Source organism: Bacillus sp. NPDC093026, from assembly GCF_044754665.1.
In the GTDB taxonomy this organism is placed as follows: domain Bacteria; phylum Bacillota; class Bacilli; order Bacillales; family Bacillaceae; genus Bacillus; species Bacillus maqinnsis.
Map to the genome: position 1 here is coordinate 1 of NZ_JBIVPN010000011.1, position 55,391 is coordinate 55,391.

Below are 55,391 nucleotides of genomic sequence, written 5' to 3' on the forward strand. Positions count from 1 at the left end.
GCGTGGTGACACGTGGAGCTGACAGATACTAATCGATCGAGGACTTAACCTATTCTTATGTGAAGCATGAACATTGTTATCTAGTTTTGAGAGAACATTCTCTCCATCAGGTTTGGTGGCGATAGCGAAGAGGTCACACCCGTTCCCATACCGAACACGGAAGTTAAGCTCTTCAGCGCCGATGGTAGTTGGGGGTCTCCCCCTGTGAGAGTAGGACGCCGCCAAGCTTGTCTAAAGATCAGTTCCATTCGGAACTGGTCTTTTTTGTGTTTTTCAGGAAAGGAACAAACACTCGATGCATGGTGGACACATATACTAAACTATCATCTAAAACATTCTTAATTTTGTATACAATTGAAAGAGCTAGGGCATACTGAAGCTATAAGTGGAGGTGTCACAATGAGTGAAAAAGAGCGGGAAGCTATTTGTTTGATTTGTGAAGAGAAAAAGACAAAAGGAATTTATTTGTATCATCAGTTTTTATGTCAGGGCTGTGAACGAAAGTTAATTTCTACATCGACCTCTGATCCTAGCTATGCCGATTATGTCAAAAAACTTAAAAACCTTCATACGCCCCCCTTGTATTCATAAGACCATTAGATGGTCTTTTTTTATGAGCTATTTACGATTAGGCTGTTTTTGGAACTTAGTTTGGACATCACCCGTAATAAATAATAAGATAAACAGAGAGCCTGATTATTTATAGGAGTCGATAAAATGAAATCAATCTTTTTCACATTTATATGGGCCTTAATCTCTAGTCTTTTTTCGTTTGCGATTTTAATCGTCAGTATTGGGTATTTCCATCATCATGTTGGCTTATCGATGCTGTATGCCTTGATTGGTTGGGGTTCCATGTTTGCAGGGAGCAGATGGATGGCTGTTCATTTGTTTTTAAAGAAGCATGGACTTTCCCGTAGTGATTATGTATATATCAAACAGCATTTAAAAGAAGCAAGACATAAGTTAGTTCGTTTGAAGAAGGCTTTATTTGCTGTAAAGAACGTAAAGACCATTAAACATAACTATGAAATCCTTCGACTGGCACGAAGAATTTATACGATAACTAAGAAAGAGCCGAACCGCTTTTATGATGCGCAGCGATTTTATTTTGAAAGTTTGGATTCCGTTGTTCAATTAACGGAGAAATATGCACTGCTTTATAATCAGCCAAATCGTAGTCATGAACTTGAGATGACACTGAGTCAAACACGAGTCACATTGACGGAGTTGCAAAAGCAATTGACGAATGATTTGCAACAAATTTTAGGAAGAGACATTGAAGCACTTCATATTGAGCTTGAAGTGGCAGATAAGATGATTAAAAAGTAGATGAAAGGAGTCAAACTCAATGAAACCAGAAGATCACATTACACCTTCACTTACATCCACTACAGGTCTTCAGTTTCGGGTGTTTGATACTTTATCTGATGAGGAAAAACAAGAGGCGTTGCAACGTGCTGAAAATATCCCTGAAAATCAACAAAAGTTGCTTTTATACGGTATGCGTGTGCAACAACGATTATTAGAACAATCTCAGCAAATAATGAATTATGTTGAGAAAAAAGATATTGATCAAATAGGAGATGTGCTTGAGGCCTTTTTGCAGCAATTACGTTTGGTGGAGCCTGAGGATTTGTTACCAAAGAAACAAGGCTTTTTTTCGAGATTGTTTAAAAGAGAGAGGCGCTCTATACAAGAGATGGTATCTCGGTTTAAACAAGCAGAAGCACAAATAGACCGATTATCTGCAAGGCTGCGTTATGCAAGGAATGTATTAATTTCAGACCATAAATTATTAGATCGTTTATTTGAAGAAAATCAGTTGTTTTTCCAAGAGATGACACTACAGGTGGCAGCAGCTGAAGCTAAGTTGGAGTATATAGAGCAACAGGTGCTCCCTGCAACCAAACGGTTTGGTGATCGAACGTTAGAGGAGCAGTTGATGAATCAGAAAGTTGATTATGAGGAATATATGGAGAGATTGAGAGAACGCAAGTATAATTTACTGTTAAGCCGGCAAATTGCACTACAATGTAATGCCCAAATTCGGATGATTCAGCATACGAATCATACATTAGCCAATCATATTCAATCGACTGTTTCAGCATCTATTCCTTTATGGATTAACCAAATGTCCATTGCATTAACGCATATTCAGCAACGAGCTAATTCAGCCCTTGAGCAACGAATTCATCAAACGTATGAAAATATATCAAAGCATCAAGAGTCTCTCCATGAAGGTGCCTTCTCAAAGCCTGTTGATACGTTGAAAAAGATTCAACTCCAATTAGCTGAAACATTACAGGAGACTTTACAAGTCAAAGAAAATGGAAGTCAAGTCCGTGCTCAATTAAAAAGCAATATGCACGAGGCTGAACAACAGCTTGCAAATCATAAACCAATAAAGGAATAACAATCCACCTTTCAGTTCACTTGTTTGAACGGTATAATAGAAATAAGATATCGTTTAAGTGAAAAGGGTCGATTTGTTTGAAAACACCTTTATATACAGCATTATCACAACATGCAGAAAAGAAACCTTATTCTTTTCATGTTCCAGGACATCACAATGGAGATGTCTTTTTTGATGAAGCACGGGCCTATTATGAACCACTTCTTCAACTAGATGTGACCGAGCTTATAGGTCTAGATGATCTCCATCACCCAACTGGTGTGATTCAAGAGGCAGAGGATTTATTAGCACAACTATATGGTGCAGATCAAAGCTTTTTCCTTGTGAATGGCACGACGGTTGGAAATTTAGCTATGGTGATGGCTACATGTAGCACTGGTGATCAAATTCTTGTTCAGCGAAATTGCCATAAGTCTGTTTTCCATGCGATTGAGTTGGCAGGGGCAACGCCTGTGTTTTTAGAAACTGAGGTGGACAAACAACTGCATGTTCCAACACATGTCACCGAAGAGACGCTGAAACATGCGATCGCAAGGCATCCGAACTGTCAAGCAATCGTCTTGACCTATCCGAATTACTACGGGCATGCAGCGGATTTGTCAAAGCTGGTACAAACTTGTCATGAGGCAGGAATGATCGTTTTGGTTGATGAGGCACACGGTGCGCATTTTGTATTGGGCGGTGCCTTTCCTCCATCTGCCCTTTCCTATGGAGCTGACGTGGTGGTACAATCAGCACATAAAACACTTCCTGCTATGACAATGGGCTCCTTTCTTCATCTTCAAGGGGAACGGATTGATGCTGAGCGGGTGAAAACATGGCTAACGATGCTTCAGAGCAGTTCCCCTTCCTATCCCATTATGGCTTCGTTAGATGTGGCGAGGGCTTTTGTTGAAGAGATCAAAGAAAAAGGGCAAGTGAGCGAAATCATGAGAGGGCTGTCAAAGCTGAAAGATCAGCTAAAGCGTATTCCTCATATTGAATTGGTCGAGTCTGACTCTCTATCTAACGATCCATTAAAATGCGTGATTCGGTCAACAAGAGGGCTTACAGGCTATGAATTAAAGAAGGTGTTTGAATCGGTTGATGTTCATCCAGAACTTGCGGATGAATATCAGGTTTTGCTGATTTTCGGTCTTGGAAAAATGAGGGACTTTCCCTTTACCAGCATAGAGCACGCCCTTCAGCATAGTGAATCATTGTTGATAGGAATGGAACATCGTCAAATTGAATCAGCATCTATAGAGATGGATCAGCAAAGACAAGGAATGGAAGCAGTTCCTTTTGAAGAAGCAGAAGGTCGGATAAGTGCAGAATCGATCATTCCATATCCACCTGGAATTCCTTTGATGATCAAGGGAGAGCGCATTGAAGCAGACCAAATTGCAACATTAAGCCGCTTGCTTGAACATCAGGTTCATGTTCAAGCAAGTCAGGTAATAAAACAGAGGAAATTATATGTTTATATAGAAGAGGAGACACGATGAGCGGTATGTTTATTACGTTTGAGGGGCCGGAAGGTGCGGGTAAAACAACGATAATTAAAAAAGTGTATGAAAAAATGGAACGTCAAGGGTATGCAGTGATGGCAACGCGGGAACCAGGTGGCATTGAGATTGCAGAACAGATTCGCGAGATCATTTTAAATGAAAAGAATACAAAAATGGATGCGAAAACAGAGGCATTGCTGTACGCAGCGGCTAGAAGACAGCATTTAGCTGAGAAGGTGGAACCAGCTTTAGACCGAGGAATTACCGTCTTATGTGATCGTTTTGTAGACAGCTCCCTTGCTTATCAAGGTTATGCCAGAGGGCTTGGAATCGAAGAAGTAAAATCTATTAATGATTTTGCCATTAACGGAATGATGCCACAAATGACAATTTACTTTTCTATTACGCCAGAAGAGGGATTGAAGAGAATTCATGCAAATCAAGGAAGAGAAAAAAACCGATTGGACATGGAGACGCTGAAATTTCATGAGCTTGTAAGAGAAGGCTATGAATTACTCATTGCTCAATCACCAGAACGATTCCGTGTAGTGGATGCTTCAAAGCCAATGCAAGACGTGTATGAAGAAGTGCTTCAACTTATTCAGGACACATTAAAGAAAAATCAAATATGACCTAATTGCCAATCGTTGTTATAATAAAGAGGAAGACATCGGCATGTCATCTGTGCCTAAAACGAAGGAGGCCAATCAAATGAAATTAATTGTTGCCGTTGTACAGGACCAAGATAGCAGCAAACTGTTGAAAATATTGACCGAACATCATTTCGGCGTAACAAAATTAGCTTCAACTGGTGGGTTTTTAAAGTCTGGAAATACGACTTTCATTATTGGTTGTGATGATGTCCGAGTGGAGAAAGCATTACATCTCATAAAAGAAAATTGTCGTAAACGTGATCAAATGATTGCACCTGTATCACCAATGGGTGGAAATGCAGATTCATATGTACCATACCCTGTTGAAGTTGAGGTTGGTGGAGCTACTGTCTTTATTCTGCCAGTTGAACAATTTCATCAATTTTAAGGATGGGTTGCTGTGAAAATTAATCAAGATATGCGGCTGCTGTTAGAAAAACGTGAACTTCAGGCGATCAAAGGAAGTCAGATGTCTTCCTCTTTTAGAGCATCTTTGGAGACACAAAGCGGCAAAATGCGTTTAGAACAACTGACGGTAATGCTTAGTGATATCGAAGTAATCGGTAAAAAGCTGACGAAGTCTCGAAATTTAAAGGATTTGGCAAAGTTTAAAGGACTTGTGAAACGCTTTGTGAAAGAGACGGTAGATCATGGTTTAAATATAGAGACTTCTCGGAGCTTTGATCTTTACGGCAATACGCGGACACTCGCTTTAGTCAAAGCTTTAGATGAGAAGCTTATGGAATTAACAGAGGATATGATGAATCAAGAGAAACCCTCTATTGACTTGCTTGAACGTATAGGAGAAATAAAAGGTTTATTGATTAACCTTTACACATAGAGAGTGATAACATGGCAATTAGCTGGGATGACATGAAGGATTTACAGCCGCGCGTCATGCGGCTGATTTTTAATAGCATAGATAAAGATCGACTTGCTCATGCCTACTTATTTGAAGGGAAAAAAGGAACAGGAAAGCTAGATGCTGCCTTGCTTTTAGCCAAGAGCTTCTTTTGCTTGGAAGCAGGTGTGAAACCATGTGAGTCATGTCAAAACTGTAAAAGGATTCAGTCTGGAAACCATCCAGATTTACATCTTGTGCAGCCCGATGGTCAATCAATTAAAAAAGTGCAAGTGCAGGCATTGCAGGAGGAATTTACAAAAGCAGGTGTAGAATCGCACCGAAAAATGTATATCATTCTTCATGCGGACAAAATGACCGTTAATGCTGCGAACAGTTTACTGAAGTTCCTAGAGGAGCCTAACCGGGAAACGATGGCCATTTTAATCACTGAGCAATCTCATAAAATGCTGGATACGATGATTTCAAGATGTCAGATGCTTCGTTTTCAACCTTTGCAGCCGCAATCACTGGAGCAGCAACTTTTGCAAGAAAATGTACCTGAGTATCTTGCAAGGCTTTTGTCGAATTTAACAAATAATTTAGCAGAAGCACTCGAATTAAGTCGAAATGATCAGTTTGCAGAGTCTAGAGCGAAAGTGATAAAATTGTATGAAGTCTTGCATCAGCGAAAAGAACATGCATTTTTTTATATACAGGATCAATGGATGCCTTTTTTCAAAGAGAAAGACCTTCAAGAAACAGGTCTGGATATGCTTTTATTTATATATCGTGATGTATTGTCGATTCAAATAGGAAACGAAGATAAAGTCATTTATCAAGACTTATTCCAGACAATGAAGCAGCACGCGCTGCATTCCACACAGCAAATGGTGACAAACCAGATCCTTGCTGTATTAGAAGCGAAAAAGAGACTTCAATCCAACGTGAATGCCCAAGGGCTAATGGAGCAATTGGTGTTGATGTTGCAGGAGGGATAAGCTTGTACAACGTAATTGGTGTTCGCTTTAAGAAAGCGGGCAAAATCTATTATTTCGATCCAAACGGATTTCATATAGAAAATGATAGTTGTGTCATTGTAGAAACAGTAAGAGGGGTTGAGTACGGACAAGTGGTCATCGCCAATAAGAAAGTGGATGAACACGATGTCGTTCTCCCTCTTCGGAAGGTCATTCGTGTAGCAGACGAGCGAGACCGGCTCATTGTTGAGGAGAATAAAGATGCGGCGAAGTCAGCCTTTGATATATGTCTTCAAAAGGTAAGTGAACACGGATTAGAAATGAAACTAGTTGATGTTGAATTCACGTTTGACCGGAACAAAGTCATTTTCTACTTCACAGCTGATGGCAGAGTGGATTTTCGTGAACTAGTGAAAGACCTTGCATCGATCTTCAAAACTAGAATTGAACTTCGTCAGATTGGTGTAAGAGACGAAGCGAAAATGTTAGGTGGTATTGGTCCATGTGGACGCATGCTTTGCTGTTCTACATTTTTAGGAGATTTTGAACCTGTGTCCATTAAGATGGCAAAAGATCAAAATCTGTCGTTAAATCCTACAAAGATTTCAGGGCTTTGCGGTCGTTTGATGTGTTGCTTGAAATATGAAAATGATGAATATGAATCAGCAAAAGAACAATTACCGGATATCGGTGAGATGATCCAGACGTCTAGCGGCTCTGCAAAGGTAGTTGGGCTCAACATTTTAGAACGGATTATACAAGTTAAATTAACCGAACAAGAAAAAGTGATAGAATATACTTGGGAAGAATTATTACAAGAAGGCGTTGTATCTGCACAAACAACTGAGTAACGAGGTGTGCCACCTTGGATAAAAAGGAACTATTTGATACGGTAATCAATTTAGAAGAACAAATTGGTTCTCTCTATCGCCAGCTAGGTGATTTGAAAAATCATATCGGTGAAGTGATCGAGGAAAACCATCAGCTTCAGATGGAGAACCAGCACTTGCGTGAACGTTTAGATCAGTCCAATCGAGACAAGTCATATGAGGCGTCGAATGATGAGACTGCCCAAAAGCCAAGTCATTCTGATATAGGAGAAGGTCATGATAACCTAGCTCGTCTATATCAGGAGGGCTTCCATATTTGTAATGTGCATTATGGGAGCATTCGTAAAGAGGGAGACTGTTTGTTCTGTCTGTCATTTTTAAATAAAAAATGAGAAAAGGCTTCCGCTGCATCGGGAGCCTTTTTCACAGGAAAAGAAAGGATACATCATGGTTTCGTTAAGAGAAGATGAACGTTTAGATTACTTGCTGGCAGAAGATATGAAGATTATTCAAAGCAAGACTGTCTTTGCCTTTTCATTGGATGCGGTGTTATTAGCAAAATTTGCGTATGTTCCGATTCAAAAAGGAGAAATCATTGATCTTTGTACGGGAAATGGCATTATCCCATTGCTACTCTCGACTCGTTCCAAAGCCTCCATTACAGGTGTCGAAATTCAAGAACGATTATTTGATATGGCAAAAAGGAGTGTAGAGCATAACCAACTAGAACATCAAATTGAATTGATTCATGGTGATTTAAATGATATGCCAACACGCTATGGGAATCATAAGGTAGATGTGATTACGTGTAACCCGCCATATTTTAAAACACCTTCACAGGATGAAATCAATGAAAATGAATATTTAGCGATTGCACGTCATGAGATTCATTGTACATTAGAAGATGTTATTCGCGTTTCTTCAATCTTGCTCAAACAAGGAGGCAAACTTGCAATGGTTCATCGTCCAGGGCGTTTGCTTGAAATCATCGAGCTGATGAAAAAATACCGAATTGAGCCGAAACGGATTCAATTCGTTTATCCAAAGCAAGGAAAAGAAGCCAATACCATCTTAGTGGAAGGTCTCAAAGATGGTAAGCCAGATTTGAAAATCCTCCCGCCACTCTTTGTTTATGGGGAAAATCAAGAGTATACAAATGAAATCAGGAAGATACTGTATGGAGAAGCATAATCATTATTTTTATGTACTGAAATGTGCAGATGGAAGCCTGTATGCAGGATATACAAATGACTTACAAAAAAGGCTGGCGACACATAATAGCGGGAAGGGCGCAAAGTATACAAGAGCGAGACGACCGGTTGAGCTGTATTATCACGAATGCTTCCCAACCAAAAGAGCTGCGATGCAGCAGGAGTATCATTTCAAAACATGGACGCGTAAAAAGAAGGACAGTTATATAGAAGAAAAGCAAAATGAAAAGGAGGCGGCACATGCTAAAGACACAGAAAAGCTTTGATGGTCAATCCGATATGGGTGTGCTTTATTTAGTTCCAACCCCAATCGGAAACTTAGAAGATATGACGTTTCGAGCGATACAAACGTTAAAAGATGTAGACTACATTGCTGCAGAAGATACAAGACAAACGAGAAAACTTTGTCATGTATACGAAATTGACACACCTCTAACAAGTTATCATGAACATAATAAAGACAGCAGCGGCCATAAGTTAATTGAATGGTTAAAAGAAGGAAAGCACATTGCGCTTGTTAGTGATGCTGGATTACCGACCATTTCTGATCCAGGAGCTGAGATTGTTCGAGACTTTACGAGAATCGGCGGGTATGTGATTCCATTACCTGGCGCAAATGCGGCATTAACGGCTTTAATTGCATCAGGGATCGCACCTCAACCATTTTTCTTTTATGGTTTCCTCGATAGACAGAAAAAGGAAAAGAGAAAACAGCTAGAAGCATTAAAAAAACGCCAAGAAACAATCATTTTTTATGAAGCACCCCATCGTTTAAAAGAAACCCTTACCGTTATGAAAGATGTTTGGGGAAATCGAAACATTGCTATTACACGAGAATTAACGAAAAAATTTGAAGAATTCATACGTGGAGATCTAGACCATGTATTGACTTGGGCAGGAGAGCATCAAATTCGTGGAGAGTTCTGTCTTGTGGTAGAAGGAAATGATCAAGTGGATGAGGAATTGAATGAAGAGACATGGTGGCAATCCTTATCTGAAAAAGAACACGTCATTCATTACATAGAAGAAGGTTTGACGTCAAAAGAAGCGATCAAGCGTACAGCAGTCGAACGAGGTGTGCCAAAGCGCATGATATATGATGCATATCATGTTGAACAATAAAGAAAGGTTCTTGCAAACGGTGCAAGAACCTTTTATATAAAAATTATTTTTGTGATTGAAGTTGGCTTTGGATTTCGTTAATGATTTGTTCAGCACCTTCACGGCTAAGAACTAATTTACCATTAGCAAGTTTAAGGTTATCGTCTGATACTTCACCTGTTACTTGGCAAGTCATGTTTGGTTTATATTTTTTTAGGATAATTTTTTCATCATCAACATAAATTTCCAAAGCATCTTTTTCAGCAATTCCTAACGTGCGGCGAAGTTCGATTGGAATCACCACGCGTCCTAATTCGTCAACTTTACGTACAATACCTGTAGATTTCATCTTCATTCTCCTCCCAAAAAGTCCTTATTCTTAATATAATATTATCTTCGTCATTATTCGACAAATTCCTTACATTCCTAGCATAACAAGGTTTCCATAAATCGTCAATCATTTTGTTTACTATTGTTTGTAAAATATGACTCTTATACTCAAAAAACCTCTAAACTACTGATACATAAGGATTTATTAGACATAATGCTTTAGAATATTATAAATGATGAAAACAGATTATCAAGACTTTTGCCCTAAATTAGCCAATTATGAATCTGGAAACAGATTTCTTACGACAATATTCGACAAAACGTCGTGCGGTTTGTCGTTTTTTTCGGGGAACTCATCTTTTTCCATCATTTCATACCGTTCTATGTATATATGCTTGATCTTAAAGGCTAAGATGGTATCATAGAGAAAGCACAAGTGAAAAAAGATTTGAATTTGATACATTTTAATGAAGTCTTCATAACCGCTCTCGTCCATTGGGCGGGAGTTTTTGACATTCATACACACGCAGGAGGTTCCGACATGCCGGAAAAGAAAAAAACGTTTTATTTGACAACACCTATTTACTATCCGAGCGGAAAATTACATATTGGACATGCTTATACGACAGTGGCAGGGGATGCCATGGCTCGATATAAACGTCTTCAAGGCTATGATGTGATGTATTTAACGGGTACAGATGAGCACGGGCAAAAAATTCAACAAAAAGCAGAAGAGCAAAATATTACTCCGATCGAGTATTTAGATCCAGTGGTTGCAGACATCAAATCTTTATGGAAGAAACTCGACATTTCAAATGATGATTTCATTCGTACAACGGAAAAACGCCATACGAAAATCATTGAGCAAGTCTTCCAAAAGCTGCTTGATCAAGGAGATATCTATTTAGATCAATATGAAGGCTGGTACAGTATTCCTGACGAAACATTTTATACTGAAACACAGCTCGTTGATGTTGAACGAAATGAAAAAGGTGAAGTCATTGGCGGGAAAAGCCCTGACAGTGGACACCCTGTTGAATTAATTAAAGAAGAATCATACTTCTTTCGTATGAGTAAGTATGCCGATCGTTTACTTGACTATTATGAAAAGAATCCATCATTCATTCAGCCAGAATCAAGAAAAAATGAAATGATCAATAACTTCATTAAACCAGGTTTAGAGGATCTAGCTGTATCGAGAACAACCTTTGATTGGGGAATCAAGGTGCCAAATAATCCGAAACACGTCATTTACGTCTGGATTGATGCTTTATTCAACTATTTAACGGCTATTGGCTATGGAACAGACCAAGATGAAAAGTACAAAAAGTATTGGCCAGCCAATGTGCATCTTGTAGGGAAAGAGATTGTCCGTTTCCATACAATTTATTGGCCAATTATGCTGATGGCACTTGATCTGCCGCTGCCAAAACAAGTCTTTGCACATGGTTGGCTTTTAATGAAGGATGGCAAGATGTCTAAATCAAAAGGGAATGTAGTAGACCCAGTCACGTTAATTGATCGTTATGGTCTTGATGCCCTTCGATATTATCTTCTTCGTGAAGTACCTTTTGGTGCAGATGGTGTGTTTACACCAGAGGGATTTGTGGAACGTGTAAACTATGACCTTGCCAATGACTTAGGAAATCTGCTTAACCGTACGGTTGCAATGGTTCAAAAATATTTTGACGGTACGTTAAGCAGCTATAAAGGTCCAGTAAATAAATTCGATGAGGAACTCAAAGCTGTTGCTGAACAAACCGTGAAAGCCTATGAAGAAGCGATGGAAAACCTTGAATTCTCGGTGGCTCTCTCAAATGTCTGGACATTAATCAGCAGAACCAATAAATATATCGACCAAACAGCTCCATGGGTGCTGGCTAAAGATGAAACAAAGCGAAAAGAGCTTCACTCTGTTATGTACCATTTAGCAGAATCATTGCGAATCACCGCAGTACTGTTAACGCCATTCTTAACAAAAACACCTAAGAAAATCTTCTTCCAACTAGGGGTTGAAGATGACAAAATGAAAAGCTGGGACAGTATTCAATCTTTTGGTGCTATTCAACAAACAACCGTGCAAAAAGGAGAGCCGCTATTCCCTCGTTTAGATGTTGAGGAAGAAGTGACTTACATTAAAGAAAAAATGCAGGGAAGCTCACCTCAAGCTGAAGAGAAGAAAGTTGAAATAGAAGAAACGGAAGTACCTGATTTAGGAGAAGAAATCGCATTTGATGATTTCTCGAAAGTCGATCTTCGTGTAGCGCAAGTATTGCAAGCAGCCCCAGTAAAAAAAGCAGATCGACTATTAAAGCTTCAGGTTGATTTTGGATTTGAGAAAAGACAAATTGTTTCAGGGATCGCTAAGCATTATCAGCCGGAGGAATTAGTAGGGAAAAAGTTAGTTTGTGTAGCGAATTTAACACCTGTTAAACTTCGCGGGGAAATTTCCCAGGGAATGATTTTAACTGGTGAAACTGGCGGGAAATTACAAGTCCTTGAAGTAGATCAATCACTAGCCAACGGAACCAAAATTCTATAATTCAACAAAGGTGTTCCACGTGTAACATTTCGTCGAACACCTTTTGTTTTTCATGAGACTTGTCGAAAGGAGTAATGAATATGTTATTTGATACACATGCTCACTTAAATGCGGAGCAATATAGTGAGGACTTAGAGCAGGTCATTGAGAGAGCAAAGAGTGAAAAGGTAGAGAAAATCGTAGTAGTGGGATTCGATCGACCAACGATTACCAGAGCGATGGAGTTAATTGAAGAGTATAATTTTATTTATGCAGCCATTGGTTGGCACCCTGTTGATGCGATTGACATGACGGATGAGGATTTGGCTTGGTTGAAAGATTTATCTCAACACAAAAAGGTCGTTGCAATCGGGGAAATGGGGCTAGATTATCATTGGGACAAGTCGCCAAAAGATATTCAAAAAGAAGTCTTTAGACGACAAATTGCTCTTGCGAAGGAAGTGAAGCTTCCGATCATCATTCACAATCGTGACGCAACAGAAGATGTGGTCACTATCTTGAAAGAAGAAGGAGCAGCTGATGTTGGAGGTATCATGCACTGCTTTACAGGAAGCTTAGAAGTTGCAAAAATCTGCATGGAGATGAACTTTTATATTTCATTCGGTGGACCTGTGACATTTAAAAACGCTAAAAAACCGAAGGAAGTCGTCAAAGAAATACCAAGAGATCGGTTATTGATTGAAACAGACTGCCCATATTTAACACCGACACCATTTAGAGGGAAACGCAATGAACCAAGTTATGTAAAATATATTGCTGAGCAAATAGCTGAATTGCGTGAGATGAGCTTTGAAGAGCTTGCAGAATTGACAACAGAAAATGCAAAAAAAGTTTTCGGTATAAATTGACAGTATATGATATCAATCATTGTTTAAGCTTGTCCATTTATGAAACATAAAGAAAAAGTTCTACACGTTTGCTACTCCTCATAGGATAAGTTGTCGATAAGTCTTTCTTCCCTTCCTCCCTTAAAGCTTCCATAATAGGTATACAATCAAGCATTTTTGTACAGTGGGTGGAAGGGTTGACAGGTTTTGAGATACTCTATATAATCTCTCCGAGGAGAAGGAGGCGTTTTTCATCGTTCAAAAAATGAAAAATCTGTTTTCTGTTAAGCAAGGAAAAGGGAAGGTTCCTCTACTAGTCGTTTGCTTACTTTTAGCTGGAACTGGGACGGCTTACGGTGCACATGAGTTCACTAAGCAGTCTATTACTATTTCTATCAATGGTAAAGAGAAAACAATTCGTACACATGAAGAGACAGTAGCACAGCTGCTTTCAGACCTTGGGATAAGGACCAGGGCGGAGGATCATATCTCCCCAAGCCGAAATACAAAGATTCAAGATAATATGAACATTGTGTATGATGCGGCATTACCGGTTCATCTTACCCTGAATGGTAAAGAGAGAACGATTTGGACAACAGATCAGACGGTTGGAGCATTATTGAAGAATCAACAAATAGATATTGGGAAGCACGATCAAGTGACTCTAGAAAAGAATGACAAGATTGAAAAGGACATGAAACTTGTTGTTCAGCAGGCCTTCCAGGTCAGCTTAAATGATGGAGGAAAGAATAAAAAGGTGTGGACCACTTCGACTACCGTCGCTGACTTTTTAAAGCAACAAGAGCTAAAGCTCAAGAAGCACGATAAGATCAAACCTGCGTTACATACATCCATTTCTAAAAAAAGCGCAGATATTCAGATCACTCGGGTGGAAAAAGTCACCGATGTAGTGGAAGAGAAAATTGCTTTTGAAACCAAACATAAAAAGGATCGTTCTCTAGAACAAGGAATAGAGAAGGTACTGAAAAAAGGTGAAGAAGGTAAATTGAAGAAGCACTATGCCATTGTGAAAGAAAACGGCAAAGTGGTGTCTAAAGAATTGATCAAAGAAGTAACTGTGAAAGATAGCAAAGATCGCTTAGTTGCCATTGGCACACAAGTGTCCGAAAAGGAACCTAAAGCGTCCCCAGTTGTTTCAAGAAGCAATGAATCGTCTGGGAAAGAATTTTATGTGACTTCAACAGCTTATACAGCAAGTTGCAGTGGATGTACGGGTAAAACGTCGACAGGCTATAATTTAAAAGCAAATCCAGGTGCAAAGGTCATAGCAGTTGATCCGAGTGTCATTCCGCTAGGCTCTAAAGTGTATGTGGAGGGCTATGGATATGCCGTTGCGTCAGACACTGGATCAGCTATAAATGGAAATAGAATTGATGTGTTCGTCCCTAATAAGTCGGCAGCTTATCAATGGGGGAATAAACGAGTGAAAATTAGAGTGCTCAAATAAACACATCAAAATGATTGATATAAGCAGAGGGCTTTGCGAACCCTCTGTTTTTTTGGTTATAATAGAAGCACTGTTTTCTAATTAATTAGACGCAAAAACAGCATAAAAGGTTTCGTTTTTTTACCAAAAATGTTTTTGCCAGCGGAGGAATAAATGAAAATCAAAGAAATCATTGTGGTTGAGGGTCGTGATGACACAGCCAGAGTGAAGTTGGCCGTTGATGCGGATACGATCGAAACAAATGGATCTGCTATTGGGGATGCAGTCATTCAACAAGTAAGGCTTGCCCAAAAGACGCGGGGTGTGATTATTTTAACAGACCCTGATTTTCCTGGTGAGAAGATACGTAAAACCATTGCAGAAGCGGTTCCAGGGTGCAAGCATGCGTTTTTACCAAAACATCTTGCTAAAGCAAAGCGAGATAGAGGGATCGGCGTTGAGCACGCTTCTTTGGACAGTATTCGAGAATGTCTTTCTAATGTACATGAGGAGATGGAAGAGTCGGAAAGTGACATTTCATTAGATGATTTATTTGACGCAGGCTTAATTGGAGGCGTAGCTTCAAAACGTCGCCGTGAACGACTAGGTGTGCTTTTAAATATAGGATATACAAATGCGAAGCAACTGCAAAAGCGCCTTCACATGTTTCAAATAACCAAACGTGATTTTATTGCGGCACTAAAGACCGTCATGCAGGAGGAAGCCGATGAGTAAAGATATAGCGACACCCGTCAGAACAAAGGAGATATTAAAAAAGTACGGTTTCTCTTTTAAAAAGAGTTTAGGGCAGAATTTTTTAATTGATACAAATATTTTAGATCGAATCGTCGATCACGCTGAGATAACGGATGAAACGGGTGTAATTGAAATTGGACCCGGAATCGGTGCACTGACAGAACAGTTAGCCAAGCGTGCAAAAAAAGTAACAGCTTTTGAGATTGATCAGCGGTTATTACCGATTTTAAATGACACGCTTTCTCCATATGATAATGTCACAATCATTCATCAGGACGTGTTGAAGGCGGATGTAAGGAAGGTCATTGAAGAAAATTTTGCTGACTGTAAAGAAGTAATGGTTGTCGCAAACCTTCCATATTACGTGACCACACCTATCATTATGAAATTACTTGAAGAGAACCTTCCATTGAAAGGGATTGTGGTCATGCTGCAAAAAGAAGTAGCTGATCGTATGTCAGCCGTCCCTTCATCAAAGGAATACAACTCGTTGTCAATTGCCGTTCAATTTTATACTGAAGCGAAAACTGTGATGGTTGTGCCTAAAACGGTTTTTGTTCCACAGCCAAACGTTGATTCAGCTGTAATTAAGTTAACGGTACGTGAGTCACCTGCTGTATCAGTAGAGAATGATGCGTTTTTCTTTCAACTCATTCGTGCAAGCTTTGGACAGCGCCGCAAAACACTCATGAACAATCTTATGAATAACCTTCCAGATGGAAAGAAACATAAAGCCATTATTGAAGAAGCGCTTGAAACAGCTAACATTGATGGCAAACGCCGTGGGGAATCTTTATCTATTGAAGAGTTTGCCCGTTTATCGAACGTTTTACAAAAAGTCCTGATGTAGGGACTTTTTACTTTTGCTTTTCACCACTTCACGCATCAGGGCATAGATTAGAAAGAACAGCATATAACGTAAGACGATACCAACAGGATATGAGCCTGATTGTGGAGTGAAAAGCATGCAATTTCAAATAGGAGATATGGTGACGAGGGCATCCTATCAAATGGATATTATGTTTCGTATTATTCGGATTGATGAGACTGAGCATGAAGCAACCGCCATTTTGCATGGGAATGAAGTGCGGTTGATTGCAGATGCAAAGTTGTCAGACCTTGTATTGATACAAAAAGAAGAGCAGCTCACAAGAGAGAAGGAAGATGAGCGGAAAATCAATGAATCCCTCGACTTACTCAAGCAGGACTATCAGCTACTTCGTGAAAAGCAAGAATATTATGCTTCTGGACAATATCAGCATCAGGAGCAGTATTTTCACATGCCTGGGAAGGTCCTTCATTTAGATGGGGATGCTTCGTACTTAAAGAAATGCTTAGACGTATATGAAAGAATTGGTGTACCTGTGTACGGTGTACATTGCCACGAGAAGAAAATGCCAAGCATGATTGATTCATTAATTGATCAATATCGTCCTGATATATTGGTCATCACAGGACATGATGCTTATTCTAAACAAAAAGGCAGCGTGCATGATATCGGTGCATATCGCCATTCTCGTCATTTCGTTGAAACGGTTCAAAAGGCGAGGAAAAAAGTCCCTCATTTAGATCAACTCGTTATCTTTGCAGGTGCTTGCCAATCTCATTTTGAATCATTGATACAAGCAGGAGCAAATTTTGCAAGCTCGCCTTCACGTGTAAACATTCACGCGCTAGATCCAGTATATATTGTTGCGAAGATCAGCTTCACTCCGTTTGTAGATCGAATCAATGTGTGGGATGTACTTCGGAATACATTAACGAGAGAAAAAGGACTCGGTGGAATAGAGACAAAGGGTGTTCTAAGAGTGGGCATGCCTTATAAAAGAGACCATGAATCGACATAACCCGACTGTTATCAGTCTGGTTTTTTTGTGTGAAAAAAGAAACATCAAGTGAATACATATTTCACCGGATTTTGTGAAAAATAGGGAGGAGAAAAGGTAGAAGTTTGTCAAAAATATTTTGTTGACAATGGCTCATATTCGTTGATATAATTTAATTTTTATTTGACAAAAACGAGCCGTTGTTGTATAATTATCTCAGTGAGGTGGATGCAATGGCGAAGACGTTGTCCGATATAAAAAGATCGCTTGATGTTAACTTAGGTAAACGTTTGACGTTAAAGGCTAATGGAGGCCGCCGAAAAACAATCGAGCGTTCGGGCATATTATCTGAAACATACCCTTCTGTTTTTGTGATTCAATTAGATCAAGATGAAAATTCGTTTGAAAGAGTTTCTTATAGTTATGCAGATATACTGACTGAGACGGTCGAATTAACATTCGATGATACCGCAAGCTCAGTCGCCTATTAGTGGGCAGTGAACTTCTTGTTTACTGCTTTTTGTTTTGCCTTTTCTTCTATATGGGAACCCGTCCATTATTTGAAAGGGGTAAAAGGAGAAATTCGATACAAAATAATAAAGCCATGAAAGCAGTGGCAGCAATTCGAATTCTCGGGCAAAAGGGGCTGTTTCGTTTGGGTAGACGCCGAGGCATTATGTCAGATGAGTTCAAATACGAGCTGGCGAAGGATCTTGGATTTTATGATACCGTGAAAAATGAAGGCTGGGGAGAAATTCGTGCCCGTGACGCAGGTAATATGGTCAAACGTGCAATTGAATTAGCTCAACAGCATATGGCTCAACAAGAGAATCAACGATAAATGAACGGTCAGGGATACCTCAGGTGTCTCTGGCCTTTTTTGATGAAAAAGCAAGTGTGCCAGCCGTGAAAACCATTATTCATCCAATTCGTCAAATGTGATACAATGTTGATACTTATGTTTAGATGGAGAAGTAGGTGAAATGTTTGCGTATTTTAGAAAAGGCACCGGCAAAAATTAATCTCTCACTTGATGTCCATGGTAAAAGACCGGATGGGTATCATGAGGTGGAGATGGTGATGACAACAATAGATCTTGCAGACAGACTAGAGCTGACAGAGCTGGACAAGGATGAAATCTGCGTATCGTCTCATAATCGCTTTGTTCCAGATGATCAGCGTAATCTAGCGTATCAGGCGGCTAAATTATTAAAAACTAGATTCGGTATTCAAAAAGGGGTCTCGATTGTCATAACAAAAACAATCCCTGTTGCAGCAGGCCTGGCTGGGGGCAGTAGTGATGCAGCGGCGACTTTGCGCGGCTTAAATCGTTTGTGGAAGTTACATCTCACGTTAGATGAGTTGGCTGAGCTTGGAGCAGAGATTGGCTCTGATGTCTCCTTTTGTGTATATGGAGGGACAGCACTAGCGACAGGACGCGGGGAAAAATTAAAGCATATTGCCTCTCCGCCGCATTGCTGGGTTATTTTAGCGAAGCCGGTGATTGGAGTATCTACCGCTGAAGTCTACAGACAATATGACGCAAGCAAGGTGGAACACCCGAATGTACAACGTATGATTAAAGCTATTGAAGCAAAAGATTATAAAGAGATGTGTAGTTCACTCGGGAACGTTCTGGAATCTGTGACATTAAAGATGTATCCAGAAGTAGAAATGATCAAAAGACAGATGAAGCGCTTTGGTGCAGATGCTGTCTTAATGAGTGGGAGCGGACCAACAGTATTTGGTTTGATTCAGTATGAATCAAAAGTACAAAGAATATATAACGGACTGAGAGGATTTTGTGATCAAGTTTACGCTGTTCGCATGATCGGCGAACAAAATGCCCTTGATTAAATCCGTATATTAAGTTATATTATTCATAAATTATTCGGGTTCTGGGGGTAAGTTCATGAAGTTTCGTCGAAGCGGCAGATTGGTGGACTTAACAAATTATTTGTTAACCCACCCGCACGTACTAGTACCGTTAACATTTTTTGCAGAGCGATACCAATCTGCGAAGTCCTCAATTAGTGAAGACTTAACGATCATCAAACAGACCTTCGAACAGCAGGGAATAGGCACATTGCTTACTGTACCTGGCGCTGCTGGCGGAGTGAAATATATTCCAAAGATTCAATTACAAGAAGCAGACGAAGTAGTGAACGATATCGGACAGGCTTTATCAACTCCTGAGCGTGTGCTTCCTGGCGGTTATTTATATTTAACCGATGTTTTAGGCAACCCATCCATTCTTGCTAAAATCGGTAAGCTTTTTGCGACCATTTTTGCAGATCGTGCCATTGATGTGGTCATGACCGTTGCGACTAAAGGGATTCCGATTGCCTATTCTGTCGCGGGTTATTTAAATGTACCCGTTGTAATTGTTAGAAAAGACAATAAGGTAACTGAAGGATCAACCGTTAGTATTAATTATGCGTCTGGTTCTTCTAACCGTATTCAAACCATGTCTCTTGCAAAACGCAGCTTAGATAAAGGATCAAATGTCCTTATCATTGATGACTTTATGAAAGCTGGCGGAACCATTAATGGCATGATGAATTTGCTTGAGGAATTTAATGCACATGTTGCAGGAATTGGTGTTCTTTTAGAAGATGAAGGCGTAGATGAACGTCTTGTCGATGAATATGTATCGCTTTTAAAGCTTTCAACAATTGATAGGAAGCAAAAGATCATTGAAATCAATGAAGGCAATTTCCACGAGTTTTTTCATTCGCAATCATAAGCTCGATCAAAAGTGTATCTGAATGGGAGAGATTGATATGACAAAAGTTGTTCAAACCAAAAATGCACCAGCAGCCATTGGACCATACTCTCAAGGAATTATTGTTCATAATATGTTTTACAGTTCAGGACAGATTCCATTGACACCGGCTGGAGACTTCGTAACTGGGGACATTAAGGAACAAACACATCAAGTTTTCCGCAACCTTCAAGCTGTTCTTGAAGCAGCAGGCGCTTCATTTGAAACAGTTGTGAAGGCAACAGTGTTCATGAAAGATATGGAGCAATTTGCTGACATGAACGAAGTATATGGCGAGTATTTCCATACACATAAACCAGCTCGTTCATGTGTAGAAGTAGCAAGACTTCCAAAGGATGCACTTGTGGAAATTGAAGTCGTTGCATTAGTCAAATAACTAGGTTGAAAAGCCGTCTGGTTCATCATATGCAGAAAAGGGCAGCATCATGATGCCTTTTTTTCAAAGCAAATATGTAAGCGTCGTCATAAATTTGACAAAAAATGTATAAATATCCCGATATTTCAAAAAAAGTTTAAAAAATGTGCAGGAGAATCACCACAATCGTTGAATACCTAATTAATGCTTTTATATTGGGAAAAGGTGGTGAACTACTGTGGAAGTTACTGACGTAAGATTACGCCGCGTGAATACCGATGGTCGCATGAGGGCGATTGCATCCATCACGCTGGACCACGAATTTGTTGTTCATGATATTCGTGTGATTGATGGAAATAATGGATTGTTTGTTGCAATGCCTAGCAAACGCACGCCTGATGGAGAGTTTCGCGATATTGCACATCCGATTAATTCAAGCACTCGGGGTAAAATCCAAGATGCTGTATTAAATGAATATCATCGCTTAGGCGAAGAAGAAGCAATCGAATATGAAGAAGCTGGAGCTTCTTAATCATATCTGAATCTAAAAAGACAGCTTTAAGAGAAAATGAAATGTTTTCTTTTACATGCTGTCTTTTTTGCGTTTTTCTTCATGTTTCGTATGTGTTACATCCATTAGAAAATGATTGTACTTCCTCATGTATCCTTGAAATCAGTCCATATTTAGGATATATTTTTCTATGGATAATAGGGATATTGGAGGCCAATCAATGGATAAGCGGTTCGCAGTGATTTTAGCAGCGGGAAAAGGAACGAGAATGAAGTCAAAGCTATACAAAGTACTTCATCCAGTTTGCGGAAAGCCAATGGTCGAGCATGTGGCAGACGAAGCGTTAAAGCTATCTTTAGCCAAGCTGGTGACCATTGTCGGCCATGGAGCAGAGGACGTCAAGGAACAGCTTGGGGACAGAAGTGAATATGCACTTCAAGAAGAGCAGCTAGGAACAGCACATGCCGTCAAACAGGCGAAACCGTTCCTTTCGCAGGAAAAGGGAACAACCATTGTCATTTGTGGGGATACGCCATTATTGACAGCGGAAACAATGGAAGCCATGTTAAGCGAGCATCAAAAACATCAAGCGAAGGTGACCATTCTAACAGCACACGCAGATGATCCAACAGGCTATGGCCGTATCATTCGTGACGAAACAGGTGCGGTTGTGAAGATTGTCGAGCACAAAGATGCGAATGAAGCTGAACTTCAAGTGAATGAAATTAATACAGGGACTTATTGCTTTTCTAATGAAGATCTTTTTCGTGTGATTGAGCAGGTGTCGAATGAAAATGCACAGGGTGAGTACTATTTGCCAGATGTCATTGAGATCTTAAAAAATGAAGGGCAAACGGTTGCAGCTTATCAAACAGCACATTTTGAAGAAACACTCGGAGTGAACGATCGAATCGCGCTCTCTCAAGCAGAGCTTTTAATGAAGCGTCGTATAAATCATCAGCATATGAGAAATGGTGTAACCTTAATTGATCCTGAAAACACGTATATCTCAGCAGATGCTGTCATCGGTGAAGATACAATCATTTATCCTGGAACGGTCATCAAAGGGAAAGTAAGAATTGGTGCAGACGCCACAATTGGACCGAACACAGAAATTGTTGATAGCATCATTGGAGATCGAACAGTGATCAAGCAATCTGTTGTCTGCGATAGTGAGGTCGGGGTTGATGTGACGATTGGTCCATTTGCTCATATACGCCCACTTTCAAAAATCGGCAATGAAGTGAAGATTGGGAACTTTGTCGAAATCAAGAAAACGGTTTTCGGTGACCGCAGTAAAGCATCTCACCTTAGTTATATTGGAGATGCAGAGGTCGGTACTGATGTAAACCTTGGCTGTGGGTCCATTACAGTTAATTACGATGGGAAGAACAAATTTTTAACGAAGATTGAAGATGGCGCCTTTATTGGCTGCAATTCAAATCTCATTGCACCAGTCACTGTCGGAAAAGGGGCATATGTTGCAGCTGGTTCAACGGTCACAAAAAATGTGCCGCAGGATGCATTGTCTATTGCAAGAGCAAGACAAGTCAATAAAGAAGATTATGTGAAAAATATTCATAAAAAATAATCCAAATACCCGGAGGTTTACAATGTCTAATCGTTATGCTGATGCGAATTTAAAGATTTTCTCTTTAAATTCTAACCCTGAACTTGCTGAAGAAATTGCCGAGCGTATCGGAGTTGATCTAGGAAAGAGCTCTGTTAAACGTTTTAGTGACGGTGAAGTCCAAATCAATATTGAAGAAAGTATTCGCGGCTGTGATTGCTATGTCATTCAATCGACAAGTGCACCAGTGAATGAGCATATTATGGAACTATTAATTATGGTGGATGCGCTAAAACGTGCTTCTGCCAAAACGGTCAACATTGTGATCCCTTACTATGGATATGCACGTCAAGATCGTAAGGCAAAACCGCGTGAGCCCATCACGGCGAAACTTTTTGCGAACCTACTTGAAACAGCAGGCGCTACACGTGTCATCGCACTTGACCTACATGCGCCACAAATCCAAGGTTTCTTTGATATTCCAATTGATAACTTAATGGCTGTGCCAATTCTAACAAACTATTTTGAACAGAAAAACTTAAATGATATCGTGGTGGTTTCTCCTGATCACGGTGGTGTGACGCGTGCGCGTAAAATGGCAGATCGCCTGAAAGCACCAATCGCTATTATCGACAAACGTCGTCCAAGACCAAACGTTGCTGAAGTGATGAACATCATTGGTAACATTGAAGGCAAAACCGCAATTCTAATTGACGATATCATTGATACAGCGGGTACGATTACACTAGCAGCAAATGCGCTTGTCGAAAACGGAGCGGCTGAAGTATATGCTTGCTGTACACACCCGGTGTTGTCAGGACCAGCAGTAGAACGGATCACAAATTCAAAAATCAAAGAATTGGTTGTAACAAACAGTATTCGTTTAACAGAGGAGAAGAAAGTAGATAAATTCATTCCACTTTCAGTTGGGCCTTTGCTTGCTGAAGCCATCATCAGAGTACATGAAGAAGAATCTGTTAGCTACCTTTTTAGTTAATTCTCTTATAAAAAAGGCCCTAGGCAGTTGCTTAGAGCCTTTTGTGCTTTTCTCACGTTATAAATGAAAGCGCACATGTTTGAAATGACTCAGTTATGGGTATGTATGAAAGTAGTGACAAAAAAGAAAGAGGATGGTGCTGAATATGACAACTTTAAAAGCAACTGAAAGAACTGATTTCAAACGTTCCACACTGCAAAAAATCCGTCATTCAGGACATGTTCCTGGTGTCATATACGGAAAAAATACAGATAATTTAGCTGTTTCGTTAGATAGTGTCGAGCTATTAAAGACATTACGTGATGAAGGAAAAAATACAATCATCACATTAGAAGTAAACGGTGAGACAAAATCCGTTATGGTCACAGAATTACAAACAGACCCACTGAAAAATGAACTTGTCCACGCTGATTTCCAAGTGGTTGACTTACAGCGAGAAATTGAAGCAGATGTACCTGTACAGCTAATTGGAGAATCTAAAGGTGTGAAAAATGGCGGTGTGCTTCAACAGCCATTATTTGAGATATCCATCACAGCGAAACCAAACGATATCCCCCAAAATATTGAAGCTGATATTACAAACCTAGATGTGAATGATGTACTGACAGTCGGTGATCTTTCTGTTCAGTCATCTTATAAAATTAATAACGATCCAGAAGAAGTCGTTGCATCCATTCTGCCGCCGCAGCAATCCGAGGTTTCAGAGCCTCATAGTGAAGCGGAACAAAAAGAACCGGAGGCCATTAGAGAAAAAGGTAACGACAGAGAATAACTGGCCATTTAGAGACGTAACCCTCCCGTGGTTGCGTCTTTTGTGCTAGAATGAAGAGTATTCACACGTTTTGAAATGAGGCAATGATATTGGCTCATCTTTTAGGCGTGTGCACGTGTGACAAGGGAGGTTGCTTTCATGATTACATTCATTGGATTGGGTAATCCTGGAAGGGAATACGAAAAAACGAGACATAATGTCGGATTTATGACAATAGATGAATTATCAAAAAAATGGAACATTCCATTAAATCAATCAAAATTTAATGGACAGTATGGAACAGGAATTGTTTCGGGGCAAAAGGTTCTACTTGTTAAGCCTCTTACATATATGAACTTATCAGGAGAATGCGTGCGTCCTCTTTTGGATTACTATGACATTCCTCTTGAGGATGTGAAAGTCATCTATGATGATCTCGATTTACCGACTGGTCGAATTCGTTTACGTACAAAGGGTAGTGCAGGAGGGCATAATGGGATTAAATCTTTGATTCAGCATCTAGGCTCACCTGAATTTGATCGAATCCGAATTGGCATTGGACGTCCGCAAAATGGCATGAAGGTGGTAGATTACGTATTGGGGCGTTTTTCAGAAGAAGAGCAGCCTGTTATCGTATCAGCCATTCAAGCGTCTGTTGAGGCTTGCGAAGTAGCTTTAACGAAGCCGTTTTTAGAAGTCATGAATGATTTTAACAAGAAGGTATAAGAATGATAAGCAAAGCACATACTGTTCATAAAATCTCTACATGGGAGGATGACGTATGGCTTTGCATTATTACTGCCGGCACTGTGGTGTAAAAGTTGGCAGTTTAGATGAATCTGTCGTCCAAAGTAAATCACTTGGATTTCATCACTTAACAAATGAGGAAAGAAACGATATGATTTCTTATAAGGAAAATGGTGATTTACATGTACAGACCATTTGTGAGGATTGCCAAGAGGCGCTCGAAAGAAATCCCGATTATCACCAGTATCATACATTTATTCAATAAAAAAGCTTTGGTGTAGATTTAGACCAAAGCGTTTTTCTGTTTTAACCAAACAGGGAGGAGGAGCCAAATGAAAAATATACAATCTTTTATCAAACAAAGTGATGATTTTCAGTCCATTTTCAATGGGCTAAAGGAAGGGTTAAAAGAACAGTTGCTCGCAGGACTATCAGGCTCCGTCAGATCTTTATATACAGCGGCAATATCAGATGAATCAAACCGTCCAATGTTTATTGTGACACATAATTTGTATCAGGCGCAGAAGGTAACAGATGATCTAGCAAGTGTCGTATCAGATCGCTCAGTCCTTCTTTATCCTGTAAACGAACTCATTGCTTCAGAAATTGCTGTCGCCAGCCCTGAACTAAGAGCGCAGCGGCTTGATGTGCTCAACCGTCTAGTCAATGGAGAAAACCCCATTGTCGTGACCCCGGTAGCAGCAGTTCGCCGAATGCTTCCGCCAGTTGAGCTCTGGAAGGAGAGCCAGATTCACTTGGAGATTGGTGAAGAAATTGATTTGGATGCGTTTTCAAAAAAACTTGTACAAATCGGTTATGACCGGACGCCCATGGTCGCTGCGCCCGGAGATTTTAGTGTGCGTGGAGGCATCATTGATATTTATGCGTTAACGGAGGAGCATCCCATTCGTATTGAGCTGTTTGATACTGAAATTGACTCGATTCGGACTTTCCATTCCGATACACAGCGGTCTCTAGAATCGCTTCAAGAAGTCAAAATTGGTCCAGCGAAAGAGCTGATTGTCAGAGGGCCTGAACGAGTGAGAGCCATTGAACAGCTTGATCAAGGACTTGCGAAAAGTTTGAAAAAATTCAATTCAGACAAACAAAAGGAATTATTGCATCAGAACATTTCTGCTGATCGAGAGAAGCTGTTAGAAGGCATCGTCACACAAGAGATGACAAAGTACCTTTCGTATTTCTATGAGAAACCTGCTAGTTTGCTAGATTATACTGCACAAGACACGATTATCATCCTAGATGAAATCAGTAGAATTCAGGAGATGGAAGAACAGCTTAAACAGGAAGAAGCTGATTGGACAATTAGTTTGCTAGAAGAAGGAAATATTCTTCACGATTTAAAACTCTCATTGCCGTTTCAAGAGCTAATGAATAAGCAATCGAGGTCGATTTTGTATTACTCATTGTTCTTAAGGCATGTCCAGCATACAAATCCGCAAAATATCGTCAATGTATCTAGTAAGCAGATGCAGAATTTCCATGGGCAAATGAATGTTCTTGCCAGTGAAATTGAGCGCTACAAGAAACAAAACTATACCGTTGTCTTTTTAGGTGCTGATGAGGAGAGAGCGCAGAAACTGTCTTCTGTATTACATGACTATGACATTGAAGCAGCGCTTGCGAATCATGATACTGAGCTTGTGAGTGGGCAAGTTTATATTTTACAAGGTGAGCTTCAAACAGGTTTTGAATTGCCATTATCGAAAATTGCCTTGATTACAGAAGGTGAACTGTTTAAGAAACGTGTGAAAAAACAGGCACGTAAGCAAAAACTCACTAATGCTGAGCGAATCAAGAGCTATTCAGAGCTACAGGTCGGCGATTATGTGGTGCATATTAACCACGGGATCGGAAAATATTTAGGAATCGAAACACTTGAAATCGGCGGCATTCATAAAGATTATTTAAACATTCATTACCAAGGAAGCGACAAGCTCTATGTGCCTGTTGAACAAATTGATCAGGTACAAAAATACGTAGGTTCAGAAGGAAAAGAACCGAAGCTGTACAAACTAGGCGGAAGCGACTGGAAACGTGTGAAGAAAAAAGTGGAGTCATCTGTTCAGGATATTGCAGATGATCTCATCAAGCTGTATGCAGAGCGTGAAGCAAGCAAGGGCTATGCATTTTCACCAGACCATGAAATGCAGCGCCAATTTGAATCTACATTCCCGTACCAAGAAACAGAGGATCAAATTCGCTCTATTCAAGAAATCAAGAAAGACATGGAGCGGGAACGTCCGATGGATCGTCTGCTTTGTGGAGACGTAGGGTATGGGAAAACAGAGGTGGCCATTCGGGCTGCCTTCAAAGCCATTGCAGACGGGAAGCAGGTTGCACTACTTGTTCCGACAACTATTTTGGCTCAGCAGCATTACGATACGATCATTGATCGGTTTCAAGACTATCCTATCAAGATTGCTCAGCTTAGCCGTTTTCGTACCCGAAAAGAAACAACTGAAACGTTAAAAGGGTTAAAGAATGGAACGATTGATATGGTTATCGGGACACACCGTCTCCTTTCAAAGGACATTGTGTACAAGGATTTAGGACTGTTGATCATTGATGAGGAACAGCGTTTTGGCGTGACACATAAAGAGAAAATTAAGCAAATGAAAGCCAATATTGATGTGCTGACATTAACTGCAACACCAATTCCGCGTACTCTTCATATGTCGATGCTCGGTGTGCGTGATTTGTCTGTTATTGAAACACCACCTGAAAACCGTTTCCCAGTTCAAACATACGTTGTAGAATACAATGGCGCTCTAGTTAGAGAAGCGATTGAGCGAGAGTTGGCACGAGGCGGCCAAGTGTACTTCCTTTACAATCGTGTCGAGGACATGGAGCGTAAAGCAGAAGAAATCTCAATGCTCGTTCCAGACGCTAAAGTCAGTTACGCACACGGTAAAATGAGTGAGAATGAATTAGAATCGGTCATGCTCAACTTCCTTGAGGGTGAATCTGATGTATTGGTCAGTACAACCATTATTGAAACGGGTGTTGACATTCCGAATGTGAACACGCTCATTGTCCATGATGCCGACAAAATGGGTCTCTCCCAGCTCTACCAGTTAAGAGGAAGAGTTGGACGCTCTAATCGTGTGGCCTATGCGTATTTCACATATAGAAAAGACAAAGTCCTTTCTGAAGTAGCAGAAAAAAGACTACAGGCCATTAAAGAGTTCACAGAGCTTGGATCAGGCTTTAAAATTGCGATGCGTGATTTAACGATTCGAGGAGCAGGTAACTTACTTGGTGCTCAACAGCACGGCTTCATTGACTCTGTTGGATTTGACCTTTATTCTCAAATGCTGAAAGAAGCGATTGAAGAAAGAAGAGGCGACACGACAGCTCAAGAAAAATTCGAGCCAGAAATCGACCTGCAAATTGACGCTTACATCCCAGATTCATATATCTCAGATGGCAAACAAAAGATCGAGATGTATAAACAGTTTAGAGCGATTGGTTCGATTGAAGAACGTAAAGAACTTCAGGCTGAAATGATTGACCGCTTCGGTGAATATCCACAAGAAGTGGCTGACTTATTTACGATAGCCACGATGAAGGTTTATGCTGTTCAGGAACGGGTGGAGCTCATCAAGATGGAGAAGGGCATTGTCAGACTCACTCTTGATGAGAAAGCAAGCAGTGAAATCGACGGTCAAAAATTATTTGAGCTTGGTAGCCAATATGGAAGGGACATTGGATTAGGAATGGAGGGCAGTAAACTGATTATTTCTGTACAAACAAAAGGGAAAAAAACCGAAGAATGGTTAGAGATCGTTCTTGGTATGCTTCGCGGTCTTCAAAGTGTGAAAAAAGAAACCATCCCGTCTTCATAAAATTTTGTTGATCTCTTGTGTATATTACGTTTGATGTGAAGGATACTAAGCACAGAGTCAAGTGGTGAATGTTGCATAAAGTCGACGCTTTTGTTCCATTCACCCAAAAACATCATCAAACGAAAGAGAGGCAGCAGTGAATGAAAGCAACTGGAATTGTACGCCGCATCGACGATCTAGGAAGAGTGGTTATTCCAAAGGAAATTCGCAGAACTTTGCGCATCCGGGAAGGAGATCCGCTTGAAATCTTTGTCGATCGCGACGGAGAAGTCATTTTGAAGAAGTATTCACCGATTAGTGAGTTGGGAGACTTTGCGAAGGAATATGCTGATGCATTATTCGACAGTTTGGGTCATTCCGTGCTCATTTGTGATCGTGATACGTATATTGCTGTATCCGGTAGTTCGAAAAAAGAGTATTTAAACAAATCAGTTAGTGATTTAATTGAACGAACCATGGATCAGCGTAATTCTGTATTAGAGGAAAGCAAGAAAGAAATTCAACTTATTGATGGTATTGATGATGACGTATCAGCTTATACCATTGCACCTATTGTTGCAAACGGAGATCCAATTGGCGCAGTCGTCTTATTTTCTAAAGAGCGTTCAATGGGAGAAGTGGAGCATAAAGCAGCGGAGACGGCAGCTGGCTTCTTAGCCCGTCAAATGGAACATTAGGTCTAATATATCTCTATATCATTTCGCTACACCATGAGAATGCCGATAAAATCCTTTGATTTTGTCGGCGTTTTTTATATGGTCTGAAACAAAACAAGGATTCTCCCGTCTACTCCATAGAAAGAAAAGCTGTCCTGTGATGTATGATATAATGAGTGCGTTTAAAGCAGGTACAGTTTTTTTGATTGAACATAAAGGAGTCATCCATGAAAAATGCTGTGAATCAGCCACATTGGCTTTTTCAAGGTGCGGTGATTTTAACCATCGCAGGCTTGTTATCAAAGATATTAAGTGCCGTCTATCGTGTTCCTTTTCAAAACATAGTGGGGGATACGGGTTTTTATATTTATCAACAGGTGTACCCCTTTCTCGGCACTGCAGTTATGCTTGGAACCACTGGGTTTCCAGTGATGGTGTCCAAGTTGTTGAGTGAGCATGGGGAAGAGAACCGTAGGGTGATTACAAGAGTGTCTTTGCTGTATATCACTATGATGAGTTTGGTCTTATTTCTCTGTCTATATATAGGAGCAGGCTGGATTGCGCAAATGATGGCAGACAGCCAATTAATTTTGCTCATCCAGATGTGTGCGTTTGTTTTTTTATTTTTGCCACTGACTGTCATGCTAAGAGGTGTCTTTCAGAGTGATGGAATGATGCTCCCAACCGCAGTATCACAAATGGTGGAGCAGATCATCAGGGTGGGTGTCTTGCTTGTCTTATCCTTTTATTTAGTGAGGCATGGCTATACGCTCTATGAAACAGGGGCTGGCGCTGTTTTTTCCTCCATTGCAGGAAGTGCGGCTTCTCTCGTGCTATTAGTCATACTTTGGGTGAAATTCAGAAAACAGATGTTTTCTAAAATAACGTTAAAACGGGCAACGCTTCGAAACAAAGATGTTCTGAAGAGTTTATTGCTTTATACATTGACAATCTGTGTGAGCGGGTTGCTCATGATATGGATGCAAATGATCGATGCTTTTCATCTTTATTCCTTGCTACGCAGTGGGGGAATGAGTGAAGCTGATGCGAAGGCGGCGAAGGGTGTCTATGATCGAGGTCAGCCTTTCTTGCAGCTAGGGACGGTGTTTGCGATTAGTATAGGAACCTCTCTCGTTCCATTTTTATCGTCAGCCATGAGAAATGGACACCATGATGCTATCCGGCAAAAGGTCAGAACATCCGTAAAGTCAACCTCGGTTTTAGGAATTGGCTCTTCGGTAGGTCTTATTTGTATCTTATCGTCAGTGAATACCATGCTTTTTCGTAATGATTTAGGTACAGATACGCTTCAAATTTTTTGCATATCAATTGCTTTTACGTCTATTGCCATTACGCAAACAGCCTTGCTTCAAGGACTGGGACATCCCATTTATCCAGCCATTGTCGTCATCATCAGTGTGCTCGTCAAATGGGGTCTGACGTTTGTGTTTGTTCCGTTATATGGCATCCAAGGGGCTGCCTGGTCGACAGTATTCGGCTTTGTCACCGCAGCGGTGCTAAACGCTGTTTACTTAAAGCGAAAAGGATGGATTTCAATGAGAGAACTGTTCCCAGTGAAAATTCTTTTGTCAGCCGCATTGATGGCCATCGTTTTATTAGGATATCAGGCGCTGTTTTCTTGGGCCATTCCCTTTGAAAAACGTCCATTTTCTGTTTTAGAGAGCTTGACTGCAGTTTTTATTGGTGGTATCGCCTTTTTATATAGTATTCTTAAACTAGATGTATTTACGGACGAGGAATGGAGACTCATTCCATTAAGTGAAAAAATTTTATATTTTAAACAGATGAGAGGGAAATGAAATGGCAGGTAAGATTACTGTCGTCGGTCTTGGGGCGGGCGACATGGATCAGCTAACGATTGGTGTATATAAGCAACTGAAACAGGCAAAAGAAGTTTTTATGAGAACGCAAGATCATCCGCTCACAGTAGAATTAATGCAGAAGATCCCGTCTCTTACCTTTTTTGATGAGGTTTATGAGAAGCATGATCAATTTGATTCGGTCTATCAAGAGATTACGGAGACATTATTCTCTGAGGCTAGGGACAAGGACATTGTCTATGCAGTACCAGGACATCCATTTGTTGCAGAAAAGACGGTGCAGATGCTCTTGGCTCAGCAAAAGGAGCGGGGCATTCAGGTGCATGTTGCCGGTGGACAAAGCTTTCTGGATGCGACCTTTAATGCTTTGCAGATTGATCCGATTGAAGGACTGCAATTCGTTGATGCAGGGAATCTACAAGCAGACGATTTGAAACTGACGCAGCATGTGCTGATCTGTCAGGTGTATGATCAGATGACAGCTTCGAATGTAAAACTCACACTAATGGAAAAATTACCAGATGACTATGAAGTCTTCATCGTCACCGCTGCTGGCAGCAGTCAGGAACAGATGAAAGCTGTGCCTTTATTTGAACTTGATCGAGATTTGATGATAAATAACTTAACAAGTGTATATGTTCCTCCGATTCAAGATGAAGAACTTCTCTATCAACAATTCGATACCTTTCGTAAGGTCATTCGTACATTAAGAGGTCCTGGCGGTTGTCCGTGGGATCAAAAACAAACAAATGAATCGTTAAAACCATATTTAATAGAAGAATGCTATGAACTGCTTGAAGCCATTGATGAAGAGGACCCAGATCATATCGTCGAAGAACTCGGAGATGTGCTCCTGCAAGTCTTACTTCACGCGCAAATTGGTGAGGATGATGGCTACTTCTCGATTGATGATGTCATCCAGCATGTCACAGAAAAAATGATTCGACGACACCCTCACGTATTCGGTGATACGAATGTCACTCAAGCATCAGATGTGGTCGCCAATTGGGAGGACATCAAGGAGAAGGAGAAACCAGAGCGACCAGCATCTATTTTACAGTCGATTCCAGCGACACTTCCAGCTTTAACCAAAGCATATAAACTCCAAAAGAAAGCAGCTAAGGTTGGCTTCGATTGGACAGAAGTAGAAGATATTTGGAAGAAGTACGAAGAAGAAAAGCAAGAATTCCTAGTTGAGGTGGCAAAGAATGTTAACGAAGACACAACGAAGCAAATGAAAGATGAATTTGGAGATCTTTTGTTTGTCCTAGTCAACATTGGTCGATTTTATCAGCTAGAGCCTGAAACGGCACTCTCTTCAGCAAATACAAAGTTTATTAGAAGGTTTCAGCATATAGAACGAAAGGCAAAGGACATGGGCCGTTCCTTGGAAGACATGACATTAGAGGAAATGGACGATCTATGGAATGATGCCAAACGAATAGAAAGAGGTAATCACGCATGAGACTAGATAAATATTTAAAGGTTTCTCGTTTAATTAAAAGAAGAACACTGGCGAAAGAGGTAGCCGATCAAGGTAGAATTTCTATTAATGGAACGCAGGCGAAAGCCAGCTCTGACGTGAAAGAAGGAGACGAGCTTCAAATCCGCTTCGGTCAAAAGCTTGTGACTGTCAAAGTCAACGAGTTAAAGGACACGACGAAAAAAGAAGAAGCTGCAGGCATGTATACAGTGCTCAAAGAAGAAAAGACAGCAGAATAGGGCTTGTTCTAAATGACCTTCCTATCACATACAATGCAGTAATAATGCAAGTATGAGATATGGGGGATGTATAAATGAATCAATATTATAATCAACCTCAAGGCACGAAGATGTCATCAGAAGCGGAGCACAATGTCACGATGCGAAACAGAAAGCATTTAGATATTACCGGTGTTAAACAGGTGGAAAGCTTTGATAGTGAAGAATTTCTGCTAGAAACGGTCATGGGTATTCTAGCCATCCGCGGCGAAAATCTGCAAATGAAAAATTTAGATGTAGAAAAAGGCGTTGTGTCCATCAAAGGGCGTGTTTTTGACTTAATCTATGTCGATGAGCAGCACGGGGAGAAAGCTAAAGGATTTTTTAGCAAGCTGTTTAAATGACACTGACAGTCCAGTTTTATACGATGCTTTCGATGGCAGCAATGGGCATCTGGCTGGGCGCATCGCTCGATACGTACAAGCATTTTGTGAATCGAGAGAAAACAGCGAAATGGCTCCTCATCATCCATGATCTCCTTTTTTGGATGGTGCAAGGTCTCTTATTCTTTTATGTGCTTTTGCTGACAAATGAAGGAGAATTCAGACTGTATATTTTCCTAGCCGTTACCTTAGGCTTTTCTATGTATCAATCATTGATGAAACAGTTATATATCAAGCTTCTTAGGTTCACCATGACATGCATTTACAACTCTGTTCTGGTACTCAAAAGAATCGTAATGTCGATTGTTTTCCAGCCGATACGCTTGGCAGTCACATTGCTCCTTCGTGCTATTCTTTTCTTGCTCAACTCGCTCTTGCGTCTTGTTCGCTTCACGTTTCGGCTTGTGTGGAAGGTGATATCAATTGTTTGTTATCCGCTCATCTGGTTACTCAATGTCACGATTGTCCATCGAATTCCCGAAAAATGGCGAACATCAGTTAGATTGTTTTTTTCAAAAGGAGCAGGAATTTTACAAGGGACCAAGAAATTATCCCGTACCATCAAAACGAAATGGAAGCAATTCTGGACAAAGTAAGAGAGGAGGCCTTCAATCTTGAACGAGAGAAAAAGAAATATCGCACAAATACAAAACGATTACCAAAAACAAATGGAACAGCAAGCGAAGCGCTTAAAACGCAAACGCCGAGGACTCCTTAGAAGGCTTACCGTATTTGGAGTAGTGGTGCTCATGTTTGCTGTCTTAGTGACAAGTGCTCTCTGGTCGCAATCATCAGCATTAAAGGAAAAAGAAGAAAAGAAGGTTGCGTTAGAAAAAGAATTGAAGCAATTACAAACAAAGCAGGAAGATATTTCTGATGAGATTAAGAAGCTGAAAAGCAAGGAATACGTGCTCGAACTAGCACGACGGGACTATTATATGTCCAAAAAAGGCGAAAAAATCTTTGATGTGGGCAATTAGAGTGATTAGCCTTGTTGACACTTAAAATTCAGTTTATGTATAATTGAACAAATGAGATTTTTTTATAAGTCTAAGGAGGAGCACTTTTTTTATGTCGATTGAAGTTGGCAGCAAGTTACAAGGGAAAGTTACAGGCATTACAAATTTTGGAGCTTTTGTGGAGTTGCCAGGCGGTTCAACTGGTCTCGTTCATATCAGTGAAGTAGCCGATAACTATGTAAAAGATATCAATGAGCATTTAAAAGTCGGTGAACAAGTTGAAGTGAAAGTGATTAACGTTGAAAAAGACGGCAAAATCGGCTTGTCCATTAAAAAAGCAAAAGATCGTCCTCAACAACAAGCAAGACCAAGCAGAAATGATTTCCGTCCGAAAGAATCGTTTGAACAAAAAATGAACAAATTCTTAAAAGATAGTGAAGATCGCTTAACATCTTTAAAACGTAATACGGAATCAAAACGTGGGGGGCGCGGAGCAAGAAGAGGTTAACTTGTTGCTGCTTTCTATATATCATTCATATCAAAGCATCTGCAATTCAGCAGATGCTTTTTTTATAAACATGACGTTTTTGGGTAATTGATCATTTAATTTAAAACTTTCTATTGACGGACAAGCGAATCCTTTGTATTATAGTTCTTGTGCTTCTTAGCGCATTTAGATTATGGCGGTGTAGCTCAGCTGGCTAGAGCGTACGGTTCATACCCGTGAGGTCGGGGGTTCGATTCCCTCCGCCGCTATCCTTTTAACAGAACATTAAGGCAAGGCCCGTTGGTCAAGCGGTTAAGACACCGCCCTTTCACGGCGGTAACACGGGTTCGAATCCCGTACGGGTCATCTTTTTAAACAGCTTTCATTTGGAAAGCTGTTTTTTTGTGCTTTTCGTAAAATTCTGATGAATGATATCGACTTACATGAAAGTATGCATCTATAACGAATAAAGCGTCGAACGTTTTATGGAAACGACAACTTCTTTTGACAAAATTTCTTTTTCACCTTCGATATAATGACAAACAACGAATATCAGGTGGGGGATGAGAAGATGGAAAAACTAGAAAGAAGAACTGATTTAACAGGAGCGGGTTTTGAAAGAATCAGTGCAGGTTTGAAAAAGATGAAAAATCTGTTTCTTCATCACACGCATTCTCTTTTTTTCTATAAAGGGTTTATTTATGTTGTTCTCGGTTTTTTATTAGGACGAGCCTTTATTTTATCTGAAATTATGCCGTTTGCCTTACCTTTCTTTGGGTCCATGTTGCTTATTAAAAAGGACAAGGCCATGCTCGCTTGTCTAGCTTTGCTCGCTGGTGCTATGACCATATCACCTCAAAATGCATTATTTATTTTTGCTTCATTAATGGTGTTCCTCATGATGTCAAAAATTGTTTCTTTCATCATCAAAGATCCAGTGAATACACTGCCAGTTGTTATTATCCTCTCGATGTTGATTACACGAGGAGCCTTTGTTTATGCTCAGCAGGGAGCCGTACAAAGCTACGATTACATGATGGCGGGCGTCGAAGCGGGACTTGCCTTCATTTTGACTTTAATTTTTCTTCAAAGCTTGCCGATTTTTACAGTAAGGAAAATGAAACACGCCTTAAAGGTCGAAGAAATCATCTGTTTTATGATTTTAATTGCGTCTGTTTTAACAGGTTTAGCTGGAATCACCTTTCAAGGAATGCAGGCTGAGCATATTCTATCGCGTTATGTAGTCCTCACATTTGCCTTTATTGGAGGGGCAAGTATCGGTTGTACGGTGGGTGTCGTGACAGGATTAATTCTTGGTCTGGCGAACATTGGGAATCTCTATCAAATGAGTCTTCTTGCTTTCTCAGGATTATTGGGCGGTTTACTAAAAGAGGGGAAGAAAGTAGGGGCTGCCATTGGTTTAATCGTCGGTTCCTTGCTCATCTCACTATATGGGGAGGGGTCAGCAGGTTTAATGACTACTTTATATGAATCAGTTATGGCAGTCTTGCTGTTTTTACTCACGCCTCAATCGGTCACCTCTAAGGTGGCAAAGTATATCCCTGGTACGGTAGAGCATGTACAGGAGCAGCAGCAATATGCTCGAAAAGTAAGAGATGTGACAGCTAAAAAAGTAGACCAATTCTCCAATGTATTTCATGCGCTGTCTGAGAGTTTTGCAACATTTTATGAATCCATTCCTGAAGAAAAGAAGCAGGAAGAGGATGTGGATCTTTTTTTAAGTACGATCACAGAACGGTCCTGTCAAACGTGCTATAAGAAAAATAAATGCTGGGTGCAGAACTTTGATACAACCTATGAACTCATGAAGCAAGTTATGCATGAATCAGATGAAAAAACATATGAACATAACCGGAAATTAAAAAAGAAATTCAGCCAGCACTGCTCAAAAGCAAAACAAGTAGAGGAATTAATTGAGGAAGAAATCGCTTACTACAAAGCAAATCAGACCCTTAAGAAAAAAGTCCAAGATAGCAGACGACTTGTTGCAGAACAGCTTATGGGTGTATCACAAGTGATGGAGGATTTTTCCCGGGAAATAAAACGGGAAAGGGAACAGCACTTTATTCAAGAAGAGCAGATGATTGAAGCGCTTCAGCACTTTGGTATTGAAATTCAGCAAGTTGAAATCTATAGCTTGGAGCAGGGGAATGTCGATATTGAAATGAGAATCCCTTATTGCAACGGTCATGGTGAATGTGAAAAAATCATCGCTCCAATGCTCTCGGATATTTTAGAGGAGCAGATTTTAGTCAAGGCAGAACAGTGCGCTGAGCATCCTACAGGCTATTGTCATGTTGTATTTGGTTCTGCAAAATCTTATCGAGTAACTACAGGTGTAGCGCATGCAGCAAAAGGCGGGGGGCTTGTTTCAGGAGACAGCTACAGCATGATGGAACTAGGTGCAGGAAAATACGCTGCAGCAATTAGTGATGGCATGGGAAATGGCGCAAGGGCCCATTTTGAAAGCAACGAAACGATTAAGCTTTTAGAAAAAATATTAGCGTCAGGTATCGACGAAAAAGTGGCGATCAAGACCATCAATAGTATTTTATCTTTACGGACAACAGATGAAGTCTATTCAACATTAGATTTATCGATTATTGACTTACAAGATGCTAGCTGTAAGTTCCTGAAAATTGGTTCAACCCCGAGCTTCATTAAACGGGGAGATCAGGTGATGAAAGTCCAAGCAAGTAATTTACCTATTGGAATTATTGATGAATTTGAATTAGAGGTTGTGAGTGAACAGATGAAGGCGGGAGACCTCCTGATTATGATGAGCGATGGCATTTTTGAAGGACCGAAGCATATTGAAAATCATGATCTGTGGGTAAAACGAAAAATGAAAAGCTTTGAAACGGAGGACCCGCAAGAGATTGCTGATTTATTAATGGAAGAGGTGATTCGGACAAGAGCAGGTCAAATCGAGGACGATATGACGGTTGTTGTCATTAGATTAGATCACAACACGCCAAAATGGGCGTCTATTCCGACAGGTACTTTCTATCACGAGAAACAAGAGATTTCTTAAAATATCGTATAATATGAATTTCTTCTGGCGATGATGGGGATATAAGCATTCAGTTACAATCCCAGGAGGAATGAAGATGCGAAAAGGTCATGTAAACCAAATCTTATTGATTACAGATGGCTGCTCCAATCATGGGGAAGATCCACTTGCGATCGCCTCATTGGCAAAGGAACAAGGAATTACAGTCAATGTTATTGGCATTATGGAAGAAAATAGACACGATCATGAAGCGATGAAAGAAGTGGAAGGCATTGCATTAGCAGGCGGAGGAATTCATCAGGTCGTCTACGTCCAACAATTATCTCAGACAGTACAAATGGTCACAAAAAAGGCCATGACACAAACACTGCAAGGTGTTGTGAATAAAGAATTGCAGCAAATTTTAGGCAAAGATGCTGAGATTGAAGAGCTCCCGCCTGATAAACGTGGTGAAGTGATGGAAGTTGTCGATGAGTTAGGAGAGACTGTTCACCTTCAAGTTCTTGTACTTGTGGATACAAGTGCAAGTATGAAACCGAAGCTGCCAACAGTCAAAGAGGCACTCATTGACCTTTCCATTAGTTTAAATTCAAGAATTGGTGAAAATCAGTTTGGGATGTGTGTATTTCCCGGGAAAAACTCAGATGCAGAAATCGTGTTGAATTGGACACCTCGATTCGATTCGCTATCATCTATTTTCCCGAAGCTGACCACTGGAGGGATCACCCCGACTGGACCAGCTCTCCGAGAAGCACTCCAACATTTTAAATCAGTTCGTTCACGTAAAGGATTGCTTGAAGCAAAGGAAGAGCATGATGATGAATTCGGCTTCTAACATCCCGTTAGGCACGGTGATAAAAGGGAAATGGCACAATCATCATTACCGTATTGCAAAAGAGCTGGGAAAAGGGGCGAACGGTGTAGTCTATCTTGCCGATGCGCCAAATGGGCAAGTTGCCATAAAAGTGAGTGATGACAGCATGCTTATTGCATCTGAAGTCAATGTATTAAAATCCTTTTCAAAGGCTCCTGTGAAAACAATGGGGCCTTCTTTTTATGATATGGACGACGCCATCTACCCCGGAATGTCTCAAAAGTGTTCATTTTACGTCATGGAATATGTCAGGGGGCCATTGCTGCTGGACTTTGTGAAACAAAAAGGCGATGAGTGGATTGTTGTATTAATGGTTCAACTATTGTCTAATCTTGCTCATTTACATAAAGAAGGCTGGATTTTTGGCGACTTAAAGCCAGATAATTTGATCGTATCAGGTCCTCCTGCGACAATTCGGTGTGTTGATGTCGGCGGGACAACAAAGGCGGGAAGAGCAATCAAGGAGTATACAGAGTTTTTCGATCGCGGCTATTGGGGATTCGGTACAAGAAAAGCGGAACCGACTTATGATCTATTTGCCTTGTGTATGGTGATGGTGAACTGTGCCTATAAAAAGGAGTTTAAAAAAGGACCGGAACCTAAAAAACAGCTTTATCGAGCCATTGAAGGGCATCCTTTATTAAAACGATATGAAGGGGTATTAAAGACCGCACTTCAAGGGAAATATCAAACAGCAACAGACATGAAAAGCGCCATGCTGAGAGAAGATCAAATACTCGCTACAAGAAAAAATCATCAAAAGAAGCCAACACCAAAAAGGAGACATTCACCTGCTGTAACTCAAAAGCACAATGCGACTTCACGATCACGAGTGGTTGCGGCCAAAAGGTCGACTGTTCATAAAAAATCAGGAGGGCTTTTTGAAACCATTCTCATCGTGTGCAGCGTTCTCGCTCTTTACTGTGCATATGTCGTTCTATTCCTATTATAAGGTGTAAAAAAACATGCTTCTTCTTTGCTTGGAGCAACTTAAAGTGATAGGATATGTATATCTTTTAAATTACCTGCTCTTTGTGAGGAGGCAGTTGTGAATAGAATTGATGTTTTTTTGAAAAAACATAATGTTTTACTTAAAAATACGACAGTCATTGTCGGGGTTTCCGGCGGACCGGATTCTATGCTGTTATTGCATGAGTTAAACAAGCGTCGAAAAGGTTCTTTTCAGTTGATTGCAGCCCATGTTGATCACATGTTCAGAGGAGAGGAATCATACGCTGATTTGACATTTGTTGAAGCTTACTGTGATGAGCAAGATATCCCATTTGAATCGGCCCGCATACAGGTCACCCAATATGCAAAAGAAAATCGCTTAAACAAACAGGTAGCTGCAAGAGAATGCAGATATGCATTTTTTCGTCAATTGATGGTGCAGTACAATGCGCGATTTATAGCGCTTGCACATCATGGAGACGATCAAGTAGAAACGATGTTGATGAGACTGACTAGAGGGACCGTTGGAATAGGGCTTGCAGGTATACAGGCGAAGCGCCCCTTTCAAGATGGCTGGCTGATTCGTCCGTTGATTGGCTATTCTAAGGACGAAGTACTAAAAGCATGTGAAAAAGAAAATGTTCCATACGTGACTGATCAGAGCAATTATTCAGATGACTACTTGAGAAATCGGATAAGAAGACACATTCTTCCCGTATTAAAAGAAGAAGCACCTCATATGCATAAAAGCTTCCAGTTTGTGAGTGACATGCTGACTGAGGACGAACAATACTTGCAGGCATTAACTAAGAAACAAATGAATAAGGTAATCACAAGTCAAACTCCTAAACAAATTGAGATCAAAACGAAGCCTTTGCTTGACCTGCCTTTGCCTTTACAAAGAAGAGGCATTCAACTAATATTAAACTATCTTTATGAAAACATTCAATCAGCGTTTTCAAACCAGCATATTCTAGGGACTTTAGACTGGTTATCTCATACGGATCAACCGTCTGGATCATTGGATTTGCCAAAGGGTTTACAGGCTGTCAAATCATATGATCACTGTATGTTTACCTTTGAACGATCGCTTCTATTGGACAGTCCTTACGCTCTGCAACTTAAAGCTGAGCCAGGAGAGGAACTTCTTCTCCCAAATGGTATGTCCATTGTGGTATCAAATCATGTTCCGAAGGATGCGCAGAACGGGAATAGTTTTTTCTTACTACAAAAAGATCATGTTCGTCTCCCTTTAATCATTCGATCAAGAAAAAATGGTGATCGGATCAAACTAAAAGGAATGAATGGATCAAAAAAGGTGAAGGATATATTTATTGATAAAAAAGTGCCTCTTGCAAAAAGAGACAGCTGGCCGATCGTTACTGACTCGGATCATCAAATCATCTGGATACCAGGTTTGAAAAAATCCGTTTTTGAAGAAATTGATATGACAAACAGCGATCTCATTGTATTACAATATAGGCAGCACGAAAATTTGTAGGGGGCAAGCAAAAGCATGAAACAAGATATTGAAAAGATTTTGATCTCAGAAGAGGAGATCCAGCAAAAAGTAAAAGAACTGGGCGCAACATTAACCAGCGATTATGATGGTAAATTTCCCTTGGCGATTGGTGTTTTGAAAGGGGCTCTTCCATTCATGGCAGACCTGATCAAACACATTGATACATATTTAGAGCTTGACTTTATGGATGTATCAAGCTATGGAAAGTCTACCGTATCTTCTGGAGAAGTCAAAATCATTAAGGATTTAGATACTTCTGTTGAAGGAAGAGATATTCTAATTATGGAAGACATCATCGACAGTGGGTTAACTTTGAGTTATCTGGTAGAGCTTTTCCGATACCGTAAAGCAAATTCCATTAAAATTGTCACATTGCTAGATAAACCAAGCGGTCGCAAAGCAGACATCAAAGCAGATTATGTTGGTTTTGAAGTGCCAGATGCATTTGTTGTTGGCTATGGATTGGATTTTGCTGAACGTTACCGAAACCTCCCGTATATTGGAGTGTTAAAACCATCTGTTTACGAAGGCTAATCAGCATACGTGTACATGAGGTTATTGGTTGTGTTGGAATGATTTTCTATGATACTATTGAACATAGTTGTGCTTACTGTGGGAGGAGGTAAGGAATGAATCGGGTTTTTCGTAATACGATTTTTTATATACTTATTTTACTACTTGTGATTGGGGTCGTTAGTTGGTTAGGATCTCCAAATGCAAAACCTGAGAACATGTCTTACAGCAAATTTTCGCAAAATCTAAGTGCGGGAAAAGTGGAGAGTATCTCCATTCAGCCTGTAAGAGGGGTTTATGAAATTCGTGGTCAATTAACGGGCGCGAAGAAAGATCAATATTTCATTACCCATGTTCCTGATGGTCAAGGTGTTGACCAAATTTACAGTGCACTGAAGAAGACAGATGTAAAAGTAGAACCAGCACCTGAAACAAATGGATGGCTGACAGTTCTGACGACTATTATTCCATTTATCATCATCTTTATCTTATTCTTCTTCTTATTGAACCAAGCTCAGGGCGGCGGGAGCCGAGTGATGAACTTTGGTAAAAGTAAAGCAAAGCTTTACACAGAAGAGAAGAAGCGTGTGAAATTCAAAGATGTTGCGGGTGCAGATGAAGAAAAGCAAGAGCTTGTAGAGGTCGTTGAATTCCTGAAGGATCCGCGTAAATTTGCTGAGCTTGGCGCAAGAATTCCTAAAGGGGTTTTACTAGTAGGACCTCCAGGTACAGGTAAAACATTGCTTGCAAGAGCAGCTGCAGGAGAAGCAGGCGTTCCTTTCTTTAGCATTAGTGGTTCTGACTTCGTTGAGATGTTCGTCGGTGTCGGTGCATCACGTGTGCGTGATTTATTTGAAAATGCGAAAAAAAATGCACCTTGCTTAATCTTTATTGATGAGATTGATGCAGTAGGTCGTCAGCGTGGAGCAGGTCTTGGCGGCGGTCATGACGAGCGTGAGCAGACGCTTAACCAGCTTCTTGTTGAAATGGATGGTTTCAGCGCCAATGAAGGAATCATTATCATTGCTGCGACCAACCGTGCAGATATACTAGACCCTGCATTGTTGCGTCCGGGACGTTTCGACCGTCAAATTACGGTAGACCGCCCAGATGTCATTGGACGTGAAGAAGTACTGAAGGTTCATGCGAAAAACAAACCGCTTGATGAGACAGTGAACTTGAAAGCCATTGCAAGTAGAACCCCAGGATTCTCTGGTGCAGACCTTGAGAACTTACTAAACGAAGCAGCACTTGTGGCTGCCCGTCAAAACAAAAAGAAAATTGATATGCGTGATATAGATGAAGCGACTGACCGTGTCATCGCTGGTCCGGCTAAGAAAAGCCGTGTCATTTCGAAGAAAGAACGTAATATCGTCGCATATCATGAAGCGGGTCATACCGTCATTGGACTTGTCCTTGACGAAGCAGACATGGTGCATAAGGTTACAATCGTTCCTCGTGGACAGGCGGGTGGCTATGCTGTGATGCTTCCGAGAGAAGATCGCTATTTCCAAACGAAGCCAGAGCTTCTTGACAAAATTGTCGGCTTGCTCGGAGGACGTGTGGCAGAGGAAATCACTTTTGGTGAAGTGAGTACTGGTGCTCATAATGACTTCCAGCGTGCGACAGGCATTGCACGTAAAATGGTAACCGAGTTTGGTATGTCCGATAAACTTGGACCGCTTCAATTTGGTCAATCGCAAGGTCAGGTTTTCCTTGGACGTGATTTCAACAATGAGCCGAATTATAGTGAAGCCATTGCTTACGAAATCGACCTAGAAGTTCAGCGTTTCATCAAGGAGAGCTACGAGCGTGCGAAACAAATTCTCACTGAGAATAAAGATAAGTTAGAGATTATTGCACAAGCGCTTCTAGAAGTTGAAACATTAGATGCTGAACAAATTAAATCTCTTTACGAAACTGGAAAACTTCCAGAGCGTGTATACGCAGATGATGAAGAGAAAAAAGATGATGTGAAAGTAAATATCAAGAAAAAGGAAGATAAGGAGATCTAATCTCCTTTCCTGAAAGCTGCTGGTATCACCGGCAGCTTTTTATTTCGTTTCATGAATGGATTGATTTCGAATTGTTTACAAATGGAACTCAATTCGTGTATGGTATGATAGAAAGTCGAAATATGATCTTTTGAGAAACTATTCAAAGTGGTGATAAAGTTGTTACTCGTGATAGATGTAGGAAATACAAATACCGTTTTAGGTGTTTATCATAATGGCGATCTGAACTACCATTGGCGAATTGAAACAAGCCGTCACAAAACAGAAGATGAATTTGGCATGTCGATTCGGTCACTATTTGATTATGTCGGATTAATGTTTGACCAAATTGAAGGCATTATCATTTCATCTGTTGTCCCGCCAATGATGTTTGCGTTAGAAAGAATGTGTGAGAAGTACTTTCACATTACGCCCCAAATTGTTGGACCTGGAATGAAGACGGGACTTAACATTATGTGTGATAACCCAAAGGAAGTGGGAGCTGATCGAATTGTCAATGCGGTTGCAGCTATTCACCTTTATGGAGCACCTCTTATCGTGGTTGACTTTGGAACAGCAACGACCTATTGCTATATCAATGAACAAAAACAATACATGGGTGGAGCCATTGCACCAGGTATTACCATTTCAACAGAGGCTTTGTATACAAGAGCGGCGAAACTACCAAGAATTGAAATTGTCCGTCCGGATCATATCGTAGGAAAAAACACCATCAGTGCGATGCAATCAGGTATCCTATATGGATATGTTGGACAAGTTGAGGGAATAGTGAAGCGAATGAAACAACAAGCAAAACAAACACCGAAAGTCATCGCAACAGGCGGTCTGTCTACATTAATTGGTCATGAGTCAGACTGTATTGATGTTGTCGACCCGTTCTTAACCCTAAAAGGACTTCAATTAATTTACGAACGGAATCGTGTCAGTGTACGATAGGAGGTTAAATCAAAATGGATTACTTAGTTAAAGCGTTAGCGTATGACGGCAAAGTCCGCGCCTATGCTGCTAACACAACAGATACAATTAACGAAGCACAAAGAAGACATTATACTTGGCCGACTGCATCAGCAGCAATTGGAAGAACAATGACTGCTACTGTGATGATGGGGGCCATGCTAAAGGGTGAGCATAAACTTTCTGTCAAAATAGAAGGCGGTGGACCAATCGGAGCAATTATTGCCGATAGTAATGCAAAAGGTCAGGTGCGTGGATATGTCACGAATCCTCAAGTTCACTTCGACTTAAATGAACATGGCAAGTTAGATGTCAGACGTGCAGTTGGAACGACAGGAACCTTAAGTGTCGTCAAAGACATAGGTCTGAGAGAGCACTTCACAGGACAAACAGAAATTGTCTCAGGTGAAATTGGTGATGATTTCACTTATTATCTCGTCTCTTCTGAGCAAGTACCTTCCTCTGTAGGAGTGGGTGTCCTTGTGAATCCAGATAACTCCATCCTAGCAGCAGGCGGCTTCATCATTCAATTGCTGCCGGGCACAGAAGACCATGTCATTGAAAGGCTTGAAAAACGCCTATCAACCATTGAACCAATCTCTAAACTCATTGAAAAAGGAATGTCACCAGAAGAGATTTTAGAAGAAGTTCTCGGTGAAAAACCTCAAATTCTAGAAACTGTACCTGTCGAATTCTATTGTAATTGTTCAAAAGAACGGTTTGCGTCTGGCATTATCAGCTTAGGCAAAGCCGAAATTGATGATATGATTGAAAAAGACGGACAAGCAGAAGCTCAATGCCATTTTTGTAACGAAACGTATGTATTTACAAAAGAAGAGCTAGAAGAGCTACGTGAAGAAACAACCCGCTAAGCTCTAGGTAGCGGGTTTTCTTTTTATTATGGAAAGGAGACGAAAGATGAGACTAAAAGCAAGAGCGGTATGGACATTTATCCTTGTGTTGCTCATGATCAATGCTGTTGTCATTGCATATGTACTGACAAAAACACAAATGTCGCAGGCTTCTTCAACCGGTAAGGGCGGTGAAGAAATTGCATCAATCGGAAAAGAGAAAATAACCCGTCAACAATGGCTTAAGAAGATGGAGGACCGCTACGGTAAGGCAACGCTTGAGCAAATGATTAATCAACAGGTTGTGAATCAGCTTGCAAAAGAAAATCAGCTCAAGGTATCGTCAGAGGAAATTAACAGAGAATTGCTCATGCTCAAAGCTGTCAATAATAATTTCTACGAGGATGGTCATACAAGCGAGAAAGAATGGAAGGAGCAAATTCGTTACAATATCTTACTAGAACAGCTCCTGACGAGAGATGCAGTTGTATCTGACAAAGAAGCCAGAGCCTTTTATGAAGAAAATAAAGACTTATATCAATATGATGACTCTTATCGTATTCGTCATATTGTGGTAAAGACAAAAGAAGAGGCAGAGAAAGTATTAAAAGAACTCAAAGGTGGATCAAGCTTTGAAGCTGTGGCAGCCGAACGTTCTACTGATCGTTACACCTCGCCTTATGGGGGAGATCTTGGCTTTGTGACAGAAGAACAAGAAAATATCCCCGCCTTATACATACAACAAGCCCAAAAGCTTCAACTGAACGAATGGACGAAAGAACCCATTGAGACCAAAAATGGATATGCCATTATTCAATTAAAAGAAAAATTAAATGGTCGTTCCTTCTCTTATGAAGATGTCAAAGATCAGATCAAAAGGCAGATCGCCATGGAGGACTTAGGCGAAAAGGCGAATGTCAAAACCCTGTGGAAAGAAGCAAAAGTCACATGGTTTTACGATGGAGAGCAGGACTAAAAGCATTGACAAAATTTTTCGAAATTGATAATTTATTATTAATACAATAAAATTACTCGGAGATAGAGGTGTTAGTGATGGCTCGTATTGCAAATTCAATTTTTGAACTAATAGGAAATACACCAGTCGTTAAATTAAACCGTTTAGTAGATGAAGACAGTGCGGATGTCTACTTAAAACTTGAATATATGAACCCAGGAAGCAGTGTAAAAGATCGTATTGCGTTAGCGATGATCGAAGACGCTGAAGAAAAAGGCAAATTAAAAGCAGGCGACACGCTGATTGAACCAACAAGTGGCAACACTGGAATTGGTCTTGCGATGGTGGCGGCAGCCAAAGGGATCAAAGCGATTTTAGTCATGCCGGATACAATGAGCCAGGAGCGCCGCAACCTATTACGCGCTTACGGTGCAGAGCTTGTATTGACACCAGGTGCAGAAGGGATGAAAGGTGCCATTAAAAAAGCGGAAGAACTTGCGGAAGAGCACGGTTATTTCATGCCGCAGCAATTTAACAACGAAGCAAATGCTGAAATTCACCGCCGTACGACTGGAAAAGAAATTCTTGAACAGTTTGATGGTCAGCTTGATGCATTTATTGCAGGTGTTGGTACGGGTGGAACGATTACTGGTGCTGGTGAAGTATTAAAAGAAGCCATCCCATCTATTAAAGTCTATGCAGTTGAACCAACTGACTCTCCTGTATTGTCAGGAGGAAAGCCAGGACCGCATAAAATTCAAGGGATTGGAGCAGGGTTTGTTCCTTCTATCTTGAATACGGAAGTGTATGACGACATTATCCAAGTTCGAAACGAAGATGCATTTGAGTTTGCAAGAAAAGCGGCAAAAGAAGAAGGAATCCTTGGAGGAATCTCTTCTGGTGCAGCCATATACGCAGCACTTCAAACAGCGAAGAAGCTTGGTAAAGGGAAAAAAGTCTTAGCGATTATCCCAAGTAATGGTGAGCGTTACCTAAGTACACCTCTTTATCAATTCGATTAAACAACATGTCCCCAGCATTTGCTGGGGTTTTTTTACGAATTTTGAAGATGGACAGCAAATACTATTTTCTAAATAAAAAGGATTGCATTAAAATAGGGGTAATGAAAATAAAAAAGGATGATAACATGACACAACGCAGGCCGACGGGCATCAAAATTCCTTTTACGAAAGATCAGTTCTTAAAGAGATATGAACAACTATCTGCACGTGAAACACACCATGTTCTTCTTGAAAGTGCACGCGGGGGAGCATATAGCATTGCAGGCATCAATCCGATAGCCACCGCTAAAGGAAAAGATGGGATGACGACAATTCATTATCAAGATGAGACGCTGTTTAAAGAAGGTGATCCACTAAGGGTATTTGCTGAGTGGTTTCAAACTTTTCAAACCGAAACGAACGAGGAGTACCCTGACTTTCAAGGAGGAGCGATTGGGTTTTTAAGTTATGATTATGCAAGATATATAGAGCATTTTAAAATGCTATCAATTGATGATCTCAAAACACCTGATATGTATTTCCTCGTGTTTAATGATGTCGCTGTTTATGATCATCAAGAAGGAGTTCTTTGGCTTATCACTCATACACATGAAGAGGAGCCTGTCGCTACTGCTCATCGAAGAATAGAAGAATTGAAACAAAGCTGGACAAGTACCTCAGACGAATCAACATATTCGCCAGTAAAAGCGCCTTCCTCAGAATTTGTAACAGCAGCACCTTTTACTGAGGAAACCTTCGGCGAAGCAGTAGATAAGATTAAGCAATATATCACAAACGGTGATGTGTTCCAGGTGAACCTATCCATCAGACAAGAAGAACAGCTTCGTACTCATCCATATGAACTTTACAAAATACTGCGTCAAGTCAATCCGTCTCCATATATGTCATATGTGCATACGCCCGATTTCCAAATTGTTTGTGGATCACCAGAGCTACTCATAAAGAAAAAAGGAACACAATTAGAAACCCGACCGATCGCTGGTACAAGATCAAGAGGCAAAGATGAAGCAGAGGACCAGGCGCTTGCAAAAGAACTCATTGAAAATGAAAAAGAACGTGCAGAGCATGTGATGCTCGTTGACCTTGAAAGGAATGATCTTGGACGAGTGTCCACTTATGGGTCAGTGCAGGTGAATGAATTTATGGCGATTGAAAAATATTCACACGTGATGCACATTGTGTCTAATGTGAAAGGGGAGTTGCGTGATGATTGTGATGCGGTAGATGTGATGCGAGCCGTATTCCCTGGTGGAACTATTACCGGTGCACCAAAAGTAAGAACAATGGAAATTATAGAAGAGCTTGAGCCAACAAGACGAGGGCTTTATACTGGATCTATAGGCTGGTTTGGATTTAATCAAGATATGCACTTTAATATCGTCATTCGTACGGCATATTGTACAGAAGGCAGGGCATTTATGCAGTCAGGTGCCGGCATTGTCATTGACTCTGTGCCAAAGCACGAATACAAAGAATCCATTAAAAAAGCCTATGCTGTGAAAAAAGCATTACAGTTGAGCGAAGAAGAGACTATTTTGAGTTAGAGGTGAGCAGAGTATGATATTAATGATTGATAATTATGATTCATTCACGTACAACTTGGTTCAGTACTTAGGTGAGCTTGGTGAGGAATTGGTCGTCAAACGGAATGATCAAGTGACGATCCAAGAAATTGAACAGCTCACGCCAGATTTTCTCATGATTTCTCCAGGACCATGCAGTCCTGATGAAGCTGGAATTAGTATGGAGGCCATCAAACATTTTGCTGGGAAAATCCCGATTTTTGGTGTGTGTTTAGGTCACCAATCCATAGCACAAGTATTTGGCGGAGATGTCATTCGAGCGGAGCGATTAATGCATGGCAAAACGTCAAAGATTGTGCATGACGGAAAGGGCGTTTTCACAGGTCTTCCAAACCCGCTCGTAGCGACGAGATATCATTCATTGATTGTCAAGGACGAGACGCTGCCGGAGTGCTTTGTGGCTACAGCTAGAACAAAAGAAGGCGAGCTCATGGCCATTCGCCACAAGGAACTGCCGATTGAAAGTGTCCAGTTCCATCCTGAATCAATTATGACCTCCTTTGGGAAAGAAATGCTCAAGAACTTCATTGAAACCTATCACACAAAGGGACATGAAGTGAACGTATGATCATTTATCTGAACGGTCAGTATATAGAGGAGAAAGAAGCGACTCTTTCTCCTTTTGATCATGGTTTTCTATATGGCATCGGTGTATTCGAAACATTTACCAGCCTTGCAGGACAAGTTTTCCTGTTAGATTGGCATCTTGAAAGGCTCAATCAATCACTTCTTGACCTTTGCATCGAGTCCACAATAGAGAAACCATTTGTACTCGACATCATTCAAACCTTGCTGAAAAAAAACGAATTAACAGATGGTCATGCGAGGGTTCGTTTCAATGTCTCTGCAGGTAGAGGCAATGGGTTTTCTGCTGACTCATATCAGAACCCAGTGATTTTTGTCATGATTTCCCCATTTCAACCTGAATCGGTTTTAGAAGAGAAACAAGGAGTCATTCTTCAGACGAGAAGAAACACACCAGAAGGTCCAAGACGGCTCAAGTCTCATCATTACATGAACAACCTTCTCGCTAAAAGAGAAATCGGGAACGATCCATCAATGGAAGGCATTTTTTTGACAAAAGAAGATTGTGTTGCAGAAGGAATTACCTCGAATGTGTTTTGGCGAAAGGGAGATGTGATCTATACACCGTCACTCGACACAGGCATATTAAACGGTGTCACACGTCGATATTGTATAGAAACTCTTCGTGAACAGGGAGCTTTACTAAAAGAAGGACAATACCCAGTATTGCATATACTCTCAGCGGATGAGGCGTGGATGACCAATTCTGTACAGGGAATCATTCCTTTCCGAAGTATTGGAGAGACCGTTTTACCGGAAGATAAACGAACGATCTCATCAATGTTGAGAACACAATATACAAAAGAACGTCTAGAACATACAGAGTAGGTGGACGCAATGACACATCCGTTAATCAAGCAACCGAAAATGATACAAGCCAAGCATCATAATCTTAGTTATGAAGAAAAGACGTTGGTCATGGGAATTTTAAATGTCACACCTGACTCTTTTTCAGATGGGGGCAAATTTAATCAAATTGATAAAGCGTTGGCTCATGCGAAACAGTTGATGGAAGATGGAGCGCATATCATTGATATCGGTGGAGAATCAACCCGCCCAGGTGCAGCACTTGTATCAGAGCAAGAGGAGCTCTCAAGGGTCATTCCTGTCATTGAGAAGATCACAAAGGAATTGGATGTTCCAATTTCAATCGACACCTATAAGGCTCACGTGGCTGATGAGGCTGTGAAAGCCGGAGTATCCATCATTAATGACGTATGGGGCGCCAAGGCAGACGATCAAATGGCACATGTTGCTGCTAAGCATGATGTTCCAATCATTTTGATGCATAATCGACCAGAGCGAAACTATACACATCTCATTTCAGATATGATTGCAGATTTAAAAGAAAGTGTACAAATCGTTAAACAAGCTGGTGTTCGTGATGAAATGATTATACTAGACCCTGGCATTGGTTTTGCGAAAAACAAAGTAGACAATCTAATGATTATGAATGAGCTCGAAACATTTTGCCATCTAGGCTATCCGTTATTACTTGCTACGTCTAGAAAGCGATTCATTGGCGCAGTCTTAGACTTACCTCCAGACGAACGAATTGAAGGAACAGGTGCGACAGTTTGCCTCGGTATTCAAAAAGGGAGTGCAATGGTACGGGTCCATGATGTCAAAGAAATCGCAAGAATGGCAAAAATGATGGATGCTATGCTGAATAAAGGAGGCGGTTATCATCGATAAAGTCTATGTAAACGGGATGGAGTTTTATGGCTATCATGGTGTTTTTGCAGAAGAGAATAAATTAGGTCAACGATTTCGTGTAGATTTAATAGCTTCTCTCGATCTAAGTAAAGCTGGTCAAACCGATGATTTAAATGAAACGATTAACTATGCAGAGCTTTACCAAATATGCAAAAACATTGTGGAAGGTGAGCCAGTCAATTTGGTTGAAACATTAACAGAGAGAATCGCAAACCAAGTACTAAAAGATTTTCAGTCAGTTCAGGAATGTACAGTAAAAGTCATCAAGCCAGATCCCCCAATTCCAGGACACTATCAATCTGTTGCGATTGAAATGACGAGATCGCGCACATGAACAATACAGCATATATCGCTTTAGGCTCAAACATTGGAAAAAAAGAAACTTACTTAAAAGAAGCGGTCAAAAAACTGCACGAACATCCAGACGTCCAAGTAGAATCAATATCATCTATATACGAAACAGCACCAGTAGGATATGTGAATCAAGATGACTTTTTGAACATGGCGGTGAAGATTTCAACATCACTTCGTCCAGAGGAACTACTGGCTCTTACACAGCAAATTGAACATGAGTTAGGCAGGACAAGAGAAGTCAGGTGGGGACCTCGGACGGCAGACCTTGACATTTTACTTTATAATCGTGAAAATATTGAATCAGAACAACTTGTAATACCTCATCCTAGAATGTACGAACGTTTATTCGTCCTTGTCCCGATGAGTGAGATTTGCCCAGAAATCGGCGAAGTGCAAATCAATGCCGTAACAGACCAAGAGGGTGTAAGTGTATGGAAAAAGACATGTGGGGTAGAAGAATTCGTGCATACCGAAAGCTAAAAGGGTATACTCAGGAAGGGTTCGCTAAAAGGCTGAGTATTTCCGTCTCTGTCTTAGGAGAAATTGAGCGAGGCAATCGATTACCAACAAAACAAATGGTTGATCAGATAGCAGATGCTTTAAATATAACGGTGGAAGAACTTTCGCCAATAACAGAGGAAGAAAGGAGGGGTGGAGATGTTTAAGATTGGCAATATTGAAATTAAAAACAAAGTTGTGCTTGCGCCTATGGCTGGTGTTTGTAACTCAGCCTTCAGACTAACCGTTAAGGAGTTTGGAGCGGGATTAGTCTGCGCTGAAATGGTCAGTGACAAAGCGATTCTGCTTAACAACGCCAGAACAATGGGGATGCTCTACATTGATGAACGTGAAAAACCACTGAGCCTTCAGATTTTTGGAGGAGAAAAGGACACACTCGTAGAAGCGGCAAAATTCGTTGATCAACATACAACCGCTGATATTATTGACATTAACATGGGTTGTCCAGTACCAAAAATTACAAAATGTGATGCAGGCGCTAAATGGCTCCTAGATCCAAATAAGATTTATGAAATGGTGTCTGCTGTCGTTGATGCTGTAGATAAACCAGTCACTGTGAAAATGAGAATGGGCTGGGATGATGATCATATCTTCGCCATTGAAAATGCCCGTGCTGTTGAGAGAGCAGGCGGACAAGCGGTTGCTCTTCATGGTCGTACCCGTGTTCAAATGTACGAAGGTACAGCAAATTGGGATATCATTAAAGAGGTGAAGCAATCCGTATCTATTCCTGTCATAGGAAATGGTGATGTCAAGACCCCTCAAGATGCAAAACGTATGCTTGATGAAACAGGTGTGGATGCTGTCATGATCGGTCGAGCAGCACTAGGAAACCCATGGATGATTTATCGTACGGTTCATTATTTAGAAACGGGTGAATTAAAAGAAGAGCCGAAAGTACATGAAAAAATGTCTGTCTGTAAACTTCACTTAGACAGGCTCATTGACCTAAAAGGTGAACATGTCGCTGTAAGAGAAATGAGAAAACATGCAGCATGGTATCTAAAAGGCGTACGCGGTAACGCCGAAGTAAGGAATAAAATTAATCAATGCGAAACAAGGGCTGAGCTTGTAAAGATTCTTGATAATTTTACGATCGAAGCCGAGGCAAAAGAGCTTCAAAGTATAAAAGTAGGATAAGACGATCTTTTCTATTGCAGCTCACTGCGAGTGTATGTACTGGCAGTTTTTCTGCTTTTCTCTGCAAAATTAATTATTGGAGTGAGATAAATGAGTAATGAAGGGCTTAATAACGAAGAATTAAATGATCAATTCCAAGTCAGACGTGACAAAATGAATAAAATGCGAGAAGAGGGTATCGATCCTTTTGGTGAGCGATATGACCGTTCTCATCAATCTGCACAGATTATCGCAGAATTTGACAAATTTTCTAAAGAAGATTTAGAAGAAAAAGCTGCACAGGTGACAATTGCTGGTCGTATGATGACAAAGCGAGGAAAAGGTAAAGCTGGTTTTGCGCACATTCAAGACTTAGAAGGACAAATCCAAATTTACGTTCGTAAAGATAGTGTAGGAGAAGTAGCTTACGAGCTATTTAAAAGCTCTGACCTAGGCGACATTATTGGTGTCAAAGGAACGGTATTTAAAACGAATGTAGGAGAGCTTTCTATTAAAGCGACTAGTTTTGAGATTCTGACAAAAGCACTTCGACCCCTTCCTGATAAATATCATGGTCTAAAAGATGTTGAACAACGTTATCGTCAGCGTTACCTTGACCTGATTGTAAATCCTGAAAGTAAGCAAACGTTCATCATGCGAAGCAAAATCATTCAATCAATGAGAAGATACTTAGATTCTAAAGGATACCTAGAAGTTGAAACGCCAACTATGCATAGCATTCCTGGCGGTGCATCAGCACGTCCTTTTATTACTCATCATAATGCACTTGATATGCCGCTATATATGCGTATTGCAATTGAGTTGCACTTGAAACGTCTGATCGTGGGCGGACTAGAGAAAGTATACGAGATTGGACGCGTATTCCGTAACGAAGGTGTATCTACCCGCCACAACCCAGAATTTACAATGATCGAATTATATGAAGCATATGCAGATTATCAAGATATCATGAACCTGACTGAAAACCTCATTGCCCACATTGCACAAGAAGTATTGGGAACAACGACCATTCAATATGGAGAAGATGAAATCGATCTAAAACCTCAATGGAAGAGGCTTCATATGGTTGAAGCGGTTAAAGAAGCAACAGGTGTAGACTTCTGGAAAGAGATGTCTATAGAAGAAGCGAAGCAACATGCTGCTGATCATGGGATTGAAATTACGAAAAATATGACAGTGGGTCATATTATTAATGAGTTCTTTGAACAAAAGGTAGAAGAAACATTGATTCAACCTACCTTTATTTATGGACATCCGGTTGAGATTTCTCCTTTAGCAAAGAAAAATCCTGAAGATCCTCGTTTTACTGATCGTTTTGAGCTGTTTATTGTACGTCGTGAGCATGCGAATGCATTTACAGAGCTGAACGATCCTATCGATCAAAGAGAACGCTTTGAAGCTCAATTAAAAGAACGTGAAGAAGGAAATGATGAAGCACATCTGATGGATGACGACTTTGTTGAAGCATTAGAATATGGAATGCCTCCAACTGGTGGATTAGGTATCGGTATCGATCGATTGATTATGTTGTTGACAAATTCACCTTCAATCCGAGATGTATTGCTTTTCCCGCAAATGAGAAACCGTTAATCCATCAATAAAAGCGCCGTTTTACAAATGGCGCTTTATTTTTTCTTAAAATGAAACTTTTTTTAAAAAATCTATTGCAAGTAAAGAAACAAGGTGGTATATTATTATTCGTTGCCGCAAAACAGCAACAAGGTTGAAAAAGAAGTTGAAAAAATTCTTGACTTTAACCGATGCGAAATGATAGCATATTAAAGTCGCCTATGAGCGATAATGAAATGATCTTTGAAAACTAAACAAGACAAAACGTACCTGTTCATTCGAGATTTGATAAAAAATCCTATGATACATCATAGG

The 55,391-nt window shown here is 40.5% G+C and carries 58 protein-coding genes, 2 tRNA genes, 1 rRNA gene and 1 pseudogene; 61 read left to right on the forward strand and 1 reads right to left on the reverse strand.

Annotated features, from left to right (window positions below; translation table 11 throughout):
* Window positions 1-111: 111 nt before the first annotated feature.
* From rrf to rsmI, 14 genes are all read left to right on the forward strand, one after another.
* Window positions 112-227, forward strand: a 5S ribosomal RNA gene (gene rrf, locus ACIQCE_RS15850).
* A 172-nt stretch (window positions 228-399) separates the two neighbouring features.
* Window positions 400-591, forward strand: a complete 192-nt coding sequence (locus ACIQCE_RS15855) for a sigma factor G inhibitor Gin (RefSeq protein ID WP_353854083.1) — start codon at window positions 400-402, stop codon at window positions 589-591.
* 126 nt (window positions 592-717) lie between these two features.
* Window positions 718-1,332, forward strand: coding sequence for a 5-bromo-4-chloroindolyl phosphate hydrolysis family protein (locus ACIQCE_RS15860; RefSeq protein WP_400495954.1), 615 nt, complete (start codon window positions 718-720; stop codon window positions 1,330-1,332).
* 19 nt (window positions 1,333-1,351) lie between these two features.
* Window positions 1,352-2,416, forward strand: coding sequence for a toxic anion resistance protein (locus tag ACIQCE_RS15865; RefSeq protein WP_400495955.1), 1,065 nt, complete (start codon window positions 1,352-1,354; stop codon window positions 2,414-2,416).
* A gap of 77 nt (window positions 2,417-2,493) precedes the next feature.
* A complete protein-coding gene (locus ACIQCE_RS15870; protein WP_400495957.1) occupies window positions 2,494-3,903 on the forward strand; it encodes an aminotransferase class I/II-fold pyridoxal phosphate-dependent enzyme in 1,410 nt (469 codons plus the stop codon).
* Complete coding sequence (tmk, locus tag ACIQCE_RS15875; RefSeq protein WP_400495958.1) at window positions 3,900-4,538, forward strand: dTMP kinase; 639 nt, start codon at window positions 3,900-3,902, stop codon at window positions 4,536-4,538. Before ACIQCE_RS15870 ends, tmk begins: the two co-directional genes overlap by 4 nt.
* Window positions 4,539-4,617: 79 nt before the next feature.
* On the forward strand, window positions 4,618-4,947 hold the full coding sequence (locus ACIQCE_RS15880; protein ID WP_353854078.1) for a cyclic-di-AMP receptor: 330 nt from the start codon (window positions 4,618-4,620) through the stop codon (window positions 4,945-4,947).
* A gap of 12 nt (window positions 4,948-4,959) precedes the next feature.
* On the forward strand, window positions 4,960-5,400 hold the full coding sequence (locus ACIQCE_RS15885) for a YaaR family protein (RefSeq protein ID WP_353854077.1): 441 nt from the start codon (window positions 4,960-4,962) through the stop codon (window positions 5,398-5,400).
* A gap of 11 nt (window positions 5,401-5,411) precedes the next feature.
* Entirely contained in the window at window positions 5,412-6,401 is a 990-nt protein-coding gene (gene holB / locus ACIQCE_RS15890) for a DNA polymerase III subunit delta' (protein ID WP_400495960.1), read from the forward strand.
* A 2-nt stretch (window positions 6,402-6,403) separates the two neighbouring features.
* Window positions 6,404-7,231: a competence/sporulation regulator complex protein RicT gene (gene ricT, locus ACIQCE_RS15895; RefSeq protein WP_400495962.1), complete on the forward strand. Its 828-nt coding sequence runs from the start codon at window positions 6,404-6,406 to the stop codon at window positions 7,229-7,231.
* A gap of 14 nt (window positions 7,232-7,245) precedes the next feature.
* A complete protein-coding gene (yabA, locus tag ACIQCE_RS15900) occupies window positions 7,246-7,602 on the forward strand; it encodes a DNA replication initiation control protein YabA (protein ID WP_400495963.1) in 357 nt (118 codons plus the stop codon).
* Between the two features lie 55 nt (window positions 7,603-7,657).
* Window positions 7,658-8,401, forward strand: coding sequence for a tRNA1(Val) (adenine(37)-N6)-methyltransferase (locus ACIQCE_RS15905; protein WP_400495965.1), 744 nt, complete (start codon window positions 7,658-7,660; stop codon window positions 8,399-8,401).
* The gene (locus ACIQCE_RS15910; protein ID WP_400495967.1) at window positions 8,388-8,687 is read left to right on the forward strand and encodes a GIY-YIG nuclease family protein; all 300 of its coding nucleotides are present in this window, start codon (window positions 8,388-8,390) and stop codon (window positions 8,685-8,687) included. Before ACIQCE_RS15905 ends, ACIQCE_RS15910 begins: the two co-directional genes overlap by 14 nt.
* Complete coding sequence (rsmI, locus tag ACIQCE_RS15915) at window positions 8,662-9,543, forward strand: 16S rRNA (cytidine(1402)-2'-O)-methyltransferase (protein ID WP_353854071.1); 882 nt, start codon at window positions 8,662-8,664, stop codon at window positions 9,541-9,543. Before ACIQCE_RS15910 ends, rsmI begins: the two co-directional genes overlap by 26 nt.
* 43 nt (window positions 9,544-9,586) lie before the next feature.
* Here the strand turns inward: rsmI and ACIQCE_RS15920 are convergent, their stop codons facing one another.
* Window positions 9,587-9,877 (reverse strand): transition state genes transcriptional regulator AbrB, encoded by a 291-nt coding sequence (locus tag ACIQCE_RS15920; RefSeq protein ID WP_353854070.1) that lies wholly within the window; start codon window positions 9,875-9,877, stop codon window positions 9,587-9,589.
* 516 nt (window positions 9,878-10,393) lie between these two features.
* Here ACIQCE_RS15920 and metG point away from each other — a divergent pair.
* The 47 genes and pseudogenes from metG (at window position 10,394) to lysS (ending at window position 55,097) form a co-directional block, all read left to right on the forward strand.
* Entirely contained in the window at window positions 10,394-12,394 is a 2,001-nt protein-coding gene (gene metG / locus ACIQCE_RS15925) for a methionine--tRNA ligase (RefSeq protein WP_400495969.1), read from the forward strand.
* An 80-nt stretch (window positions 12,395-12,474) separates the two neighbouring features.
* Complete coding sequence (locus ACIQCE_RS15930; protein ID WP_400495970.1) at window positions 12,475-13,242, forward strand: TatD family hydrolase; 768 nt, start codon at window positions 12,475-12,477, stop codon at window positions 13,240-13,242.
* 244 nt (window positions 13,243-13,486) lie between these two features.
* Complete coding sequence (locus ACIQCE_RS15935; protein ID WP_400495971.1) at window positions 13,487-14,689, forward strand: ubiquitin-like domain-containing protein; 1,203 nt, start codon at window positions 13,487-13,489, stop codon at window positions 14,687-14,689.
* A gap of 153 nt (window positions 14,690-14,842) precedes the next feature.
* Complete coding sequence (rnmV, locus tag ACIQCE_RS15940) at window positions 14,843-15,403, forward strand: ribonuclease M5 (RefSeq protein WP_400495973.1); 561 nt, start codon at window positions 14,843-14,845, stop codon at window positions 15,401-15,403.
* On the forward strand, window positions 15,396-16,274 hold the full coding sequence (gene rsmA, locus ACIQCE_RS15945) for a 16S rRNA (adenine(1518)-N(6)/adenine(1519)-N(6))-dimethyltransferase RsmA (protein WP_400495975.1): 879 nt from the start codon (window positions 15,396-15,398) through the stop codon (window positions 16,272-16,274). The genes rnmV and rsmA overlap by 8 nt, the downstream gene beginning before the upstream one ends.
* A 115-nt stretch (window positions 16,275-16,389) precedes the next feature.
* Window positions 16,390-17,271 (forward strand): sporulation peptidase YabG, encoded by an 882-nt coding sequence (gene yabG, locus ACIQCE_RS15950; protein WP_353854065.1) that lies wholly within the window; start codon window positions 16,390-16,392, stop codon window positions 17,269-17,271.
* A gap of 212 nt (window positions 17,272-17,483) precedes the next feature.
* A complete protein-coding gene (gene veg / locus ACIQCE_RS15955) occupies window positions 17,484-17,741 on the forward strand; it encodes a biofilm formation stimulator Veg (RefSeq protein WP_353854064.1) in 258 nt (85 codons plus the stop codon).
* Window positions 17,742-17,905: 164 nt separating this feature from the next.
* Window positions 17,906-18,091 carry a small, acid-soluble spore protein, alpha/beta type gene (locus tag ACIQCE_RS15960; RefSeq protein ID WP_353856642.1) on the forward strand — a complete coding sequence of 62 codons (186 nt, stop codon included), beginning with the start codon at window positions 17,906-17,908 and terminating at the stop codon, window positions 18,089-18,091.
* Between the two features lie 146 nt (window positions 18,092-18,237).
* On the forward strand, window positions 18,238-19,107 hold the full coding sequence (gene ispE / locus ACIQCE_RS15965; protein WP_400496025.1) for a 4-(cytidine 5'-diphospho)-2-C-methyl-D-erythritol kinase: 870 nt from the start codon (window positions 18,238-18,240) through the stop codon (window positions 19,105-19,107).
* Window positions 19,108-19,162: 55 nt separating this feature from the next.
* The gene (gene purR / locus ACIQCE_RS15970) at window positions 19,163-19,996 is read left to right on the forward strand and encodes a pur operon repressor (RefSeq protein WP_400495978.1); all 834 of its coding nucleotides are present in this window, start codon (window positions 19,163-19,165) and stop codon (window positions 19,994-19,996) included.
* A gap of 37 nt (window positions 19,997-20,033) precedes the next feature.
* Entirely contained in the window at window positions 20,034-20,411 is a 378-nt protein-coding gene (gene ridA / locus ACIQCE_RS15975) for a 2-iminobutanoate/2-iminopropanoate deaminase (RefSeq protein ID WP_400495980.1), read from the forward strand.
* 217 nt (window positions 20,412-20,628) lie between these two features.
* Window positions 20,629-20,922 carry a septation regulator SpoVG gene (gene spoVG / locus ACIQCE_RS15980; protein ID WP_353854060.1) on the forward strand — a complete coding sequence of 98 codons (294 nt, stop codon included), beginning with the start codon at window positions 20,629-20,631 and terminating at the stop codon, window positions 20,920-20,922.
* 199 nt (window positions 20,923-21,121) lie between these two features.
* On the forward strand, window positions 21,122-22,492 hold the full coding sequence (glmU, locus tag ACIQCE_RS15985) for a bifunctional UDP-N-acetylglucosamine diphosphorylase/glucosamine-1-phosphate N-acetyltransferase GlmU (protein WP_400495982.1): 1,371 nt from the start codon (window positions 21,122-21,124) through the stop codon (window positions 22,490-22,492).
* Between the two features lie 22 nt (window positions 22,493-22,514).
* Complete coding sequence (locus ACIQCE_RS15990; RefSeq protein ID WP_353854058.1) at window positions 22,515-23,468, forward strand: ribose-phosphate diphosphokinase; 954 nt, start codon at window positions 22,515-22,517, stop codon at window positions 23,466-23,468.
* Between the two features lie 145 nt (window positions 23,469-23,613).
* Window positions 23,614-24,240, forward strand: a complete 627-nt coding sequence (locus ACIQCE_RS15995) for a 50S ribosomal protein L25/general stress protein Ctc (RefSeq protein ID WP_400495984.1) — start codon at window positions 23,614-23,616, stop codon at window positions 24,238-24,240.
* Window positions 24,241-24,378: 138 nt separating this feature from the next.
* Complete coding sequence (gene pth, locus ACIQCE_RS16000; protein ID WP_400495986.1) at window positions 24,379-24,945, forward strand: aminoacyl-tRNA hydrolase; 567 nt, start codon at window positions 24,379-24,381, stop codon at window positions 24,943-24,945.
* Window positions 24,946-25,000: 55 nt separating this feature from the next.
* Window positions 25,001-25,231: an anti-sigma-F factor Fin gene (gene fin / locus ACIQCE_RS16005; RefSeq protein WP_353854055.1), complete on the forward strand. Its 231-nt coding sequence runs from the start codon at window positions 25,001-25,003 to the stop codon at window positions 25,229-25,231.
* A 67-nt stretch (window positions 25,232-25,298) separates the two neighbouring features.
* On the forward strand, window positions 25,299-28,832 hold the full coding sequence (gene mfd / locus ACIQCE_RS16010) for a transcription-repair coupling factor (RefSeq protein ID WP_400495989.1): 3,534 nt from the start codon (window positions 25,299-25,301) through the stop codon (window positions 28,830-28,832).
* A 140-nt stretch (window positions 28,833-28,972) separates the two neighbouring features.
* The gene (gene spoVT, locus ACIQCE_RS16015; protein WP_353854053.1) at window positions 28,973-29,509 is read left to right on the forward strand and encodes a stage V sporulation protein T; all 537 of its coding nucleotides are present in this window, start codon (window positions 28,973-28,975) and stop codon (window positions 29,507-29,509) included.
* A 206-nt stretch (window positions 29,510-29,715) separates the two neighbouring features.
* Window positions 29,716-31,308 (forward strand): putative polysaccharide biosynthesis protein, encoded by a 1,593-nt coding sequence (locus ACIQCE_RS16020; protein ID WP_400495992.1) that lies wholly within the window; start codon window positions 29,716-29,718, stop codon window positions 31,306-31,308.
* 1 nt (window position 31,309) lies between these two features.
* Complete coding sequence (gene yabN / locus ACIQCE_RS16025) at window positions 31,310-32,794, forward strand: bifunctional methyltransferase/pyrophosphohydrolase YabN (RefSeq protein ID WP_400495994.1); 1,485 nt, start codon at window positions 31,310-31,312, stop codon at window positions 32,792-32,794.
* Window positions 32,791-33,051 (forward strand): RNA-binding S4 domain-containing protein, encoded by a 261-nt coding sequence (locus ACIQCE_RS16030; RefSeq protein WP_400495995.1) that lies wholly within the window; start codon window positions 32,791-32,793, stop codon window positions 33,049-33,051. Before yabN ends, ACIQCE_RS16030 begins: the two co-directional genes overlap by 4 nt.
* A 74-nt stretch (window positions 33,052-33,125) precedes the next feature.
* Complete coding sequence (yabP, locus tag ACIQCE_RS16035; RefSeq protein ID WP_353854050.1) at window positions 33,126-33,434, forward strand: sporulation protein YabP; 309 nt, start codon at window positions 33,126-33,128, stop codon at window positions 33,432-33,434.
* A complete protein-coding gene (yabQ, locus tag ACIQCE_RS16040) occupies window positions 33,431-34,069 on the forward strand; it encodes a spore cortex biosynthesis protein YabQ (RefSeq protein WP_400495997.1) in 639 nt (212 codons plus the stop codon). The genes yabP and yabQ overlap by 4 nt, the downstream gene beginning before the upstream one ends.
* An 18-nt stretch (window positions 34,070-34,087) precedes the next feature.
* Window positions 34,088-34,453: an FtsB family cell division protein gene (locus ACIQCE_RS16045; RefSeq protein ID WP_353854048.1), complete on the forward strand. Its 366-nt coding sequence runs from the start codon at window positions 34,088-34,090 to the stop codon at window positions 34,451-34,453.
* 91 nt (window positions 34,454-34,544) lie between these two features.
* Entirely contained in the window at window positions 34,545-34,940 is a 396-nt protein-coding gene (locus ACIQCE_RS16050) for a S1 domain-containing RNA-binding protein (RefSeq protein ID WP_060697873.1), read from the forward strand.
* Between the two features lie 174 nt (window positions 34,941-35,114).
* Window positions 35,115-35,188, forward strand: a tRNA-Met gene (locus ACIQCE_RS16055).
* Between the two features lie 25 nt (window positions 35,189-35,213).
* A tRNA-Glu gene (locus tag ACIQCE_RS16060) sits at window positions 35,214-35,285 on the forward strand.
* Window positions 35,286-35,490: 205 nt separating this feature from the next.
* Window positions 35,491-37,974 carry a stage II sporulation protein E gene (gene spoIIE / locus ACIQCE_RS16065; RefSeq protein WP_400496001.1) on the forward strand — a complete coding sequence of 828 codons (2,484 nt, stop codon included), beginning with the start codon at window positions 35,491-35,493 and terminating at the stop codon, window positions 37,972-37,974.
* 76 nt (window positions 37,975-38,050) lie between these two features.
* Window positions 38,051-38,788 carry a vWA domain-containing protein gene (locus ACIQCE_RS16070; protein WP_034284249.1) on the forward strand — a complete coding sequence of 246 codons (738 nt, stop codon included), beginning with the start codon at window positions 38,051-38,053 and terminating at the stop codon, window positions 38,786-38,788.
* Window positions 38,772-39,779 (forward strand): protein kinase domain-containing protein, encoded by a 1,008-nt coding sequence (locus ACIQCE_RS16075; RefSeq protein ID WP_400496003.1) that lies wholly within the window; start codon window positions 38,772-38,774, stop codon window positions 39,777-39,779. Before ACIQCE_RS16070 ends, ACIQCE_RS16075 begins: the two co-directional genes overlap by 17 nt.
* Window positions 39,780-39,875: 96 nt before the next feature.
* A pseudogene (gene tilS, locus ACIQCE_RS16080) lies at window positions 39,876-41,298 on the forward strand (tRNA lysidine(34) synthetase TilS).
* Complete coding sequence (hpt, locus tag ACIQCE_RS16085; protein ID WP_008357399.1) at window positions 41,295-41,834, forward strand: hypoxanthine phosphoribosyltransferase; 540 nt, start codon at window positions 41,295-41,297, stop codon at window positions 41,832-41,834. The pseudogene tilS and the gene hpt overlap by 4 nt, the downstream one beginning before the upstream one ends.
* Before the next feature lie 95 nt (window positions 41,835-41,929).
* Window positions 41,930-43,828: an ATP-dependent zinc metalloprotease FtsH gene (ftsH, locus tag ACIQCE_RS16090; RefSeq protein WP_400496006.1), complete on the forward strand. Its 1,899-nt coding sequence runs from the start codon at window positions 41,930-41,932 to the stop codon at window positions 43,826-43,828.
* A 159-nt stretch (window positions 43,829-43,987) separates the two neighbouring features.
* The gene (locus ACIQCE_RS16095; protein ID WP_400496008.1) at window positions 43,988-44,764 is read left to right on the forward strand and encodes a type III pantothenate kinase; all 777 of its coding nucleotides are present in this window, start codon (window positions 43,988-43,990) and stop codon (window positions 44,762-44,764) included.
* Window positions 44,765-44,778: 14 nt separating this feature from the next.
* Entirely contained in the window at window positions 44,779-45,654 is an 876-nt protein-coding gene (gene hslO / locus ACIQCE_RS16100; protein WP_400496010.1) for an Hsp33 family molecular chaperone HslO, read from the forward strand.
* A 46-nt stretch (window positions 45,655-45,700) separates the two neighbouring features.
* The gene (locus ACIQCE_RS16105) at window positions 45,701-46,609 is read left to right on the forward strand and encodes a peptidyl-prolyl cis-trans isomerase (RefSeq protein ID WP_400496011.1); all 909 of its coding nucleotides are present in this window, start codon (window positions 45,701-45,703) and stop codon (window positions 46,607-46,609) included.
* Between the two features lie 77 nt (window positions 46,610-46,686).
* On the forward strand, window positions 46,687-47,610 hold the full coding sequence (cysK, locus tag ACIQCE_RS16110) for a cysteine synthase A (protein ID WP_353854041.1): 924 nt from the start codon (window positions 46,687-46,689) through the stop codon (window positions 47,608-47,610).
* 125 nt (window positions 47,611-47,735) lie between these two features.
* The gene (locus ACIQCE_RS16115) at window positions 47,736-49,154 is read left to right on the forward strand and encodes an anthranilate synthase component I family protein (protein ID WP_400496014.1); all 1,419 of its coding nucleotides are present in this window, start codon (window positions 47,736-47,738) and stop codon (window positions 49,152-49,154) included.
* Between the two features lie 13 nt (window positions 49,155-49,167).
* Window positions 49,168-49,761, forward strand: a complete 594-nt coding sequence (gene pabA, locus ACIQCE_RS16120) for an aminodeoxychorismate/anthranilate synthase component II (protein WP_400496016.1) — start codon at window positions 49,168-49,170, stop codon at window positions 49,759-49,761.
* Complete coding sequence (gene pabC / locus ACIQCE_RS16125; protein ID WP_400496018.1) at window positions 49,758-50,606, forward strand: aminodeoxychorismate lyase; 849 nt, start codon at window positions 49,758-49,760, stop codon at window positions 50,604-50,606. Before pabA ends, pabC begins: the two co-directional genes overlap by 4 nt.
* Window positions 50,607-50,615: 9 nt before the next feature.
* Complete coding sequence (gene folP, locus ACIQCE_RS16130; RefSeq protein WP_400496019.1) at window positions 50,616-51,473, forward strand: dihydropteroate synthase; 858 nt, start codon at window positions 50,616-50,618, stop codon at window positions 51,471-51,473.
* Window positions 51,466-51,828, forward strand: a complete 363-nt coding sequence (folB, locus tag ACIQCE_RS16135) for a dihydroneopterin aldolase (RefSeq protein WP_400496026.1) — start codon at window positions 51,466-51,468, stop codon at window positions 51,826-51,828. The genes folP and folB overlap by 8 nt, the downstream gene beginning before the upstream one ends.
* A complete protein-coding gene (gene folK, locus ACIQCE_RS16140) occupies window positions 51,825-52,328 on the forward strand; it encodes a 2-amino-4-hydroxy-6-hydroxymethyldihydropteridine diphosphokinase (RefSeq protein ID WP_400496020.1) in 504 nt (167 codons plus the stop codon). The genes folB and folK overlap by 4 nt, the downstream gene beginning before the upstream one ends.
* Window positions 52,280-52,513 carry a helix-turn-helix domain-containing protein gene (locus tag ACIQCE_RS16145; protein ID WP_353854035.1) on the forward strand — a complete coding sequence of 78 codons (234 nt, stop codon included), beginning with the start codon at window positions 52,280-52,282 and terminating at the stop codon, window positions 52,511-52,513. The genes folK and ACIQCE_RS16145 overlap by 49 nt, the downstream gene beginning before the upstream one ends.
* On the forward strand, window positions 52,506-53,507 hold the full coding sequence (dusB, locus tag ACIQCE_RS16150; protein ID WP_400496022.1) for a tRNA dihydrouridine synthase DusB: 1,002 nt from the start codon (window positions 52,506-52,508) through the stop codon (window positions 53,505-53,507). Before ACIQCE_RS16145 ends, dusB begins: the two co-directional genes overlap by 8 nt.
* 90 nt (window positions 53,508-53,597) lie before the next feature.
* Window positions 53,598-55,097, forward strand: coding sequence for a lysine--tRNA ligase (gene lysS / locus ACIQCE_RS16155; RefSeq protein WP_400496023.1), 1,500 nt, complete (start codon window positions 53,598-53,600; stop codon window positions 55,095-55,097).
* Window positions 55,098-55,391 lie beyond the last annotated feature (294 nt).

What these genes read in the sequence shown, in the direction of transcription:
- ACIQCE_RS15930 (WP_400495970.1), top strand. Translation starts at nt 12,475, where the DNA reads ATGTTATTTGATACACATGCTCACTTAAATGCGGAGCAATATAGTGAG.
- mfd (WP_400495989.1), top strand. Translation starts at nt 25,299, where the DNA reads ATGAAAAATATACAATCTTTTATCAAACAAAGTGATGATTTTCAGTCC.
- yabQ (WP_400495997.1), top strand. Translation starts at nt 33,431, where the DNA reads ATGACACTGACAGTCCAGTTTTATACGATGCTTTCGATGGCAGCAATG.
- spoIIE (WP_400496001.1), top strand. Translation starts at nt 35,491, where the DNA reads ATGGAAAAACTAGAAAGAAGAACTGATTTAACAGGAGCGGGTTTTGAA.
- ACIQCE_RS15990 (WP_353854058.1), top strand. Translation starts at nt 22,515, where the DNA reads ATGTCTAATCGTTATGCTGATGCGAATTTAAAGATTTTCTCTTTAAAT.
- rnmV (WP_400495973.1), top strand. Translation starts at nt 14,843, where the DNA reads ATGAAAATCAAAGAAATCATTGTGGTTGAGGGTCGTGATGACACAGCC.
- folK (WP_400496020.1), top strand. Translation starts at nt 51,825, where the DNA reads ATGAACAATACAGCATATATCGCTTTAGGCTCAAACATTGGAAAAAAA.
- rsmI (WP_353854071.1), top strand. Translation starts at nt 8,662, where the DNA reads ATGCTAAAGACACAGAAAAGCTTTGATGGTCAATCCGATATGGGTGTG.
- ACIQCE_RS16115 (WP_400496014.1), top strand. Translation starts at nt 47,736, where the DNA reads ATGACACAACGCAGGCCGACGGGCATCAAAATTCCTTTTACGAAAGAT.
- folP (WP_400496019.1), top strand. Translation starts at nt 50,616, where the DNA reads ATGACACATCCGTTAATCAAGCAACCGAAAATGATACAAGCCAAGCAT.
- ACIQCE_RS15860 (WP_400495954.1), top strand. Translation starts at nt 718, where the DNA reads ATGAAATCAATCTTTTTCACATTTATATGGGCCTTAATCTCTAGTCTT.
- metG (WP_400495969.1), top strand. Translation starts at nt 10,394, where the DNA reads ATGCCGGAAAAGAAAAAAACGTTTTATTTGACAACACCTATTTACTAT.
- dusB (WP_400496022.1), top strand. Translation starts at nt 52,506, where the DNA reads ATGTTTAAGATTGGCAATATTGAAATTAAAAACAAAGTTGTGCTTGCG.
- purR (WP_400495978.1), top strand. Translation starts at nt 19,163, where the DNA reads ATGAAGTTTCGTCGAAGCGGCAGATTGGTGGACTTAACAAATTATTTG.
- pabA (WP_400496016.1), top strand. Translation starts at nt 49,168, where the DNA reads ATGATATTAATGATTGATAATTATGATTCATTCACGTACAACTTGGTT.
- tmk (WP_400495958.1), top strand. Translation starts at nt 3,900, where the DNA reads ATGAGCGGTATGTTTATTACGTTTGAGGGGCCGGAAGGTGCGGGTAAA.
- ACIQCE_RS15910 (WP_400495967.1), top strand. Translation starts at nt 8,388, where the DNA reads ATGGAGAAGCATAATCATTATTTTTATGTACTGAAATGTGCAGATGGA.
- ACIQCE_RS15880 (WP_353854078.1), top strand. Translation starts at nt 4,618, where the DNA reads ATGAAATTAATTGTTGCCGTTGTACAGGACCAAGATAGCAGCAAACTG.
- yabP (WP_353854050.1), top strand. Translation starts at nt 33,126, where the DNA reads ATGAATCAATATTATAATCAACCTCAAGGCACGAAGATGTCATCAGAA.
- pabC (WP_400496018.1), top strand. Translation starts at nt 49,758, where the DNA reads ATGATCATTTATCTGAACGGTCAGTATATAGAGGAGAAAGAAGCGACT.
- ACIQCE_RS15995 (WP_400495984.1), top strand. Translation starts at nt 23,614, where the DNA reads ATGACAACTTTAAAAGCAACTGAAAGAACTGATTTCAAACGTTCCACA.
- cysK (WP_353854041.1), top strand. Translation starts at nt 46,687, where the DNA reads ATGGCTCGTATTGCAAATTCAATTTTTGAACTAATAGGAAATACACCA.
- yabN (WP_400495994.1), top strand. Translation starts at nt 31,310, where the DNA reads ATGGCAGGTAAGATTACTGTCGTCGGTCTTGGGGCGGGCGACATGGAT.
- ACIQCE_RS16075 (WP_400496003.1), top strand. Translation starts at nt 38,772, where the DNA reads ATGAATTCGGCTTCTAACATCCCGTTAGGCACGGTGATAAAAGGGAAA.
- holB (WP_400495960.1), top strand. Translation starts at nt 5,412, where the DNA reads ATGGCAATTAGCTGGGATGACATGAAGGATTTACAGCCGCGCGTCATG.
- hpt (WP_008357399.1), top strand. Translation starts at nt 41,295, where the DNA reads ATGAAACAAGATATTGAAAAGATTTTGATCTCAGAAGAGGAGATCCAG.
- rsmA (WP_400495975.1), top strand. Translation starts at nt 15,396, where the DNA reads ATGAGTAAAGATATAGCGACACCCGTCAGAACAAAGGAGATATTAAAA.
- glmU (WP_400495982.1), top strand. Translation starts at nt 21,122, where the DNA reads ATGGATAAGCGGTTCGCAGTGATTTTAGCAGCGGGAAAAGGAACGAGA.
- ACIQCE_RS16070 (WP_034284249.1), top strand. Translation starts at nt 38,051, where the DNA reads ATGCGAAAAGGTCATGTAAACCAAATCTTATTGATTACAGATGGCTGC.
- yabG (WP_353854065.1), top strand. Translation starts at nt 16,390, where the DNA reads ATGCAATTTCAAATAGGAGATATGGTGACGAGGGCATCCTATCAAATG.
- ACIQCE_RS16030 (WP_400495995.1), top strand. Translation starts at nt 32,791, where the DNA reads ATGAGACTAGATAAATATTTAAAGGTTTCTCGTTTAATTAAAAGAAGA.
- ridA (WP_400495980.1), top strand. Translation starts at nt 20,034, where the DNA reads ATGACAAAAGTTGTTCAAACCAAAAATGCACCAGCAGCCATTGGACCA.
- ftsH (WP_400496006.1), top strand. Translation starts at nt 41,930, where the DNA reads ATGAATCGGGTTTTTCGTAATACGATTTTTTATATACTTATTTTACTA.
- ACIQCE_RS16145 (WP_353854035.1), top strand. Translation starts at nt 52,280, where the DNA reads ATGGAAAAAGACATGTGGGGTAGAAGAATTCGTGCATACCGAAAGCTA.
- ACIQCE_RS15865 (WP_400495955.1), top strand. Translation starts at nt 1,352, where the DNA reads ATGAAACCAGAAGATCACATTACACCTTCACTTACATCCACTACAGGT.
- ACIQCE_RS16050 (WP_060697873.1), top strand. Translation starts at nt 34,545, where the DNA reads ATGTCGATTGAAGTTGGCAGCAAGTTACAAGGGAAAGTTACAGGCATT.
- veg (WP_353854064.1), top strand. Translation starts at nt 17,484, where the DNA reads ATGGCGAAGACGTTGTCCGATATAAAAAGATCGCTTGATGTTAACTTA.
- fin (WP_353854055.1), top strand. Translation starts at nt 25,001, where the DNA reads ATGGCTTTGCATTATTACTGCCGGCACTGTGGTGTAAAAGTTGGCAGT.
- spoVT (WP_353854053.1), top strand. Translation starts at nt 28,973, where the DNA reads ATGAAAGCAACTGGAATTGTACGCCGCATCGACGATCTAGGAAGAGTG.
- ACIQCE_RS15920 (WP_353854070.1), bottom strand. Translation starts at nt 9,877, where the DNA reads ATGAAGATGAAATCTACAGGTATTGTACGTAAAGTTGACGAATTAGGA.
- ACIQCE_RS16105 (WP_400496011.1), top strand. Translation starts at nt 45,701, where the DNA reads ATGAGACTAAAAGCAAGAGCGGTATGGACATTTATCCTTGTGTTGCTC.
- ACIQCE_RS16020 (WP_400495992.1), top strand. Translation starts at nt 29,716, where the DNA reads ATGAAAAATGCTGTGAATCAGCCACATTGGCTTTTTCAAGGTGCGGTG.
- ACIQCE_RS15905 (WP_400495965.1), top strand. Translation starts at nt 7,658, where the DNA reads ATGGTTTCGTTAAGAGAAGATGAACGTTTAGATTACTTGCTGGCAGAA.
- pth (WP_400495986.1), top strand. Translation starts at nt 24,379, where the DNA reads ATGATTACATTCATTGGATTGGGTAATCCTGGAAGGGAATACGAAAAA.
- lysS (WP_400496023.1), top strand. Translation starts at nt 53,598, where the DNA reads ATGAGTAATGAAGGGCTTAATAACGAAGAATTAAATGATCAATTCCAA.
- ACIQCE_RS15935 (WP_400495971.1), top strand. Translation starts at nt 13,487, where the DNA reads ATGAAAAATCTGTTTTCTGTTAAGCAAGGAAAAGGGAAGGTTCCTCTA.
- hslO (WP_400496010.1), top strand. Translation starts at nt 44,779, where the DNA reads ATGGATTACTTAGTTAAAGCGTTAGCGTATGACGGCAAAGTCCGCGCC.
- ACIQCE_RS15855 (WP_353854083.1), top strand. Translation starts at nt 400, where the DNA reads ATGAGTGAAAAAGAGCGGGAAGCTATTTGTTTGATTTGTGAAGAGAAA.